The sequence below is a fragment of the Vicinamibacterales bacterium genome (assembly GCA_036496585.1).
Lineage (GTDB): Bacteria > Acidobacteriota > Vicinamibacteria > Vicinamibacterales > 2-12-FULL-66-21 > JAICSD01.
This window is the reverse complement of record DASXLB010000037.1, coordinates 1-57671: the sequence shown is the minus strand read 5'-3', so window position 1 is coordinate 57671 and position 57671 is coordinate 1. Positions and strand designations below refer to the sequence as shown.

Annotated in this window: 48 protein-coding genes (1 of these 48 running past the window's edge); 15 read left to right on the top strand and 33 right to left on the bottom strand. The window is 67.9% G+C overall.

The features are described from left to right. From VGI12_12165 to VGI12_12130, 8 genes are all read right to left on the bottom strand, one after another. Positions 1-329: the 5' portion of a tetratricopeptide repeat protein gene (locus VGI12_12165; protein ID HEY2433420.1), read on the bottom strand. Its footprint begins 985 nt before the window's first position; 329 of the gene's 1314 nt are visible here — the first part of the coding sequence; it begins with the start codon at positions 327-329; its stop codon lies beyond the left edge, outside the window. Beyond that, positions 326-1198 (bottom strand): VWA domain-containing protein, encoded by an 873-nt coding sequence (locus VGI12_12160; protein HEY2433419.1) that lies wholly within the window; start codon positions 1196-1198, stop codon positions 326-328. The genes VGI12_12165 and VGI12_12160 overlap by 4 nt, the downstream gene beginning before the upstream one ends. Before the next feature lie 3 nt (positions 1199-1201). Further along, positions 1202-2710 carry an NYN domain-containing protein gene (locus VGI12_12155; GenBank protein HEY2433418.1) on the bottom strand — a complete coding sequence of 503 codons (1509 nt, stop codon included), beginning with the start codon at positions 2708-2710 and terminating at the stop codon, positions 1202-1204. A 49-nt stretch (positions 2711-2759) separates the two neighbouring features. Then, positions 2760-3899, bottom strand: coding sequence for a peptidylprolyl isomerase (locus VGI12_12150; protein ID HEY2433417.1), 1140 nt, complete (start codon positions 3897-3899; stop codon positions 2760-2762). A 36-nt stretch (positions 3900-3935) separates the two neighbouring features. After that, entirely contained in the window at positions 3936-5210 is a 1275-nt protein-coding gene (locus VGI12_12145; GenBank protein ID HEY2433416.1) for an ABC transporter permease, read from the bottom strand. Positions 5211-5314: 104 nt separating this feature from the next. Next, positions 5315-6622: a hypothetical protein gene (locus VGI12_12140; GenBank protein ID HEY2433415.1), complete on the bottom strand. Its 1308-nt coding sequence runs from the start codon at positions 6620-6622 to the stop codon at positions 5315-5317. Beyond that, positions 6622-7899, bottom strand: a complete 1278-nt coding sequence (locus tag VGI12_12135; protein HEY2433414.1) for an efflux RND transporter periplasmic adaptor subunit — start codon at positions 7897-7899, stop codon at positions 6622-6624. Before VGI12_12135 ends, VGI12_12140 begins: the two co-directional genes overlap by 1 nt. 3 nt (positions 7900-7902) lie before the next feature. Beyond that, positions 7903-9159, bottom strand: a complete 1257-nt coding sequence (locus tag VGI12_12130) for an HlyD family efflux transporter periplasmic adaptor subunit (GenBank protein ID HEY2433413.1) — start codon at positions 9157-9159, stop codon at positions 7903-7905. A gap of 222 nt (positions 9160-9381) precedes the next feature. On the opposite strand from VGI12_12130, the gene VGI12_12125 reads away from it, so the two are divergent. Then, on the top strand, positions 9382-9807 hold the full coding sequence (locus tag VGI12_12125) for an SET domain-containing protein-lysine N-methyltransferase (protein ID HEY2433412.1): 426 nt from the start codon (positions 9382-9384) through the stop codon (positions 9805-9807). Positions 9808-9818: 11 nt separating this feature from the next. Here the strand turns inward: VGI12_12125 and VGI12_12120 are convergent, their stop codons facing one another. The 4 genes from VGI12_12120 to VGI12_12105 form a co-directional block, all read right to left on the bottom strand. Further along, complete coding sequence (locus VGI12_12120; protein HEY2433411.1) at positions 9819-10157, bottom strand: Ig-like domain-containing protein; 339 nt, start codon at positions 10155-10157, stop codon at positions 9819-9821. 113 nt (positions 10158-10270) lie between these two features. Further along, positions 10271-11056: a heme ABC transporter ATP-binding protein gene (locus VGI12_12115; protein ID HEY2433410.1), complete on the bottom strand. Its 786-nt coding sequence runs from the start codon at positions 11054-11056 to the stop codon at positions 10271-10273. Between the two features lie 16 nt (positions 11057-11072). Next, a complete protein-coding gene (locus VGI12_12110) occupies positions 11073-12107 on the bottom strand; it encodes an iron ABC transporter permease (protein HEY2433409.1) in 1035 nt (344 codons plus the stop codon). After that, positions 12104-12991, bottom strand: a complete 888-nt coding sequence (locus tag VGI12_12105) for an ABC transporter substrate-binding protein (GenBank protein ID HEY2433408.1) — start codon at positions 12989-12991, stop codon at positions 12104-12106. Before VGI12_12105 ends, VGI12_12110 begins: the two co-directional genes overlap by 4 nt. Positions 12992-13074: 83 nt before the next feature. On the opposite strand from VGI12_12105, the gene VGI12_12100 reads away from it, so the two are divergent. Both VGI12_12100 and VGI12_12095 read left to right on the top strand, forming a co-directional pair. Continuing rightward, entirely contained in the window at positions 13075-14328 is a 1254-nt protein-coding gene (locus tag VGI12_12100) for a hypothetical protein (protein HEY2433407.1), read from the top strand. Further along, a complete protein-coding gene (locus tag VGI12_12095) occupies positions 14328-15068 on the top strand; it encodes an HAD family acid phosphatase (protein HEY2433406.1) in 741 nt (246 codons plus the stop codon). The genes VGI12_12100 and VGI12_12095 overlap by 1 nt, the downstream gene beginning before the upstream one ends. A gap of 19 nt (positions 15069-15087) precedes the next feature. Here VGI12_12095 and VGI12_12090 read toward each other — a convergent pair whose 3' ends face one another. From VGI12_12090 to VGI12_12075, 4 genes are all read right to left on the bottom strand, one after another. Then, a complete protein-coding gene (locus VGI12_12090; protein HEY2433405.1) occupies positions 15088-15474 on the bottom strand; it encodes a YciI family protein in 387 nt (128 codons plus the stop codon). Between the two features lie 191 nt (positions 15475-15665). Further along, a complete protein-coding gene (metH, locus tag VGI12_12085; GenBank protein ID HEY2433404.1) occupies positions 15666-19433 on the bottom strand; it encodes a methionine synthase in 3768 nt (1255 codons plus the stop codon). 1 nt (position 19434) lies between these two features. After that, positions 19435-20514: a metalloregulator ArsR/SmtB family transcription factor gene (locus VGI12_12080; GenBank protein ID HEY2433403.1), complete on the bottom strand. Its 1080-nt coding sequence runs from the start codon at positions 20512-20514 to the stop codon at positions 19435-19437. 207 nt (positions 20515-20721) lie between these two features. Beyond that, the gene (locus VGI12_12075; GenBank protein ID HEY2433402.1) at positions 20722-22773 is read right to left on the bottom strand and encodes a M13 family metallopeptidase; all 2052 of its coding nucleotides are present in this window, start codon (positions 22771-22773) and stop codon (positions 20722-20724) included. Between the two features lie 10 nt (positions 22774-22783). Between VGI12_12075 and VGI12_12070 the strand changes: the two genes are divergently transcribed. Beyond that, on the top strand, positions 22784-23437 hold the full coding sequence (locus tag VGI12_12070) for an alpha/beta family hydrolase (protein HEY2433401.1): 654 nt from the start codon (positions 22784-22786) through the stop codon (positions 23435-23437). Here the strand turns inward: VGI12_12070 and VGI12_12065 are convergent. Beyond that, positions 23391-23873 (bottom strand): low affinity iron permease family protein, encoded by a 483-nt coding sequence (locus VGI12_12065; GenBank protein ID HEY2433400.1) that lies wholly within the window; start codon positions 23871-23873, stop codon positions 23391-23393. The two genes, VGI12_12070 and VGI12_12065, sit on opposite strands and share 47 nt — an antisense overlap. 63 nt (positions 23874-23936) lie before the next feature. On the opposite strand from VGI12_12065, the gene pepF reads away from it, so the two are divergent. After that, positions 23937-25784 (top strand): oligoendopeptidase F, encoded by a 1848-nt coding sequence (gene pepF, locus VGI12_12060; protein ID HEY2433399.1) that lies wholly within the window; start codon positions 23937-23939, stop codon positions 25782-25784. 97 nt (positions 25785-25881) lie between these two features. Here the strand turns inward: pepF and VGI12_12055 are convergent, their stop codons facing one another. Genes VGI12_12055 through VGI12_12045 form a run of 3 tightly spaced genes read right to left on the bottom strand, consistent with a single transcriptional unit; the run spans position 25882 to position 28716 of the window. Further along, complete coding sequence (locus VGI12_12055; GenBank protein HEY2433398.1) at positions 25882-26919, bottom strand: TIM barrel protein; 1038 nt, start codon at positions 26917-26919, stop codon at positions 25882-25884. Between the two features lie 34 nt (positions 26920-26953). Then, a complete protein-coding gene (locus VGI12_12050; GenBank protein ID HEY2433397.1) occupies positions 26954-28105 on the bottom strand; it encodes an MFS transporter in 1152 nt (383 codons plus the stop codon). Then, positions 28102-28716: a peptidylprolyl isomerase gene (locus VGI12_12045; GenBank protein ID HEY2433396.1), complete on the bottom strand. Its 615-nt coding sequence runs from the start codon at positions 28714-28716 to the stop codon at positions 28102-28104. Before VGI12_12045 ends, VGI12_12050 begins: the two co-directional genes overlap by 4 nt. On the opposite strand from VGI12_12045, the gene VGI12_12040 reads away from it, so the two are divergent. The 3 genes from VGI12_12040 (at position 28715) to VGI12_12030 (ending at position 32234) form a co-directional block, all read left to right on the top strand. Further along, complete coding sequence (locus VGI12_12040; GenBank protein HEY2433395.1) at positions 28715-28846, top strand: hypothetical protein; 132 nt, start codon at positions 28715-28717, stop codon at positions 28844-28846. The genes VGI12_12045 and VGI12_12040 overlap by 2 nt on opposite strands. Positions 28847-28901: 55 nt before the next feature. After that, positions 28902-29246 (top strand): hypothetical protein, encoded by a 345-nt coding sequence (locus VGI12_12035; protein ID HEY2433394.1) that lies wholly within the window; start codon positions 28902-28904, stop codon positions 29244-29246. Between the two features lie 87 nt (positions 29247-29333). Then, positions 29334-32234, top strand: a complete 2901-nt coding sequence (locus tag VGI12_12030; GenBank protein HEY2433393.1) for a DUF349 domain-containing protein — start codon at positions 29334-29336, stop codon at positions 32232-32234. Positions 32235-32680: 446 nt separating this feature from the next. Here the strand turns inward: VGI12_12030 and VGI12_12025 are convergent, their stop codons facing one another. The 8 genes from VGI12_12025 to VGI12_11990 form a co-directional block, all read right to left on the bottom strand. Beyond that, positions 32681-33100, bottom strand: coding sequence for a hypothetical protein (locus tag VGI12_12025; GenBank protein HEY2433392.1), 420 nt, complete (start codon positions 33098-33100; stop codon positions 32681-32683). A gap of 10 nt (positions 33101-33110) precedes the next feature. Beyond that, positions 33111-33350: a hypothetical protein gene (locus tag VGI12_12020; GenBank protein HEY2433391.1), complete on the bottom strand. Its 240-nt coding sequence runs from the start codon at positions 33348-33350 to the stop codon at positions 33111-33113. 91 nt (positions 33351-33441) lie between these two features. Next, positions 33442-34578 (bottom strand): SagB/ThcOx family dehydrogenase, encoded by a 1137-nt coding sequence (locus tag VGI12_12015; GenBank protein ID HEY2433390.1) that lies wholly within the window; start codon positions 34576-34578, stop codon positions 33442-33444. After that, on the bottom strand, positions 34569-34865 hold the full coding sequence (locus tag VGI12_12010) for a hypothetical protein (GenBank protein ID HEY2433389.1): 297 nt from the start codon (positions 34863-34865) through the stop codon (positions 34569-34571). The genes VGI12_12015 and VGI12_12010 overlap by 10 nt, the downstream gene beginning before the upstream one ends. A gap of 76 nt (positions 34866-34941) precedes the next feature. Then, on the bottom strand, positions 34942-37485 hold the full coding sequence (locus VGI12_12005; protein HEY2433388.1) for a protein kinase: 2544 nt from the start codon (positions 37483-37485) through the stop codon (positions 34942-34944). Further along, positions 37472-38047: a sigma-70 family RNA polymerase sigma factor gene (locus tag VGI12_12000; protein HEY2433387.1), complete on the bottom strand. Its 576-nt coding sequence runs from the start codon at positions 38045-38047 to the stop codon at positions 37472-37474. The genes VGI12_12005 and VGI12_12000 overlap by 14 nt, the downstream gene beginning before the upstream one ends. A 108-nt stretch (positions 38048-38155) precedes the next feature. Then, the gene (locus tag VGI12_11995) at positions 38156-39886 is read right to left on the bottom strand and encodes an amidohydrolase (GenBank protein HEY2433386.1); all 1731 of its coding nucleotides are present in this window, start codon (positions 39884-39886) and stop codon (positions 38156-38158) included. Between the two features lie 52 nt (positions 39887-39938). Next, a complete protein-coding gene (locus VGI12_11990; GenBank protein ID HEY2433385.1) occupies positions 39939-40817 on the bottom strand; it encodes an amidohydrolase family protein in 879 nt (292 codons plus the stop codon). Positions 40818-40881: 64 nt separating this feature from the next. Between VGI12_11990 and VGI12_11985 the strand changes: the two genes are divergently transcribed. After that, positions 40882-41337: a metallophosphoesterase family protein gene (locus tag VGI12_11985; GenBank protein HEY2433384.1), complete on the top strand. Its 456-nt coding sequence runs from the start codon at positions 40882-40884 to the stop codon at positions 41335-41337. 35 nt (positions 41338-41372) lie between these two features. Here VGI12_11985 and VGI12_11980 read toward each other — a convergent pair whose 3' ends face one another. The 3 genes from VGI12_11980 to VGI12_11970 all read right to left on the bottom strand — a co-directional run bounded on the left by VGI12_11980 (position 41373) and on the right by VGI12_11970 (position 47685). Next, positions 41373-42053 (bottom strand): response regulator transcription factor, encoded by a 681-nt coding sequence (locus tag VGI12_11980; GenBank protein HEY2433383.1) that lies wholly within the window; start codon positions 42051-42053, stop codon positions 41373-41375. A gap of 46 nt (positions 42054-42099) precedes the next feature. Further along, positions 42100-44052 (bottom strand): HAMP domain-containing sensor histidine kinase, encoded by a 1953-nt coding sequence (locus tag VGI12_11975; protein ID HEY2433382.1) that lies wholly within the window; start codon positions 44050-44052, stop codon positions 42100-42102. 150 nt (positions 44053-44202) lie between these two features. Next, complete coding sequence (locus VGI12_11970) at positions 44203-47685, bottom strand: hypothetical protein (protein ID HEY2433381.1); 3483 nt, start codon at positions 47683-47685, stop codon at positions 44203-44205. Positions 47686-47971: 286 nt separating this feature from the next. Between VGI12_11970 and VGI12_11965 the strand changes: the two genes are divergently transcribed. Together VGI12_11965 and VGI12_11960 are read left to right on the top strand one after the other, a co-directional pair. After that, entirely contained in the window at positions 47972-48925 is a 954-nt protein-coding gene (locus VGI12_11965) for a hypothetical protein (GenBank protein ID HEY2433380.1), read from the top strand. A 9-nt stretch (positions 48926-48934) separates the two neighbouring features. Further along, positions 48935-51553, top strand: a complete 2619-nt coding sequence (locus VGI12_11960) for a carboxypeptidase regulatory-like domain-containing protein (protein ID HEY2433379.1) — start codon at positions 48935-48937, stop codon at positions 51551-51553. A gap of 15 nt (positions 51554-51568) precedes the next feature. Here VGI12_11960 and VGI12_11955 read toward each other — a convergent pair whose 3' ends face one another. Then, positions 51569-52756: an MFS transporter gene (locus VGI12_11955; GenBank protein ID HEY2433378.1), complete on the bottom strand. Its 1188-nt coding sequence runs from the start codon at positions 52754-52756 to the stop codon at positions 51569-51571. An 84-nt stretch (positions 52757-52840) separates the two neighbouring features. Between VGI12_11955 and VGI12_11950 the strand changes: the two genes are divergently transcribed. After that, positions 52841-53350, top strand: a complete 510-nt coding sequence (locus VGI12_11950) for a hypothetical protein (GenBank protein HEY2433377.1) — start codon at positions 52841-52843, stop codon at positions 53348-53350. A gap of 25 nt (positions 53351-53375) precedes the next feature. Here the strand turns inward: VGI12_11950 and VGI12_11945 are convergent, their stop codons facing one another. After that, entirely contained in the window at positions 53376-54710 is a 1335-nt protein-coding gene (locus tag VGI12_11945) for an NAD(P)/FAD-dependent oxidoreductase (GenBank protein HEY2433376.1), read from the bottom strand. Positions 54711-54851: 141 nt separating this feature from the next. On the opposite strand from VGI12_11945, the gene VGI12_11940 reads away from it, so the two are divergent. The 3 genes from VGI12_11940 to VGI12_11930 all read left to right on the top strand — a co-directional run. Further along, positions 54852-55712, top strand: a complete 861-nt coding sequence (locus tag VGI12_11940) for a serine hydrolase (GenBank protein HEY2433375.1) — start codon at positions 54852-54854, stop codon at positions 55710-55712. 5 nt (positions 55713-55717) lie between these two features. Beyond that, entirely contained in the window at positions 55718-56674 is a 957-nt protein-coding gene (locus tag VGI12_11935; GenBank protein HEY2433374.1) for a hypothetical protein, read from the top strand. A gap of 3 nt (positions 56675-56677) precedes the next feature. Next, positions 56678-57671 (top strand): hypothetical protein (locus tag VGI12_11930; protein ID HEY2433373.1); only part of this gene is annotated, 994 nt, incomplete at its 3' end.

Here is a 57671-nt window from a genome sequence, read left to right as displayed (position 1 = left end):
CGACGGACGAACGGCGACAGCCCTTCGTCGAAGCGTGCCACCCGCACGAGATCCTTGATCTCCCGCTGCGTTTCCTCCTGGATCGCCATCGGCAGCCCGCGGACGCCCTCGAGAAACAGCTGCATCGACGGGTGCAGCAACAGGCGATCGCTGTATTTCAGCGCCGCGATGACGCCGGTCGCGGAATCCGGCTGTCCAGGATGATGACTCCTGACGGCAGTGATCCAGCTGCGAAGCGCGTTCACCGACGCCTGTGTCGGCGCAGTCCCGGCATGCGCGTCCGAGACCAGCAGCGACGCGGCCGCAAGCGCGAGGCCGAAACGCCTCACGGCAGCCTACCGCCTTCGGTGGTTCCAACATACCCGGGCCGCGCTTTCACCGTGACGCGCCGGTGGGGTACCGTCACCTCGATGCGATGGAACCCGCCAAGCGGCACACCATCGGGGGAATAGGCGAGCACGTAACGGCTGCGGAACTCGCTCAGGATGCGCTGGAACGTGCCGCGCAGTTCGTCGCTCGATTTCACAGGCATCATCTGGCCGCCGGTGGCCTCGGCGAGCTGCTTCAGCGCGTCGGACCGCTTCGCGTCGGCCGAAGTGACCGGGTAGACGACGGCGTTGGTCCGCTTGGCGATCTCGAGCACTTCGTGCGGCTGCAGCCAGCTCGACGTATCGCTGCCGTCCGTGCAGATGACAATCAGGAAGCGGCCAGGCTGGTTCAGCGTCGAGGCCAGCGCCACGAACGCGCCGTCCATCACTGACGTCTGGCCTTCGGGCTGAATGCCATCGAGCGCGGCGCGGACGGCTGGCAGATCCCCCGTGAGCGCAATCTTCGGCTGCACCACGTGGCTGAACGTCGTCAGAGCGGCGCGATCGGCTGGCGTCAGATCGTCGAGCAGCGCCTCAGCCGCGCGGACCAGATCCGCCTGCCGCTTTCCTTCGAGGCTGCCGCTCGTATCGAGCGCGAGGACGGCGTTGACGGGGACGCCGGCAGGGTCGGCGAGATCGATCTTCTGCAGGACGCCGTTGTCGCGCAGCTCGAAGTCGGCGGCGGTGAGGCCGGCGACCGGATTGCGGCCGTCGGTGACGAGCACGTCGACGCGGACGGCGAGCGTGCGGGAGGAGAACTTCTGTTGTGCGTGGAGGGGCGACGCCAGCAGGCCGAGCGCGATTGCCGCCGCGGCCTGCTGGCGCGTCACGGATTACGCCTCCGCGGAGGCCTTCTTGCGGGAGGAACTGCGGGGCTTCGGCGCGGTCTTCCGCGCGCGCGACTCCTTCGGTTGCTTGGGCTCCTTCGGTTCCTTCGTGTCCTTCGCCTTCCTTCGTGCCTTCGTGGTAGCGACCACTTCAACATCGACGATCGCCGGCGTTTCGGTGTCGCGGACGACGTCGCCGTCGATGACATCCGTTTCACCCGCTTCGGCGGCGGCCATCTCAGCCTCCGCCTGCGCTGCCAGCCGCTCGGCCGCTTCGATGTCGGCCTGGTTGATGCCGCGGGCCGCCGCCGACACGCCTGCTTCCTTGATGGCGGTCCCCTGGAAGAAGCGGATCACGCCCTGGCGATCGCGCTCCATGCGGAAGAGGCCGTCACGCTGACACGCGCGAAGCAGATCGTTCAGACTATTGAAGCCGAACTTGCGTTCGTCGAACGACTGGTCGACGCTGCGCAGGTACTGTTTCACCTGCCGCAGATACATCGGCCAGCGCGGGGGCTGCTGGCCCATCGCGAACAGGCGCTTCACTTCGGCAACCGCTTCCGCGGCGCGCGGCTGCCCTTGCGGCTGCGCCTGTTGCCCGTGCGGCTGACCGTGCGACGGCTGGGCGGGTGACGGCTGGCTCTGCGATGGCGGGTGGGCCGGGTGCGACTGACGATGATGTCCGTTACCGCCGTCCACCGGCGCCGATGGCGCCACCGGAGCAGGGGCGGGCGCCTCTTGGGCCGGAAGCTGATGATGACCGCTCTCGCGCAGCTCGACGAGCACGTTGCGTCCGGCTTCCTTCAGCGTGACCACGCCGGCGGCGGCGAGCTTCTCGGCGAAATCACGGAAGCTGCCGGCGCTGTAGGTCCGCTCCGAGAACGTCGAATCGAGCTGCAGCAGCGTGCTCTTGAGCAGCCCGAGCTGCGGCGTCACCTCGCGGTCCGACAGCACTTTGAGTGCGCGCCGCACGAGCGGCACCACTTGATCGATCTGTTGCGAGCCCATCGGGCCCGACGGACCGCGGCCGCGCTCGCCGCGGCGGCCGCCGATCAGGTTCTCGTAGGCGATGAACTCGTGGCAGTTGCGCTGCATCACGTGGCTGGTGAACGAACGGCCGCCGACGACGAAGATCTGTTTGTCGTACTGCTTCAGCTTCTCGACCAGCGAGATGAAATCGCTGTCGCCGCCGACGATGACGTAGGCGTTGATGTGCGCGTGGGTGAACGCCATCTCGAGGGCGTCGAGCGCCAGGTTGATGTCGGCGCCGTTCTTGTCGCCGCCAGGGGTGAGATTTCGCTGCACCAGCTTGGTCGCATGCTGGGTGAGCGACCGGCTATAGTCGCCGGCGCGCGTCCAGTCGCCGTACGCCGTCTTGCTGACGACGTCGCCGCGCTCGCGCAGCGCCTCGAGCACGACGCCAACGTCGAACGTCGCGTTGAGAGTGTTCTTGACGCCAATCTCGATGTTGTCGAAATCGATGAAGACTGCAATTTTGAGACGTGTTTCTGCCATGTGAACTTCTGTGAAACTTGTTAACGGGTCACTGCCAACTGGTTACAAATTACTGAATCCGAACCTTGGTAATCTCGATACGCGTCACGGGATCCTCGCCGTTCACCGGCGCCGCGTCGATCCTGTTGACGACGTCCATGCCGTCGACGACGCGGCCGAAAACGGTGTACTTGCCGTCGAGCGATGGCGCCGGCCCCGTGACGATGAAGAACGACGTGCTGGCGCTGGCGGGATCGTCGCCGCGCGCCATGGAGACGATGCCCTTGACGTGCTTGATGTCGTTGAACTCGGGCTGCAGCGCGTGCACGCGCGCCTGCTGCTTCTCGCTCAACGGCGCAGACCGCGAGGCGACCACGCCCGCCTGCTCCACGAAACCGCGCACGACGCGGTGGAACGCCGTGCCGTCGTAGACGCCCGCCTGCGCCAGCTGCAGGAAATTGCGCACGTGCTCCGGCGCCTTTTCCGGATTGAAGGCGACGGTGATGGTCCCCTGCGTGGTCTCGATCACGGCCCGATGCTGGGCGAGCTGATCGGGCGATTCGCCGGCGAAGGGTACCGGTTCGGGCGACGGGGCGTCACGGATCGTCAGGCTGCGAATCGTGACGCGGTCGAGCGGCTCCTTCCTGTCGTCGGCCGGGAGCTCCGAGATCCGGCGCGCCACCTCCAACCCTTCACTGACGCGGCCGAAAATCGAGAACTGCCCTGCCAGCGCCGGCTGGTCCGACACGCAGATGAAGAACTGCGAGCCGCCGCTGTCCGGCTGATCCGGCCGGAGCGCTGCTGCGACGACGCCGCGGGTGAAGGGCTCGGCGCTCACCTCCGCCTTCAGCACCCCGAGGCCACCCGTGCCGTACTGGGCCTTCTTGGCCGGGTCCCTGGTGAGCGGGTCCCCGCCCTGAATGATGCCATCGCGAACGACCCGGTGGACGATCGTACCGTCGAACACCTGCTCACCGGCCAGCTTCATCAGGTATCCGACGTGATTGGGCGCGAGATCGGGACGCAGGTCGATCACGACCGTCCCCATCGACGTGTCGATCACGGCCTGCTTGCCGGTCATCTGGGGCACGCTCAGCGTTGTCTGGAACGAGCCGGCCGCCTTTGCCTGTGGCTTTGGCGCGCCCGGGCGCAGTGCCTGTAACGGTAGAGCTGCCAGCCACGCGACCAGGAAGGTCGCGGCCAAGAGCATAACTTCTCAATTATACAGGGGGTTGGGTGGCGTCAGTCACTCATAGTGAAGGGCCTTGACCGGGTCCAGCCGGGAGGCTCGCACGGCCGGATACAGGCCAAAGACGATGCCGATGAAGACCGAGACCCCAAATGCCAGCACGATCGAGGCGGTGGTCACGATCGTCGACCAGCCGGCGAGGACGCCGATCAGCTGCGACAGCCCGACCCCGAGCAGAATGCCCGCGACCCCCCCGGTCAGCGAGATGATCGTCGTCTCGATCAGGAACTGACGCACGACGTCCTTCTGACGGGCGCCGATGGCGCGCCGCACGCCGATCTCTCGGGTCCGTTCGAGCACGCTGGCCAACATGATGTTCATGATGCCGATGCCCCCGACCAGGAGCGAAATCGAGGCGATCGCCACCATCACCATCTCGAAGATGCGCTGCGTGCGCCGCTGCTCGGCGAGCAGCTCCGCCGGGGACACGATGGTGAAATCGCCGGCGCCGCGGTGGGCGACGTCGAGGATGCCGCGCAGCATCGCCGCCGCGCCGGGCACGTCGGCGCCGGGCCGCATCTGCAGATAGATGCCGTCGATCTCGTCCTTCTGCGCGCTCTGGCCGTCCTCGAGCCGGAAGACCGACGAATAGAGCGGGACATAGATCAGATTGTTGCGATCCTGCGCCGGGATGCCGGCGACGTCCGACTGCACGGTGAGCTGCGGACCGGCAATGCCGATGACGCGAAACCACTGATCGTTCACCTTCACGTACTTGCCGATCGGGTCGTCGGTGCCGAACAGCGATGCCGCTGCCGCCTCGCCGAGCACGGCGACGGGCGCCGCCGCCGTCGTCTCCGCCGCAACGAAGAAGCGGCCCGAGGCGACCTTCAGGTTGGCGATGGCCTGGTAGTCCGGCGAGACGCCGTAGACGGCAGGAGAATCGCCGGCGAGCGGCTTGGGCGCCAGCTTCGACGGGGTGAACCGCTTCCGCGCGCTCGCCGCCGAGATGCCGTCGAGGTTCGACTGGATGATCCGCAGATCCTGGAACGACAGGCCGGCCGACAGCTTTCGAGTCTTCTGCAGGGTCTGGTTATCGGGGGCCTCGCGTGCTTCGACGATCAGATTGCGGACCCCGAGCTGCTCGATGAAGGACATCACTTCCTGCTGCGCCCCGGCGCCGATCGACAGCATCGCGACCACCGCCGCCACGCCGAAGATCATCCCCAGCATCGTCAGCATCGAGCGCAGCTTGTGGGCGCGGAGATTCTCGAGGCCAAGACGCAGCTCGGGCAGGACGTCCGACGACCAGAGGTGGGCGCGCGCGGACATTTAGCTGGTGGGGGGCTTCGCCCCGCCGCTCCCCACTGCACACGGGCCCGCGGGTATCCGCTTCGCGGCCCACTCCGTGTGCCTGGCTCGCTCGCGCCGCTCGTTCACTTCGCCGCTCCGGCTCCCGAGAGTGGACCACCGGACGACTTGTTGCGCGACGTGGCGACGTCGGGGTCGACGAGCGCGATGACGTCCCCCTCGTGCAGGCCGTTGATGACGGCGCGGCTCTCGGTCGCCGTGACGACCTTGACGTTCTGGCGCTCGAAGTGCCCGGCGGCGGTCTGCAGAAAAACGTAGTTGCTGCCAGCCTTCTCGAACACGGCCTGGCGCGGCAGGTGCAGCGCGTCGTGGATCTCGCGGCCGTCGATGGTGACGCGGAGCGACGAACCGGCGCGCATGGCGGGATCGGGGCGATCGAGATCGAGGGTGATGTCGAACTGGCGGACCGCGCTCGTTTCGAAGAACGAGCCGCGCGAGGCGCTGGCGCTGAGCGGGCCCACTTTCGCGCTGAACGTCCGCCCTGGCAGCGCATCGATCTGCACCGTGCCCGACTGGCCGGTCTGGAGGTTGTCGCGGTCGACCTCGGTCACCTTGGCGCGCCCCTCCATCCGGCCGCTCTCGATGACATCGGCGATGTTGCGGCCGGAGTAGGTGGTATCCCCTTCGCGATACTCCGGCAGGACCATGCCGCTGAACACGAAATACTGGCCGTCGCGGTTGTCTTTGACCGAGACGTCACCGTCGATCGGCGCCTTGACGACGAGATTGTCGATGATCGACTGCGCCCGCTGCATCGCCAGCTCCGCCTTGTGACGGCGCTCGTCGACGACCGCGAGCGCTGCGGTGCTGGTCGCGGCCCGGGCGGCGGCGTCGCGTTCGAGCTGGCTGAGATGCTGTTTCGCCTCGTCGAGGGTCAGCGCGTTCTTCTGCGCCTCGATGGCGCCGACGAACTCGTTGGCGAGCACACCAATCTCGGCGCGGCGCACGTCGTAGCGGGCGGTCAGCAGGTTGAGGGCGTCCTGTGACGTCTGCACGGCGTTGTCGGCCTTCATCTTCACGATCGACTGTTCGGCCTCGGCCAGGTCCGACTTCGCCTGCTCGACGTTGTACTGCTGGTCGGAGGGATCGAATTCGATGACCGAATCGCCCTTCTTCACCGCCGTGCCGGTCGACACGAGCCTGAGGATACGCAGTGCGCCCCCCGCCGGCGGCGCCACGAGGTTCATCGTCCGCCCGGCGCGAAGTTCGCCGGTTGCGTAGACGGTGAGCTTGAGCGGACCGCGTACGACCTTGGCCGTCGGCACCGCGGGGCGCGTGTCGGGCAGCACCGGCGAGCCCTTGGCCAGGAGGACGGCCGCCGCCGCAATGCCGAGCACGACCACGGCGATCGCGATGCGGCGCCAGGCTCGCATCATCTGTTCCTCCGGATCAGCTCGGGGTCGGGCCGGCGCACCGCGAGCTTGTCGCCGGCACTCACTCCGGCGCTCACGGCCGCCTGCTCGCGCCCGCGGCGGACGATCTCGATTGGCTGTTCGTCGAACTTCGAGCCATTGAGGCGATAGACGACGGACCGGCCGTCCTTCTGGAACACCGCTTCGGCCGGCACCAGCGTCGTGTCGGGCAGACGGTCGGCGGCGATCCTCGCCACCGCGGTCATGCCGGGACGGATACGCGGGTCGGGGTCGTCGAGGACCAGCCCCAGATCGAAGTTCCGGACCGGCGGCCAGCCCGACGAGAAGTCGACGCGGGCCAGCACGGAGATGAGATCGACGCGTGCGGCGAAGTCCTTGCCGGGCACCGCCTCGATCTTCACGACCGCCTGCTGCGCAACCTTGAGACGGCCACGATCGGATTCGTCGAGGCGGGCCTCGAGGTGGATGGACGACAGATCGGGCAGTTCGAGGATGCTGGCGCCGGCCCAGGCGCGGTCGCCTTCGCGGAACTCGATGCCGCCGCCGCCGAACATGCTGCTGGTCCGGGGATTCTCGAGGATGTTGACGGACCCGTCGGCGGGCGCGCGGAGCCGCAGCGCTTCGATCGCCGACTCGGTCCGCTCGACGTCGAACTGCGCCTTGTCTCGCTTGCGCCGCTTGCCGACCAGATCGGCTTCGGCCCCGGCCTCGGTCGATTTCACCTTGGCCTGGGTCTCCTTCTGCTTCTGCTCGGCGTCGTTCAGCGCCAGCTTCGCTTCTTCGTACTCGATCTGCGAAATCAGGTCGCGCTTGCCGAGATCGAGTTTCGCCCGATCGACGTCGTACTGCGCCTTGAGGAGCTGTGTCGTGCGCTCTTCCGCGTTGATCCGCTGCTGCGCCTGCAGCTGCTCGATCTCCCCTGCTGCCGATTTGAGATCCGACCGGCGCTCGGCGAGGCGCTGCTCGAGCGAGGTGGCGTCGAACTCGACGAGCACGTCGCCTTTTTTGACGGCAGCGCCGTTCTTGACCAGCCTGGTGATCTGCAGGTCGCCGCCCGACTGCAACGGCGCGTTGAGGACCATCGACTTCGCGGGCCTGATTTCGCCGCGGATCTGGATGTAGTCGACGAACTCGCCGTGCGTCACGGCAACGGTCGTCGCGTTGGGTACGCCGCGATCGAACGCGTTCATCGCGACCACGGCGCCGCCGAGCGCGGCAATCACCAGGACGATGACGACGAGCACCCGTTTCGAGCGGAGCGACACGGGCACCGGCATCGGCTACCTGCCCTTGTCTCCGGCGGCCGCCGCGTTGCGTGCGATAGTGACGCCTTCCTGCAGACCGCCGGTCACGACCACCTGGTACGCACTGATCGCGCCCAGCGCGACATCCTGCCGAACGACCCGGCCGCCGCGCTGGACCATCACGTAGGCCTGCTCGCCATCCGACACGACCGCGTCGCGCGGCACGACGAGCACCGCCGGCGTCCGCTCGAGTTCGACGTCGAGCGACGCCGTCAGATCGGGCATCAGGCTCGGACTCGCGCCCTTGACCAGCACCAGCACCACGAAGTTGCGCACCCGCGGCGACAGCGACGACTGCTGGCCGATCGGTGAGATCTGGGTGACCGTCCCGGGGAACGAGAGATCCGGGTAGGCGTCGAGGCCGACGCGCACCGTCTGCCCGATCTTCAGCTCGTTGATGTCGGCCTGGTTGACGCGCGCGCGGACCCGCATCACCGCCGGGTTGACGACTTCGACGACCGGCTGCCCCGATCGCACTTCGTCCCCCTCGGCGAATTCCAGCATGTTGCCGTTCTTCCAGGTCGTCTTGATCACGGCCACGCCCGGCAGCGGCGAAGCCACCAGCATGCGTGCGGCGTTCTCTTCCGCCTGCCGCATGTTGGTCTGGGCGCGGTCACGGCGGATCTCGAGCACCTTGATGTCGGCGGCCGCGGCGGCGCGCTTGAGAGCGTAGGTGTCCTGCAGCTGTGTGAGCTGCGCCTGCGCCTCCTCCTGCGCCAGCGTGTTCTTCTCGGCTTCGATCTTCGGGAGCAGGTCGTTCTTGACGAGCTCGAGGCGCGACTTCGCGAGCGCGCTCTGCGCCTGATTCAGCGTGCTGTCGTCGCTGGCCCGCGCGGCGACTTCGTCGGCCTGGCGGCGCTTGATCTGCTGTTCGAGATCGGTCAGGTCGGCGCGCCGGTCGAGCGCGTTCCGGAGCTGTTCCTGGCGGTCGAACTCGACGAGCATGTCGCCCGGCTTGACGGTCTCGCCGTTGTGCACGAGACGCATGACGACGAGCGAGTTGCTGTTCTGCCCGGCGAGGCGGGGCGCCTGGATGGCGGTCGATTCGACCGCTTCGACCGTGCCGTTGAGGCGGAGGCTGCGGACGAAGTCCTGGCGGACGACGGTGTAGCCCGTCGGTCCTGCGGCGCCCCTCGGCTCCGGCGCGCGCGCATACACGCGCACCGCGACGAGCGCCGCGGCGGCCGTCGTGACGAGCGCGATGGCGGTGACGAGGACCGTCCGATTGAACATGGCGCGAACTGGCGGCCGAGCGAGACCGCCAAGGTGTCCCGGATATAGACGGCCGGGAACAGCCGTTGGTTGGGCGTACTGCCAAGCGTATCAGACCCCGAACGGCCGCAAAAGTTTCGGGAGATCGGCTCCTCGGCGCAGAGCCCGGAGGGATCGACACCTGTCGCGTGGCGGGCCTGGACGCGACGCATGGGCGAGGCGGCCTGGTACAATCACGGTCCGGTGGCCCGCCGAACCCCCGCCGATTTGCCCCGTATCGAACAGCGCCGTTCGGCGCTGCACGGAAAGGGCGTCTTCGCCTCCGTACCCATCACCAAGAACACGCGCATCGTCGACTACGACGGCGAGTTGGTGCGCAACGGCCGGAAGCTCGACAAGCGGGAAGAGGAGTACCTGCGTCAGGGGTGCATCTGGGTCTTCCGGGTCAACCGCGCCTGGAGCAGGGACGCCAACGTCGGCGGCAACGTCGCCCGCTTCATCAACCACTCGTGCACGCCGAACTGCTACTTCCAGGTCGTGGACAAGACTATCTGGATCCGCGCCGGACGCAGCATCCGACGCGGCGAAGAGCTCACCTACGACTACCGCACAATCGGCGACCGGACGATTCCCTGCCGTTGCCGGCCAGGTTGCACGAACCGGCTCTGACGCGCCGACCCCTACGGAACGCTGATCGAATCCGAGCCCGCTACCCCGGAAAAGGTCGCCGAGATCACCGCGCTGCCGCTCGCCAAGGACGTAACGAGGCCGGTCGCCGAGACGGTGGCAATCGCGGTATTCGAAGACGTCCACGTCGCGCTGGTGGTGATGTCTTCGCTGACGCCACCCGCGAGCGTCGCGACGGCGGTGAACTGCGCCGAGGCGCCGACGCCCGGCACCCCACCGGACACGGTGACCGTCGAGACGGTGGTCGCCGAAGTCGGCGAAGAACCGCACGCCACGGCCGCGAGACCGGCCGTCAGGGCGACGAGAAGAACGAGGATCGGACGAAGTTTCATGACTGCACTCCTTGCGACGGCATCAGCGCTGGCAGACGCCGTTAACAAGGGGTCAGACCAGCGAGCTGTGGCGGGAGTGTTGCGAAAGTACGACCAAACGGCGTCAGCCTCGGCTATTCGAAGACCAGGTGCGTGCGATCCGTGCCCGGCACCGTCGTCACGACCGGATGGACTCCGAACGCGCTACGGATGAGCTCCGGCGTCAGCACGTCGGCCCGCGTGCCCGCGGCCATGAGTCGGCCGCCGTCGAGGAGCAGCAGGCGATCCGCAAACTGCGCCGCCAGATTCAGATCGTGGAGTACCCCGATCACCACCAGATCGGGCGACGCCGCCAGCATCGCGACGATCTTCCGCAGGAAGTCGAGCTGGTGGCCGATGTCGAGAAAGGTCAGCGGCTCGTCGAGGAACAGTACCCGCTCGCGCCCCGCCAGCGGCCGCCAGACCTGCGCGAGTACGCGGGCGAAATTCACCCGCTGCTTCTCGCCACCGCTCAGGGTCGGATAGGCGCGCTCGGCCATGTCGGCGACGTCGAAGTAGTCCATCACCTCGTCGACGATCGCCGCGTCTTCCGAGGAGGGTCGGGCGCCGAAGTGCGGATAGCGCCCCATCGCCACCACTTCGTGGACGAGCAGCGGAAACGCCACTTCGACTGCCTGCGACAGCACCGCCCGCCGCCGCGCCAGGCTCGCTTCGCTCTCGTGCGCGATCTCGGCGCCGGCGTATGCGACGCGACCGCTCGCCGGCCGCAGCAGCCGCGCCAGTACCTTGATGAGCGTCGACTTGCCGGCGCCGTTCGGGCCGATGACGAGATGCAGCCGGCCCGGCTCGAAGCCCGCGCTGATGCCCGCGATGAGATCACGCCCGCCGACGCGATAGGTGACGTCGTGGATCTCGACCATCTGGATCGTCCCTGTCTTAGAACACGTAGCGGCGGCGCCGCAACAGCGTCAGGAAGATCGGCACCCCCACGATCGACGTGACGATTCCGATCGGCAGCTCGGCCGGCCGCAGCGACACGCGCGCGACGAGGTCGGCGAGGCTGAGCAGGGTGCCGCCGAGGATCGCGCTGCCGACGATCAGGAAGCGGTTGTCGGCGCCGTGCAGCATCCGCAGGATGTGCGGCACGATGAGCCCGACGAAGGCGATGACGCCGGTGAACGCCGTCGCGACCGCCACGATGGCGACGTTGACGGCCAGGATGGTCAGCTTCAGACGCCGCACGTTCACACCCAGGTACGCCGCTTCCTCCTCACCGATCATCAGCGCGTTCAGCTGCTTGGCATACATCGCCGCCGCTGCGGTGCCTACGGTGGTCACGGCGCCGACGATGCCCACCGCCCGCCAACTCGCGCCGGACAGCGTGCCGAGATTCCAGAAGACGATCGAACGCGCCTGCGGATCGCGGGCCACGTAGGAGAGGAAGCCGATGCCGCTCAGGCACAGCGCGTTGACGGCGAGGCCGGTGAGCAGGAGCATGACGATCGACGCGCGCCCGTCGCTGCCCGTCTCGGCGAGCGCGAAGACCAGCCAGGTCGACAGCACGCCGCCGACGCAGGCGGCGAGCGGAAGCGTCCATGCCGCGGTCTCGACGTGCAGCGCCGCGCCGAGCACAAAGAAGACCGAGGCGCCGAGGGCGGCGCCGCTCGACGTGCCGACCAGTCCGGGCTCGACGATCGGATTGCGGAAAAGCGCCTGCATCAGCGTACCGCCGACGCCGAGGCCGGCGCCGACGAACAGGCACAGCAGCGCGCGCGGCAGCCGCAACTCGGCGAAGATGCGGCCGTCGAGCGTCGCGGGCGTATGGCCGGAGACGATCGCGACAGTCGCCGTCCACATCTGGCGCAGCGGAAAGTCGATCGCGCCGAAGCGGATCGACGCGATCGCCGTCACCGCCATCAGCGCCGCGAGCGCGGCCAGCAGGCCGCCGCGGCGGCCGCCTCCTTCCGTCATTCGCCCTTGTGCACGATCGTGACGAGCCGCGCCAGGCCTTCGCCGCTGCTCGGCCCGAAGTACATCAGGTCGTGTTCCTCGACCCGGTAGATGCGTCCGTTCTTCGCGGCGTTGCTGGTTGCGACGCCGGGCAGCTCGACGGCCTTGTCCTTCGAGCCGAGGCGGTCGTAGCCGAATTCGGTCAGCAGGACGACGTCGGGATTGGCCTGCGCGACGATCTCGGGCGACGCCATCCGCGTCATGCCGGCCTTCTCGATCGCCATCTCGCCGCCTGCCCAGCGCACCATCTGACCGGCGGCGCCGGCGTCGCCAGATCCGCTGGCCCCGACGAGCATGTAGACGTTCGACGCGCGCCCATAGTGGATTACCGCCACGCGCGGATGGTCGCTGAATTTTTTTGCCTCGTCGAGCGCGTGCGCCATGTCGGCGTCGAGCTTGCGACACAACTCGTCGGCGCGCGATTCCTTGTGGAAGTAGGCGCCCATCTCGCGCATCAGCGCCTTGGCCCCCTCGATCGAATCGTTCTTCGCCGTGAACGTCTTGATCGGCACGTTGAGCTGCCTGAGCTGCTCGATGACCTGCGGCGGCCCGATGTTGCCGTCGGTGATGATCACCGTCGGCTTGAGCGACAGGAGGCCCTCGGCGCTGAGCGCGCGGTGATACCCCACCGTCGGCACCTTCTTCACGTCGGGCGGCCAGGTGCTCGAGTAGTCGACGCCGACCACCGCATCCTGGGCGCCAAGCGCCCAGATGATTTCGGAATACCCCTGCGAGATCACGACGGCGCGGACCTTCTGGTCCACAGAGGTGGCGTTGCCGAAGCGGCCGCACCCGGACATCGCAAGACAGAGCGCCGAGAGAGCGAGGCATCCCTTCAGACCCATCGCTGCGATGTTATACCGCCGGGACCCGCGACCGCCCGGCATGGACCACTCGTACGTGTGCTACCGTGCGAAGAGGGAGTCCAATGCTGCCTCGCCTCGTCCGTCCGCTGGTTGCCGTGTGGGTGGCGCTTGGCGCGCTCGACGCGGCCGCACAGACCGCGCCACCCTCGACTAGTCCACCGACTTCTTCTCCGGCGATATCGGGCGCCTGGGTGCTGAATCCAGCGCTCACGCAGAAACCCGCCGAGATCGGCTTCAGCCCCGACTGGGGACGCGCCGGCGAGCCTGGGGAATCGTCTTCGAGCGGTGGCGGGGGCCGTGGCCATCGCGGCGGCGGAGGCGGAGGCGGTGGATTTGGCGGGGGATCGCGCTCGACGGGGACCATGCAGAGCCCCGATGACAGCACCCGCATGCAGCAGCTCACCGGTGAAGCCCGTACGCCCCCCGAGCACATCACCATCGTGCAGAAGGCCGATAGCGTGTCGATTGCCGACGACCAGGGGCACTCGCGCACGTTCCATCCCGACGGCCACCTGGACGAGTTGACCCTCGGCACGATCGCGCTGCCAACTACGGCAAGATGGGATGGACCCAGTCTCGTCGTGACCTATGAAGTCGATACGGCGCGGCAGCTGCGCTACACGTTCACCCCGGCCGACAACCCGAAGCGGCTGCTCGTCGATGTCCGGTTCCTCCAGCGCGGGCACGACGGCGACGAAGTGAAGCTCACCTACGAGACGCCCGAGGAGCACGACCGAGCGGTCATCTCCGGAGGCGCGTCGGCGCCAGGGCTGCCGCCTCCTGACGGGCCGCTGCCGACCGGCGCCCGCGCGGGCGCGCCACCCGCCGCTCCGTCCGCTCCAGTCGGTGGCGCACCGGACGCGACGGCGCCGCCGGCGCGTCCGCCGGCGCTGCCACCCGGGTCCGAACTGCGCGGCATCACGACGATTGGCACGCAGGTGGAGGATCTCACCACGCAGGCGGCGGCGTGCGGCCTCGATCAGAACAAGATCAAGACGTCGATCGCCAAAATCCTCGGCGACGCCGGTTTCAAGTCGCAACCGTACGGAAACGAGGAAAGTTACGTGCTCGTCAGCGTCGTCACCAGCCGGCTCTCCGACGGTGTCTGCGTGTCGCGCTACGACGCGTCGCTGATGGCGGCGGCCGACGCGACGCTTCCCTATTTGAAGGGTGTGGTGATGCTCGAGGTCCCGTTGCTGCGCGAAGGGGGAATGACGGGCGGCTCGCCCGCACAGCACGCCGCCGGCGTGATGGATGCGCTGACGAAGGCGGTCAACGGCTTCGTCGCGCAGGTACGCGGCGCGCGCAAGCCATGATGCCGGCCGCCAGGCGGTGGCGCTGGATCGGTGCGGCGGCCGTAGTCGTCTCGGCCTGCGCCAGCGGGTCGCCGGCCTCGGCCCCCCAGACGGCCCCGGTCAAGGTCCAGGCTCGCGCGCAGCCCGACAGCATGACGTGGGTGGCGAAGTCAGTGGAATATCGCGCCCTTGTCGCCCAGACCTATCGCGCCGCCACCGGGCGGGTCGACAGCGAGGCGCCCCGCTATGCGCCGGGCACCTGGGCGGTGATTCTCGACTCCGACGACACGATACTCAACGACCTGCAGTACGAGCAGGAGCGCGCCGCCGCCGGCCTCGGCTTCACGCAGGAAAGCTGGGCGGCCTGGGTACGCCGGCGCACCGCGCAGCCGCTGCCCGGCGCCGCCGCGTTTCTCGCGCACGTGCGCACACTCGGCGGACGCATCGCGATCGTCACCAACCGGCTCGGCTCGGAATGTGACGACACCATCGCGGTGTTCAAGGCGAACGATCTGCCGTTCGACGCGATGCTCTGCCGGCCCGACGGCACGCCCTCCGACAAGAACCCGCGATTTGCGGCCGTCGCTGCCGGCCAGACCGACGCGGGGCGCACCTCGCTGACGATCGTCGCCTACGTCGGCGACAACATCCTCGACTTTCCATCGCTGTCGCAGAACCTTCGAGAAACGGACCCCGCGTTTGGCGAGTTCGGGGTTCGCTACTTCGTGCTGCCCAATCCGATGTACGGCAGCTGGCAATAACGGCGCGTCAGGAGGCGAATCATTCCGGCGGCCCCGGCATCACCTGCCGGATCTCGATCGGCATGTTGAGCGGCGCGCCTCCCGGACCCGGGCACGACGAAGCGTGCGCGGCAATTTCAAACGCGCGAGTCTCCGTCGGGACATCCACGACCCAGTAGCCGGTCAGGAACTCTTTGGTCTCGACGAACGGACCATCGGTGACGATCGGCGCGCCGTTGCCGGACGCACGGACGATGCGCGGGCGCGGTGGGTACTCGAGTCCTTCGGCGCCGACCAGCTCGCCGCGGCTCTTCAGATCCGCGTTCAAGTCCTTCATGAACCGGATCATCCGGTGGACTTCCTCGGGGTTCCACGACGCCAGGCCGGCGCCGGCCGGCGCGTTGGCCGGGGCGTGCATCATCAGCATGAACTTCACGGCGTTGCTCCCTGTGAGTGGGCCATCAGCGGCCTTCACAAAACTGTCGAACGGCCGGCCGCGGAATCGACAGCTGGCGAGATTGAAAAAGCAGCCGCCGGTCGCCCGGCAGTGCGGTGACCGACGGCGCGGCGGCCACGCAGGCGGGCTGGATGTCGCCGTACGGCTGACGCCGCCGGCACTCAGCAGGTCTTCGCGAACTCTGACGATTCGTAGGCAAGGTTCGGGCTGAGCCACTTCTCCGCTGCGGCCACGCTGACGCCGCAGCGTCCGGCATACGACTCCAGCTGGTCGCGGCCGAGGCGGCCGACGTTGAAGTACTTCCCCATCGGGTGCGAAAAGTAGTAGCCGCTGACCGTCGCCGCCGGCGTCATCGCGGCATGCTCGGTCAGGTCCATGCCCTGCCGGCGGGCCTGGAGCAGCTCGAACAGCGTGAACTTGCCGCTGTGATCGGGACACGCGGGGTAGCCGGGCGCCGGACGGATGCCGCGGTGCTTCTCGTGGTGCAGATCCTCCGCCGTCGCCGACGCCGCGTCGGGGTGGCCCCAGTCGTCGCGCACGCGCGCATGCAGCCACGTGGCGAATGCTTCCGCCAGTCGATCCGCGAGCGCCTTCACCATGATGGCGCTGTAGTCGTCGAGGTCCCTCTCGTAGTGCCTCGCCAGCTCCTCGGCGCCGATGCCGCCGGTGACCGCGAACATGCCGAGATAGTCGGGCACGCCGCGGCCGCGCGGCGCGATGTAGTCGGCAAGCGACAGATTCGGCCGGTCGTCGGGCTGCTGCTCCTGCTGGCGGAGCATGGGCAGGCGCGCCAGGATGTCGCGGCGGTTCTCGTCCTTGTAGATGACGATGTCGTCGCCGTCGGCGGCGGCGGGCCAGAAAGCGTAGACGCCGCGGGCGCGGAGAAGGCGGCCTTTGACGATCTTCTGCAGCAGCGCCTGCGCATCGTCGTAGAGCTTGCGCGCGGCCTCGCCATACTGAGGGTGCTCGAGGATGGCCGGGAATCTGCCCTTCAACTCCCACGCCGAGAAGAAATACGTCCAGTCGATGTATCTGACGATCTCCTCGAGCGGCACGTCGTCGAGAAAACGGCGGCCGACGAACGCCGGCGTCGCGGTGACGTGCTCGTCCCACTCGTAGACCAGCCGGTTGGCGCGCGCCTGCTCGTACGAGAGGAGCGGCTTTTCGCTGCGCGCCTTGTAGCGCTCGCGGATTTCCTCCTGCGCCTCGACGTTGCTGCGCGCGAACGCGCCGGCGCGCGCCGGATTGAGCAGCTGCGACACGACGTCGACGACGCGCGACGCGTCGAGGACGTGGACGACGGGCTTGCTGAATTCGGGTGCGATCTTGACCGCCGTGTGCTGACGGCTGGTGGTCGCGCCGCCGATGAGCAGCGGCAGCGTCATGTGGCGGCGTTCCATTTCGCGCGCCACCATCGCCATCTCGTCGAGCGACGGCGTGATCAGGCCGCTCAGGCCGACGAGATCGGCTTTCCGTTCGATGGCCGTGTCGAGGATCTTGCTCGCCGGCACCATCACGCCGAGATCGATCACCTCGTAGTTGTTGCAGCCGAGCACGACGCCGACGATGTTCTTGCCGATGTCGTGGACATCCCCCTTGACCGTCGCCATGACGATGCGACCCTGCGCGGTGACGGCGTTGGCGTCCTTCGCGAGACGCTCCGCCTTCTCCTTCTCCATGAACGGCTCGAGGTAGGCGACCGCCTTCTTCATCGCGCGCGCGGACTTGACGACCTGCGGCAGGAACATCTTCCCGGAGCCGAACAGATCGCCGACGATCTTCATGCCGTCCATCAGCGGGCCTTCGATGATGTCGAGCGGCCGCGTGTATTTCCGCCGCGCTTCTTCGGTGTCCTGATCGATGAAGTCGACGGCGCCGTGGACGAGGGCGAACGCCAGCCGCTCTTCCACCGTGCCGCTGCGCCACGCGAGATCCGCCTGGCGCTCCCTGGTCGTCCCCTTGACCGTCTCGGCGAACTGGACGAGCCGATCGGTCGCGTCCGGCCGGCGGTTGAAGATGACGTCCTCGACGTGCTCGAGGAGATCCTTCGGGATGTCCTCGTAGACGACCAACTGCCCGGCGTTGACGATGCCCATGTCCATGCCGGCCTTGATGGCGTGGAACAGGAACGCCGAGTGCATCGCCTCGCGGACGGTGTCGTTGCCGCGGAACGAAAAGGAGAGATTGCTGACGCCGCCGCTGATCTTGGCGCCCGGGCACGTCGCCTTGATGATCTTTACGGCCTCGATGTAGTTGACGGCGTAGCCGTTGTGCTCCTCGAGCCCCGTCGCGATGGCGAGGATGTTCGGATCGAAGATGATGTCGGCCGGATCGTAGCCGGCCTGTTCCGTCAGCAGCCGGTAGGCGCGCTGACAGATCGACACCTTCCGCTCGACGGTGTCGGCCTGTCCCGATTCGTCGAACGCCATGACGATGACGGCGGCGCCGTAGTGCTGGATCGTCCGCGCCTTCGCGAGGAAGTCCGCTTCCCCCTCCTTGAGGCTGATCGAATTGACGACCCCTTTGCCCTGGATACACTTGAGGCCGGCCTCGAGCACACTCCACTTGGAGCTGTCGACCATCACCGGCACCCGGGCGATCTCCGGCTCGGTCGCGATGTAGTCGAGAAACGTCGTCATGGCCTGCTCCGAGTCGAGCATGCCCTCGTCCATGTTGACGTCGACGATGTTGGCGCCGCCGCGGACCTGATCGAGCGCGACCTGCGCGGCCTCGGCCCAGTTGCCGGCCTTGACCAGGCGCGCAAAGCGCACCGAGCCGGTGACGTTGGTCCGCTCGCCGATCATCTGGAAGTTCGAATCCGGGCGAATGGAGAGCGGCTCCAGCCCTGACAGTTCAGTGAAGTGATCCGCGGCCCGCGGCGCGCGGCCCGCCGCACCGCGCGGGGCCTGGCCGGCGACCGCTGCCGCAATCGCCGCGATATGGTCGGGCGTCGTGCCGCAACAGCCGCCGACGATGTCGACGAAACCGCTCGTCGCAAAATCCTGGACCAGCTCGCCGGTCTCGGCGGGACGTTCATCGTACTGGCCGAAGGCATTGGGCAGTCCGGCGTTGGGATACGACGACACGTAGCACTCGGCGATGCGCGCCAGGTCGGCGAGGTACGGGCGCATGTCGCGGGCGCCGAGCGCGCAGTTGATGCCGATGCTGAACGGCTTCGCGTGACGGACCGAGGCGTAGAAGGCCTCGAGCGTCTGGCCCGACAGGGTACGGCCGCTCTTGTCGGTGATGGTGAACGAGATCATCAGCGGCAGACGCCGCCCCTTCTCGGCAAACACCTGCTCGATGGCGAAGAGGCCGGCCTTGGCGTTGAGGGTGTCGAAGATGGTCTCGAGCAGGATGACGTCGGCGCCGCCGTCGATGAGCCCCCGGACCTGCTCCTCGTAGGCGGCGCGCAGCGCGTCGAAGCTGATGGCGCGGAATGCCGGGTTGTTGACCTCGGGGGAAATCGACAACGTCCGGTTGGTCGGGCCCATCGCACCGGCGACGAACCGCGGCTGGTCGGGCGTCTTCTTCGTCCATTCGTCGCACGCGACACGCGCCAGGCGGGCCCCTTCGACGTTCAGCTCGTAGGCGACCGATTCGAGCAGGTAGTCGGCCTGGGCGACGGTGGTGCTGCTGAAGGTGTTGGTTTCGATGATGTCGGCGCCGGCGGCGAGGTACTGGTCGTGGATCTGGCTGATAACGTCCGGCCTGGTGAGGGTCAACAGATCGTTGTTCCCGCGCAGGTCCTTCGCGTGGTTCCGGAAGCGCTCGCCGCGAAAGTCCGCTTCGGTCAGCGTGTGCCGCTGGATCATCGTGCCCATCGCGCCGTCGAGGATGAGGATTCGGCGCTGGAGCGCCTGATCGAGTTGTGCGCCGGCGCCTGTTCGGGGCCCGATATCCGATGACCGATGGCCGATGTGAGACATGTCAGTGAGCCTTCTTCAACTCTGGCGGTCTGGTGCCACTCGCGATCAGGACGGTAAAAGGATCGCGCTGGCGGCGGGCGCCGACGGTGAGCTTGATATCGGTCAGTCCCGCGCCTTCGAGTAATTGCTTCAACTCGGCGTCTTCGAAGCCGAGCCAGGTGTCGCCGAGCCGATCCTTGACCCAGTGCTCCTCGTGGCGGCGCAGATCGAGGACGAGCACGCGCCCCCCTGGGCGGACGATGCGCACGGCCTCGGCGATGGCCCGGGCCGGAAGCGCGGCGTGGTGCAGCGCCTGGGAGAGGAGCGCGACGTCGACGCTCGCGTCGTCCAGCGGCAGGTGATCCAGCTCGCCGCGCTTCCACTGAATAACCGAGGGGCTTCGCCCCTCGAACTCCCCTACACGCTCTCTCGCTCGCCGCTTCGGCGGCTCGGTCCGTTCGCGTGGCTCGCTCACGGCGTTCGCTCGCGATGTCGGGGTCGTGGATGCCGGCGCGGAGCCGAGGCGCTGGGCGGCGAGCTTCTTCGCGCGGGCCAGGACGGCCTCGGATCGATCGACGGCGACCACCGTGCGCGCAAACCGAGCCGCCTCGATCGCCAGATATCCCTCGCCACAGCCGAGGTCGGCGACGTCGAGCGGCGGCAGCAGGTGCGCGAGCGCACGCGCCCACGCGGCCCAACTGCGGCCCGGCACGATCTGGCGGTGCTCGGGAGCGGCGCCGTGCTGGTCGAAGTCCTCCCGGCGGACGCGCCGCACTTCCTCGAGCCGCGCCGCGTCAGCGCGTCCTTGCGGCGTCACGGCGGCGATGTCGAAGTGCGCGCGCAGCATCGGCCACACCGGGCCGAAGCCGTTGCCGCCGCCGACCAGCGCCGGCGCCAGCCGGAAGTAGGTGAATCCCGCCTCGCGCCGCTCCTCGACGAGGCCCGCATCCTTGAGCAGGCCCAGATGCCGCGACACGCCCGACTGCGCAATGCCGAGGATGCCGGTCAGTTCCGACACGTTCAACTGCTCGGCTGCCAGCAGCCGCAGCATGCGCAGCCGCGCCTCGTCGCCGAGCAGCCGGAACAGAGCAGCCGATTCCACATCTATAAATCTACATACATTGATTCAAACGCGCAAGCAGGACAGGCTGCCCGCTCTCAGGCCGGACGGAGGCGGATCTGAAGGTCCGCTCTACTCAAGAAGATGTCGGTGGGCGAGGCTGCAAGTCAGCCCTACCCAGCAAGATGCCGTAGGCCAGTCTTCAGGCCTGGCAGAGGGCGGACCTGAAGGTCCGCGCTACACGATCGCCTACCAGACCCGGCACGCCGGCTGGTTGATCATCGGCGAAGGCGCCTGGCAGCCGAACGCCTGCGCGAATTCCGGCATATTCGACACGACGCCGTTGGTCCGGTAGCGTCCCGGCGAATGGGGATCCGTCTTGGCGGACAGCCGCGCGATCGCGTCGCTGCGATTCTCGCACCACATCTGCCCCCAGCCGACGAAGAACCGCTGGTCGGCGGTGAGCCCGTCCTGCGTCCCGAGCGGCTTGGTCTTCATGAGCTCCTGCAGCGCCATCCACGCCAGGCGTAAGCCGCCGTTGTCGGCGACGTTCTCGCCGAGGGTCAACTTGCCGTTCAACTTGACGTCGTCGACGGCGCTGAAGCCGCTGTACTCCTTGTCGACACAGAGGGCGCGCTCCTCGAACGTCTTGCCGTCGGCCGGCGTCCACCACTCGCGCAGGTTGCCCACCGGATCGAAGCGGCGGCCCTGGTCGTCGAACCCGTGCGTCAGCTCGTGACCGACGACCGCGCCGACGGCGCCGAAGTTGACCGCGTCGTCGGCGGCCTTGATGAAGAACGGCGGCTGCAGGATGCCGGCCGGGAAGTTGATGTTGTTCTCGGGCGGGTTGTAGTAGGCATTGACGGTTGGAGGCGTCATCCGCCACTCGGTCTTGTCGACGGGCTTGCCGATCTTGGCCAGCTGGCGGCGGTACGCAAAGGTCTTCGCGCGCTGCGAGTTGCCGTAAGCGTCGCCGCGGACGATACGCAGCGTCGAGTAATCACGCCACTTCTCCGGATAGCCGATCTTGTTGGCGACGGCGGCGAGCTTGGCGTAGGCGGCCTTCTTGGTCTCAGGCGACATCCAGTCGATCGCGTCGATGTCGCGTCCCATCGACGCTTCGATCGCCTTGACCATTTCGAGGGTGCGCGTCTTGCCCTCCTCGCCGAAGGTGCGATCGACGTAGACCTTGCCGAGCGCTTCGCCGAGGTCGATGTCGGTCGCCTGGACGCAGCGCTTCCAGCGCGGCGTCTGCTGCTCGGCGCCGGTCAGCGCCTTGCCGTAAAAGGCGAAGTTCTCGTCGACGAACGCCTTGGGTAGCAGCGCCGCGCGCGCGTGGACCACCTGCCAGCGCATGTAGGCTTTCAGGTCCGCGAGCGGACTCGACGCGATGATCTGATCGACGGCCTTGAGGAAGTCTGGCTCCGTGACGTTGGCGCTGTCGCCGGCGGGCGCCTCGGCGCGCTCGAAAAACTGCGACATGTTGAAATTGGGCATCAGCTTCTTCACGTCGTCGCGCGGCATCTTGTGGTAGATGTTCGTCGGGTTGCGGCGCGACACGCGGTCGAGCGAGGCCCTGGCCAGCGTCGTTTCGATCGCCAGCACCGACTTCGCCGTGGCTTCAGCGGCGGCCGGCGTCTGCCCGTCGAGCTGCATCATCTTCGCGACGTGCTTCTGATACGCCGCGCGCAGCTTCGCCGGGTCGGCGTCGTCTTTCAGGTAGTAGTCGCGGTCCGGCAGCCCGAGGCCGCCCTGCGCGAGGATCAGCAGGTACTGCGTCGAGTCCTTGAAATCGGGCCCGGAGCTGAAACCGAAGAACGTCGTCGTCCCGACGGTCTGCAGGTGGCCGACGACGGCGGGAATGCCGGCCTTGTCCTTGATGCCGTCGACGAGCAGGAGGTCGGGGCCGAGCGGCGTGCGCCCCTTGGCGTTGATGCCGGTCTCGTCCATGCAGCTCGCGTAGTAATCGCCGATCTTCTTCTGACTCGCGGGAGCGCCCGGCCTGGCGGCCTCGTCGAGGATGTCGCGCAGGATGGCGTCGTTCCTGTCCCGCAGCTCGCTGAAGCGGCCGTAGCGCGGCTGATCCGGCGGGGTCGGGTGGTTCTTGTTCCAGCCGCCGCAGGCGTACTGGTAGAAGTCCGTGCAAGGGCTCGCCGTCGGGTCCATCGACCCGAGCTCGATGCCGGATCGACTGAGCATCGGCTGCGCCGTCACGTCCTGCGCGCCAATGGCCGCGTCGTCGGCCGCCATCGCGATGGCCAAGGGAAAAACGATGACCGTGAGCGCCTGCGTGCGTGTCATGATCCCTCCGGTGCTGACAGTCTATCGCAGCGATCGCGCCGGGGCCGGGCTCGTGCTGGCGCACGGCGCCGGCGGCGGACAGCGGAGCGCGTTCATCGTGCGCGCGGCGAACGAACTGGCGGCGCGCGGCGTGCACGTGGCGACCTTCGACTTTCCGTACATCGCGGCGGGACGAAGCGTTCCGGACAAGGCGCCCGTTCTCGAGGCGGCGTGGCGCGCGGCGATCGCGGAGGTGCGCGCGCGGACCGAGTTCGCGACGCTCCCGCTCTTCATCGGCGGCAAGTCGATGGGAGGGCGCATCGCGTCACAGGTGGCGGCGGCCGGCGTCGAGAGGATCGCGGGACTCGCCTTTCTCGGATACCCGCTGCATCCGCCGGGGCGGCCGCAACAGCGGCGCGACGCCCACCTGCCGTCGATCGGGGAGCCGATGCTGTTCGTCCAGGGGACGCGCGACCAGTTCGGTGCGGCGTCCGAAATCGCGGCGCTCCTGCCTCAGCTCCGCGATGCGGCGCTGGTCGAAATCGCCGACGGCGACCACTCGTTCAAGACGCGCCTGAAGGTGACGGGGGGCAAGCCCGATGCCGCGCTGGTCGACGTCTTCGACGCCGTGGCCGCCTTCATCGCCCGTCGGTCTGGTCCGTCGGGCGGCGCGCCGAGTGCTTGAGGCCGTGCCGCTGCTCAGCCTCGTCGACCGAGTGGGACCTGCCGAGATCCTCTTCCTGCTTCGCCCTCGACGACAGGCGCTGATAGAACTTGTGCAGGACCTCGAGCTCGTCCTCCGAAAAGTCCTCCACGTCGATCAGCCGGTTGCTGGCGCCCTGCACGGCCGCGACCAGCTCGTTCAGCTTCAACTGCACGGCCAGCGATTCCTTGTTCTGTGATCGCTGGATCAGGAAGACCATCAGGAAGGTGACGATGGTCGTGCCGGTGTTGATGACCAGCTGCCACGTATCGGAGTAGTGGAAGATCGGACCCGAAATCAGCCACAGCAGGATGATCGCCGCGGCGGCGACCAGCGCGAACGTGCTGCCAGTCCATTTGGCGGCCGCTGTGGAGATCCGTTCGCACATCGGCCCGAACCCCGCCCGTCTTGCAGTCATGAACCCTCCCCACCGGCAGGATAGCTGATGCGGTGCCGCGGAACGGGACGGTATAGTTGAGACATGGCTTCCGACACGCAGGCCGGACCGGCACCCACGGCGCGCAGCCGCCACCGCGGCGACATCCCCGATCGCTTCAAGTGGAACGTCGACGACATTTTTCCGAACTGGGAACAATGGGATGCGGCCTACAAGCAGCTCGAGGCCGGCATCCACCGCTACGCCGAGTTGAAAGGGACCCTGGCGCAGGGGCCGGCACAGCTGCTCGAAGCCTTCGCCCAGTCGGAATCGCTCGGCCAGCTCGCCTACAAGGTGTGGTACTACCCGTCGCTGCAGCACGATCAGGATCAGCGCGACAACGCGATCAGTGCCCGCCGGCAGCAGGTGCAGATCCTCTTCGCGCGCTGGAAGCAAGTCGAATCGTGGTTCAGCCCGGAGCTGCTGCAGGTTCCGCTCGAGACCGTCCGCGCCTGGATGGCGCGCGAACCGGCGCTGGCGTTGTACCGATTCGCGATCGAAAACCTCTACCGCCAGCAGGAGCACGTGCTCGACGAAGCCGGCGAGAAGCTGATGTCGCTGGCGAGCCGCCTGGGGCAGGCGCCGTACGACGCCTACGCGGCGCTGTCGACGGCCGACGCCCGTTTCCCGAAGGTGACGCTGTCCGACGGCGAGGAGGTGACCGTCTCCTACGGCCAGTACCGCGCGATCCTCGCCACCCGGCGCAACCAGGCCGATCGCGAAAAGGCCTTCACCGCGCTGCACGAGACCTACAAGGCGTCGCTCAACACCTACGCCGCGCTCTACAACGCCGTCTGCCAGCGTGACTGGTTCCACGCCAGGGCACGCGGCTACGGCAGCACGCTCGAAGCCGCGCTGCACGGCGACAACATTCCCACCTCGGTCGTCGAGAACCTGATCGAGACGACCCGCGCCGGCGTCGGCCCGCTGCGGCGCTACCACCAGCTGCGACGCCGCGCGCTGCAGGTCGCGAGCTACCACGTCTACGACTTCTCCATCCCGCTGGTGTCGTTCGACAAGAAATACGCCTACGACGAGGTGCTCGACTGGATCGTCGAGGCCACCGCGCCGCTCGGATCCGAGTACCAGGCACGGATGCGCGAAGGGTTCTCGAAACACTGGATCGACGTCTACGAGAACGAGGGCAAGCGATCGGGCGCGTATTCGGCGCCGGTGTACGGCGTGCACCCGTTCATGCTGCTCAACTACACCGACACGCTCGACGATGTGTTCACGACGGCGCACGAGATGGGGCACTCGATGCACACCATCCTGTCGCACGAGACGCAGCCGTTCATCTATTCCGACTACACCATCTTCGTCGCCGAAGTGCCGTCGACGCTGAGCGAGGCGCTGCTCCTCGAGTACATGCTGGCGCGGTCGACCGATCCGACCGAGCGCATCGTGCTGCTGCAGCACGCCATCGACAACATCACCGGCACGTTCTACACCCAGGTGATGTTCGCCGACTACGAGCTGCGCGCCCATCGTCTCGCAGAGCAGGACCAGCCGATCACCGCGGAAATCCTCACCGAGATCTACACGCAGCTGCTGAAGGACTACTACGGCGACGCCGTCGATCTGAACGCCTACACCGGGATCACCTGGTCGCGGATCCCGCACTTTTTCAACTCGCCGTACTACGTCTACCAGTACGCGACCTGCTTCGCATCGGCGGCGAAGCTGGCAAAGCAGATCATGGGGGGCGGCGCGGAAACCGGCGACGCCCGCGATCGCTTCCTCAATCTGCTCCGTGCCGGCGGCAGCGACTATCCGATGGAGCTGCTGCGCACGGGTGGCGTCGATCTGAGCCAGCCCGACACGGTCCGCGCGGTCGTCGATCAGCTCGACCGACTGGTGTCCCGGCTCGAGCAGGAGCTCGCGGCGCGGTGATCCGGCTGGGCGGCGCGCGCCCGGCCGCGATCATCCGCAAGAGACTCGCCTCGGTTGCGTGGTCCACCCGGCGCGCAGGCCCGGACCACCGCCCGTTCTACAGACGCGTCAGCAGGGCGCGCGTATAGCGGACGCACCCTTCCAGATCCTGTCGATGCTGCTGCCCTGGGCTCGTGCCCGGCACCGGCGGCGCTGCCGGTTTCGGCGTGCCGCGCTCGGCAATGGTCAGGAAACGGCTGAAGTCGGCCGCCGTCATCGTGCGCCAGTTCTGCCAGAACACCGGATCGTAGATGCGATGCACCCGCGGAGCGCCCGAGACCAGGTTCTCGAAGATGATCGGCATCCCGGGCTTCGCCACGATGAACTTCCGGATCCAGCCGTCGATGTCGACGTTCCCCTCGCCCATGTTCACCCATCGGACGGCGATGCCGTCCGGCGTTTTCCAGACGGCGCTGTCGCGGACGTGGCAGGTGAGCGCGTAGGGGATCAGCGTTTCGAGCGTCAGGTGCGGATCCTCGAGCATCCAGACCGGATTGCCGGAATCGAGGCACACGCCCATGACGTCGGGGCCGACCGCCTCGATCATCGCTTTCATCTCCCGCGCCTGGAGATCGCCGCCATGATTCTCGACGGCGAGCTTGACCCCGGCATCGAGGATGCGCGGACGCATCGCGCGCACCGCGTTGATCATGTTTTCGACGTGCATCGAGATCTGCGGGCGTTCCGGATCGCCGCCGAGCACGCAGCGCATGCAGGTCGCGCCGAAAATCTGCGACGCCTTGAGGCCGCGCGCGACCTGTTCCTCGAGCGTCCCATTCTGAGGGTTGAACGACTTCGAACTCGGACACACCGAGCCGAAAGCGAGCTGCAGGTGGATCCCGAGTTGATCGGCGTGGGCGCGGATCGCGCGCAGCGCCGCCTCGTCGCCGAGCGTGGCCGCCGGCACCGACAGCATGCCCCACGTCAGCCCGATCGAGCTGAGGTAGTCGAGAAACGTGATCGGCGTGAACTGGTTGCCGCCGACGCTGCCGTCGATCGACCCGAGCTCGACGTTCGCCGCGCCCTCCCAGGCGGACAGCCGGGAACCGGAAATCGCCGCAGCGGCCGATGCGATGAGAAAGCTCCGTCGATCCATCATTCGGGGTGCTCCTTGGTCGAATACTCCCGCATCACACTCGCTCCGGCTTCGAGTACTTGGTGGCGAGCGCGGCGGTGGCGAGCAGGACCAGGGCCGCGGAGCCGTAGGCGGTCCCCTCGCCGAACGCCTGCAGCGCGCCGTTTCCCCAGATCGGTCCGATGGCGCGACCGAGGCTCTCGAGGGCGCCCGCGGCCCCCTGCACGCGCCCCTGTTCGTGCCGGCCGGCGGCGCCGCTCACCAACGACACGAGTGACGGCGTGCAGAAGCCCAGCCCGAGCGCCGCCGGCACCAGCGTCGCCAGGAACGTCGGCACCGAATGCGCGAGCGCGGCGGCGGCCCAGCTCGCGGCCGTAATCACCAGACCCGTGATGAGCGTCCGCTTTTCGCCCAGCCGCCTCACGATCGGCCCGACCATGCCGCCCTGGACGACGACCCCGAGCAGGCCGAAGATGGCGAGAATATACCCGGTGTGGGCCGCGTCGAAGCCGAACCGGCGGGCCCCGAACAGCGCGAACGTGGACTGATAAACGGCGAACGACGCCCAGTAGAGCAGATCGACGGCGAACAGCACCCGCAGGTTGGCGCGCGTGCCCAGTTCGCGCAGCGCGCGCCACGGCGAGCCCACCACGGCGTGGACGCGGTGGACGGTCTCGGGCAGCCACAGCCAGGCCAGAAGAGTGGCGAAGACGGTGATGGCGGCCGCCGCCCAGATCGGCGCCGTGTAGCTCAGATGCGCAAAGAGGCCGCTCAGGCCCGGACCGATGACGAATCCGAGTCCGAAGGCGGCGCCCAGGAAGCCGAAGTATCGGGCCCGGTTCTCGTCGGTCGCGATGTCGCCGATATAGGCACGCGCAGTCGTGATGTTGCCGCCCGACAGCCCGTCGACGATCCGGGCCGCGAAGAGCATGGCCAGACTGTGCGCGACCGCCAGCATGACGAAGCTGACCACCGTGCCGAGCAGGCTCAGGATGAGGACCGGCCGGCGGCCCCACGCATCGGACCAGTGGCCCAGCACCGGCGCGGCGACGAGCTGCGACACCGAGAACGAGGCGAACAACAGCCCGATCGTGAGCGGCGAGGCCCCGAATGTCTGCGCATAGAACGGCAGGAGCGGGATGATGATCCCGAAGCCGACGAGGTTGACGAGGACCGTCAGGTAGATGATGACGAGCGGCCGGCTCATTCCTGGCGCTCCGCCGGCCGCTCCTTTCCGGCCGCCACCTTCTCCGTCACGTTCTTGATGGTCACGGGTTCTACAGGCACGTCCTCCATGCCGTCGCGGACACCCGTCTTGACCTGTCCGATGCGATCGACGACGTCCATGCCGGCGATGACCCGCCCGAAGACCGCATACCCGAACACGTCCGGGGAGAAGCCCTGGTGGTCGAGCGACGGGTTGTCGGCCAGGTTTATGTAGAACTGCGACGTGGCGCTGCGCAGGGTCCGGGTCCGCGCCATGGCGAGCGTGCCGCGGCGATTGGCCAGACCGTTGGTGGCCTCGTTCTGGATGGGGGGGCGGGTGCCCTTCTCGGCCAGCGCGCTCGTGAAGCCGCCCCCCTGGATTACGTAGCCCGGCACGACCCGGTGGAAGACCGTGCCCGGGTAGAAGCCCTCGTGGAGGTACTGGAGGAAATTGGCGACGGAGACGGGGGCCTGATCTTTGAATAGCTCGACGGTGATCGTCCCCATCGACGTCTCGATGTCGACGATCGGGTTACCAGGGGCGGGCGGTACCGGCGCTCCAGGAGCGGGGGCCTGTAGAAGTAAGCCGAGCAAGAGGAAGCAGATGCACATGGCGTTCGGAATCGGCCGCGTGATCGCCGGGGTCGAACACCACGTTCGCCACCGGCAGCCCGAAGCCCAAAAGATCGTGCGCGACGATTCAAGCGAATGGATCCGCGGTCGTCGCGGGATCGCCGAATGATCATTGATCAACTGAACGCTGCGCTACAATTGGAGTCCTTCTTTGGAGGCCAGAGATGGTAACCCCGCTCCAGAGCGAACAACGTGAGCTGGCCGAGTACATTCGCGCCGGCTCGACGCGTGGGCCACAGTGTTTCGGCAGCTATTTCGACGAGAAGGGCGGCTCCTGCGCGCTCGGCGCCGTGTACGACGCCGTCTATCATCTGCCGCGACCGCACGGGAAGCTCATTCCAGACCACCTCGAACGGTTGTTCCGCTGTCTCGACGAGGTGACGAAGCGCTGCCCGCATGAAGGATGTAAGAAGCGACTGCCGCTCGCCCCGATGCTCGTGCACCTGAACGACGATCACCTGTGGACGCGCGAACAGATCGCCGATTGGCTGACGGCTGAATCACAATAATTCGCGATTTGGGAATTTGAAAATGTGGAAATGTGGAAAGTTCCACATTCACATTTCTCCATTTCCAAATTGAGTAAGGCTCCCCAGATGTCTTTCCTCGACCGCTTCAAGATTCAACCCAAGTACAAGTCGGCTGACCCGGAAGTGCGGCTCGCCGCCGTGCACGACTTCAGCGACAGCGCCGCGACCGAGGAAGAGCGCGCGGCAATCGCCGCGATGGCGCGCGAGGACGCCGATCCGCGCGTCAGGCGCGCGGCGGCCGCCCGGATCCAGGACGTCGAGGTGCTGGCCGCCATCGCCGACGCCGAGGCCGACGAGGCGATCCGCACCGAGACGCTGGAGCGCCTGGCCGGCGTCGCCGCGTCTTCGGGCGACGCGCCGATTGCCGGGCGCGCGCTGGCCGCGCTGCGCGAGCCGAAGCAGATCGGCAACGTCGCCAAGGCATCGCCGATCGACAGCGTGCGGGTCGACGCGGTGAACCGCCTGACCGACGTGCGGACGCTCAGCTCCGTGGCGCGCCAGGCGGCCGACGGCCGCGTCGCGCTGCTCGCGGTCGAGCGGGTGCAGGAGCCGGCGGAACTGCTCAACATCGCGGCCAAGACCGAGCACAAGGACGCCGGCATCGCCGCGCTCGAGCGGTCCGGCTTGCAGGACCGCGCCGCGCTGGACCAGCTCGCCGACCGCGCCGCCAGCAAGTCGGTCGGCAAGCGCGCCCGCGCGATGGTGCAGGCCATCGACGAAGCGGAAGCCGCCAGAAAGATCGCCTCCGAACAGCACGTGCAGCGCGTCGCCTTCGCGATCGCCAGCGCAGAAGGGGTGCGCGGCGCGGCCGCCGCTCCCGATGCGGCCGAGCGGCTGGCCGCCGTCGAGAACAGCTGGCGCGAGCTCCTCGCCGGGTCGACGCACGACACCGCAGCCGCCGATCAGAGCCGCTTCGAGACGGCGGCCAATTCGGCGCGCGAGGACATCGCGCGGGAAGCCGGCGCCCGCGCCGAGCGCGACGCCCGCGAAGCCGAGCTCGCCGCCGCGCGCGGCGGCAAGTCCGCGATCTGCGAGCGGATCGAATCGTTCTACGGCGACGACGCCCTCGATCGGGTCGAGCAGGCCCGATCGGAATGGGAAGGACTCGCCGCCGATCCCGACGAGGCGGTGCACGCGAGCTTCGGCCGGCGCTTCCAGGAGGCCTGCGATCGGGCCCGCGTCCGCCACGAGAACCGCCAGGACATGGCGCGGACCAACACCCGCCTCGGCGAACTCGCCGCCGAGGCCGAACAGCTCGCCGCGGAGCCCGACAGCCCGCCCTACGCCTGGGACTCGGTCGGGCGCGAGTGGAAATCGCTCCGCGACAAGTCCGAAGAGCTCGACCCGGCGGTCGATCAGCGTTTCGCCGCGGCGGACGCGATCATCCGCGAACGTGCGGAAGCCAAGAAGGCGGCGGTCGAAAAAGCGCTGCGGCAGCAGGTCGCGCGCGTCGATCAGCTGATCGAGCGCGTCCACAAGCGCGCCGAAGCCGAAGACCTCACGCTGAAGGAAGCCGAGAAGGCGGCCAAGGATCTGCGCGCCGCGATCGAGACGCCCCTCAACGTGCCGCACCACGAGCGCGACTACCTGGTCGAGCGCCTGAAGGCGGCGCTCGGCGTGCTGGCGCCCAAGCTGCACGAGCTGCGCGAGATGGACGAATGGAAGCGGTTCGCCAATGCCGCCGTCCAGGAAGAGCTGATCGCGCAGACCGAAGGGCTGTCGAAGAAGTTCGACTTCGCCAAGCCGGACGAGATGGAAAAGGCGGCCCGCGAGCTGCACGAGATCCAGGAACGCTGGAAGACGGCGGCCGAAGCGCCGCGCACCCAGGCACAGACGCTCTGGCACCGCTACCGGCTGGCCGCCGATCCGATCCAGGCCCACGCACGCGAGTTTTTCGCGGCCCGCGCCCAGGAGCGCGACGAGAGCCTGCAGAAGAAGCTCGCGCTCATCGAGCGCGCCGAGGCGATTGCCGATTCGACCGACTGGATCAAGACCGCCGACGAAATGAAGAAGCTGCAGGCCGAGTGGCAGGCCCTCGGTCCGGTGCCGCGCGCCGACACGCGGCTGGTGTGGAAGCGCTTCCGCGACGCCTGCGATCGTTTCTTCTCCCGGCGCAACGAGGACCTGGCGCAGCGCAAGGAAGTGTGGTCGGCGAACCAGGCGAAGAAGGAAGCGCTCTGCGCCCGCGCCGAAGAGCTCGCGCAGTCGCGGGAATGGGACAAGGCGGCCGCCGAACTGCGACGGCTCCAGGCAGACTGGAAAACCGCCGGCCCCGTCCGGCGCAGCAAGTCCGAGGCGCTGTGGCAGCGCTTCCGCACCGCCGCCGATACGTTCTTCGAGCGCTACAAGCGGCGCGACGAGATCGAGTTGGAATCACGACAGTCCGATCGCGAGGCGCTGATCGGCGAACTCGAGGGCCTCTTCCCCTCCGAAGACAGCCCGGCGCCGGCCGACCTCCTCGAGAAAGTCCGGTCGCTCCGCACCCGCTGGAATCAGTCGATGACGGCGGTGCGCTCTGGCGCCGATCCGCTCAGCGCGCGCTTCGTCTCGGCCATCGAGCGGCTGCTGACGGCCTTCCCGGAGCCCTTCAAGGGCACCGAACTCGACATCGAGGCCAGCCGCCAGCGTATGGAGAAGCTGGTTGGACGGGTCGAGAACCTCGTGTCCGGCGCCGAGTCGCCCCAGGATTCGCCGCAGGATCTCGCGGCGCGACTGCGCGAAGCCCTCGCGTCGAACACGATCGGCGGCCGCGCCGGCGAAGAGTCGAAGTGGCGGGGCCTGGCCGACGAGGTCCGGCAGGCACAGGCGTCGTTCGCGCGTCTGGTGCCGGTCCCGGGCGACACCGGCCGCCAGCTCGCCGACCGGTTCCACAAGGCGTGCAACCGTTTCTTCGATCAGTACCGGCGCAAGGTGCCGCAGAGCTCCACCGCGCCGCAGCGTGGACCGCGTCCGGTCGGCGCCCGCTAGGGGGCGCTTGCTCAGGCCTGCCTCGCGGAGCAAGCCGGCGGGATGAAGCAGACCTGAAGGTCTGCGCTACGTCGCAAATTGACCGACACAGCTGGCGCACACCGTAGCGCAGGCCAGCCCGCCGTAGCGCACCAACCCGCCGTAGCGCAGGCCTTCAGGCCTGCCTCGCGGCGCAAACCGGCGGGATGAAGCAGACCTGAAGGTCTGCGCTACGTCGCAAATTGACCGACACAGCTGGCACACACCGTAGCGCAGGCCAGCCCGCCGTAGCGCACCAGCCCGCCGTAGCGCAGGCCTTCAGGCCTGCCTCGCGGCGCAAACCGGCGGGATGAAGCAGACCTGAAGGTCTGCGCTACGTCGCAAATTGACCGACACAGCTGGCGCACCCCGTAGCGCAGGCGGGCTCGCGTAGCGCAGGCCTTCAGGCCTGCAGGCCCGCCGGACGCTCACTCGAGGTCGAGCCTCAGGCGCCAGGTGGCGCCGGCGGATTCCAGATCCCAGTTCGCGAACTCGATCGCGATGCGCGCGACGTCGCGCGACTCATGCGCGATCGCCAGCAGGCGGCAGTTGCGGCCGAATCTGAATTGCGTGGCCGCGTGCACGCCTCCCCATGTGTCGCCATGCAGGCAATACACGCGATACTCGGCCGAGCCGTCCCACAGCGATCCAAGGCGAAGGCGGCAGGCGGCGGGCAGGTCGTCGCAGGCGTGCAGGACCGCCTCGGCGTCGCTCTCGTCGAGCGGCGCCCATCCGGGCGGCAGCACCGGGACCGCGTACGGCTCCGGGTACGCGGTCACCCCGGACGGATGCTCGACGACGCGCGCGTCGGGCTTCCGACGCAGCCGCACGTTCGATGATTCGCTCATCCCCGTGCCGTCAGCTGTTCAGCGAGCGCGGCGCCGTCGCAGCCGCGGTTCCGTCGCCGCGACGCAGTTGCGCCAGCGACGTCTCGTACAGGTGGATCCACATCTCGGCGGACTTCGTCAGGTCGTCGTACCGAGCGCGCATCCTGGTGAGCTCGTCGCTCAACCGGGCGTTTTCACCATTCAGCCGCAGGATCTCGCGGCAGCAGGAATGGTGCAGTCCGACCGCCGGCAGGGCGGCTCGAGGGGCCATGTTTGCGGGCATTCCGTTCACAACGTCTCCAAGCTGGTAACTGGCGTTCATGTCTCTCTTAACGCTCGCTACCGCCTGAGCGAACACGTCGTCAGCGGGGGACGAAGGCCGGGTTCGGGACGGCCCGAATCGTCCCTCGGGGTTTGGGGGCCCACAACGTGCCGCGGGGCCTGGTACCGGCTCCGGCGACATACAAAACTGTTTCTCGTACGCCGTCGATGCCGAGGTCCTTCTCGATCTCGGCATCGTCAAGACCCATCAGGCAGAACGGCGCGAGTCCAAGCCAGGTAGCGGTCAGGCAGAATGTCTGGCAGACGTGGCCGGCCTCGGCCAGCGCGGCGCGGTAGGCCCGCGCGTACGGGTATCGCCAGACCTGGCGATCGAGCACGGCCGTCAAAGCCACGACGAAGGCCGCCTTGGCGAAGTAGCCGCTGTGTGGCATCCAGACGCGGAGCCGGTCGGTCATGTCCTCGCCGTGGATGCGTTCGAGCGCGTGCACGTCGGCCGCGTAGTGATACAGGCCCCGCGGCAGACCCTTGACGTCTCGCGCGCAGACATACAGCTCGATTGGGTGGCGCGCGCCGCCGGATGGCGACGTCTTCATGGGCACGCGGCCGAACGGCGTCGCCAGCCAGTGGCGGACTCCCGCCGTCAGGCCGAGCGCGGTTGACAGATCCCCGAGCGTCACCGGCGCCGCGCCAAAGCGGCGCCACGTCCGCCGGCTGGTCAACACCGCCGCGAACTCACCGTGCTCGGCGGGGCCCGGCAGGCGGACGATCGGCGCCCGGCGCAGCCGCTTGACCGGGGCCGGCATGGGCCTGGCGCGCGCTCGCTGGCGAATCAGCCGCGCCGCCGCCGCAGGTCCGAGAAATCGAACGTGGCGTGTCGCGGCGTGGAAGAACCCTGCGGCCGGATTCCACTCCGCAATCGCGGACATGGATCGGTCGGAGGGATGCTCAGGCGCATCGGAGCGCTGGAGCAGTCCGTACGACGCCAGCGCGCGGACGAAATCGGCGGCGCGAACGCTGCTGATGTCGAGCGCCGCCTTGACCTGATCTGCCGTGCGCCAGTCTTCACACACATGCAGGACGTGCCAGAGAGACGGCGCGAGTGCCGTATTCGCGCCGGTGGCATAGTTGAACGCGAGCAGCTTCGAGCCGCGCCAGTAGCCCACCACGAACGGCGATCGCCGATAGCGGAGCGCGGCGCGCCGGCGTGCTACGGCCAAAAGGTCATTGTGGTCCCACAGCTGTCGGGATTCTGTGGGTCGCAAATGGAGTCGAATTCGGCGAGGCACCGTTCGAGGCGTTCGATCGTCACCTTGATCGCTTCTTTCGACGGCATCGCCTTCAGCGACTCGACGGCACGCGTGATGTCATCCCGAATGGGCTTCAGCTCCACGCCTCCATCGGTCTTCACCGGCTTGCGTGACTTCTTGAGGGTAAGTTTCGGGCGGCTGGCGGGCTTGCGCTTGGAAGCCACCGCTTTGCGCACGGGTCGGCGCGATTTGGACACTGCACTCTCCTCCCGATTGTGAGATGTCAGGTGAGTCTAGCGAGGCGACTGACGGCGGTCAAGCAATCGCGGGTGATCAGGGACGTCCGAGCCGCGCGATCAGGTTGCGGAAGCGGGGATCGTCGCGGAGAGAATCGAGGCGCGGATCGACGGCCATCCACAAGACGTTCGGATTTCGCGCATCCACGGCTGACGAGAGCAGCTCAAGGGCGGCGTCGCGGTCGCCGAGCGCAAGCCGGACGTACGCCTCATACTCGGGCTCCAGTACCTGGTGGCTGCCCGCCAGCTCCTGCTTGAGGCGCGCGAGCCCCTCGCGGGCCCCCGGCTGATCGCCTGCGAGCGCACGTACGCGCAGGACGTCGGCGCGCCACGGTGGAATATCGGTCAGCCGCGTGCCGCGTTCGATCAGGCTCAGGGCGTCGGCGTACCGTTTCTGCGCCTCCTGGATGCGTCCCATCACCACGTACGCGCCAGGGGAACGCGGATCCATGCGCAACACCTGCCGCAGGATCTCTTCCGCCTCCGGATAGCGGCGCTGATAGAACGCCATCAGCCCGGCGGTCAGTTTCACGTCGGCGGTCAGCGGATCAATTGCCACGGCGGTCTCGGCTTCCCGCCGGGCCTCGTCCACGCGCCCGAGCGCCGCCAGCAGCCGCGCGTATTGCGTGCGGGCGTACGGGTCGCTGGCGTCGAGCGCGATCGCCTGTTTGTAGCCGGCTTCGGCGCCGCTCCAGTCCCATTCATAGCGGAAGCTCAGGTCGGCGAGCGTCGTATAGGCGTCCGACCGGCTCGGATCGAGCGCCAGAGCCCGACGCGCCTCGGGAACGGCCGCGGCATACGCGTCGGCCTGAGCGATGGTCGCGCTGTCGCCAAGGCTCACATAAGTCCGCGCGAGCGCCGCGTGCGGCGGCGCGAAGGTGGGATCGAGAGCGATCGCGCGCTCGAACGCCTCCTTCGCCGGCAACAGTTCTGTGCCATGCCGGTTCTGCCGCAGATACGAGATCCCCTCCAGATAGGCACGCTGCGCTGGCGCGCTGACCTGCGCCGGTTTCGCAAGATGCGCCTCTTCCGCCTGCGACAGCCGCGCCTGCACACTGCGGGCAACGGCCCGGGCGATGTCGGCCTGCAGCGCGAGGATGTCCGAGAGCGGCCGCTCGAAGCTGTCGGACCACAGTTCCACGTCGGTTCCCGCGCGGATCAACCGAAGGTTGACGCGCACTCTAGGATCCGCGGCCCCGGAGCCGGAGCCTTGCACCGCGACCGAGCCTTCGAGCACGGAACCGACGCCAAGCTCGGAGGCAACGGCGGCGATCGGGCGGTTGGTCTGCCGGAACCGGAGTACTGACGTCAACGCAGTTACGCGGAGCGCGCTGATCTGTCCGAGTGTCGTGACCAACTGGTCGGTCAGGCCGTCGGCGAAGGAGGGCGCATCGGCGGCGCCCGAGACGTAGGTGAGCGGCAACACCGCGATCGACGTCGCGGCGGCGGGAGGGACGGGGCGCGCCCACGGCCGCCAGACCGTGGCGGTCAACGCGATGACGGCGACGGCCGTGACGGCCGCCATCGTCCGGCTCCGCCACGCGCCGCCCGCCAGCGGCTGCGCGGGTTGTCGGAGACACCCCCGCAGCGCCTGCTCGAGCTCGGCCGCCGTCGCGTAGCGCTGCTGCGGATCGGGCGACAGCGCGCGATCGACGATGCGCGCGAACGTGCGCGGGGAGGCAGGCACGGCGGCCGCCAGCAGCGTCCGGCGCCCGGCACGATGCGCGGCGGTCAGCGCCTCCACCGTGTCCGCATGCACGGGATAACGGCCGCTCACGAGATAGAACAGCAGCACGCCGAGGCTGTAGACGTCGCTTGCGGGGCTGGCCTCGGCTCCGCCGAGAATCTCGGGCGCCAGGTAGAGCGGCGTGCCGGCGAGCGCCGGGCGGGCCGACGCGATTTCTTCGCCAGTACCGAAGTCCATGAGGACGACGCGGCCGCTGTCTTCGCGAATGACGTTCTGCGCCTTGACGTCACGGTGCAGAAGTCCCGCGGCGTGCACGGCCGCGACCGCCCCGGCGAGATCCGCGCCGATCGCCAGCGCCTCGGTCATCGCCATGGGTCCTTCGCCGCGGACGACATCGTCGAGCGTCCGTCCGCGCACGAGTTCCATCCAGAGCCCGATGCGCTCCTCGTGGCGTTCGGCGCCGTAGACGTGCACGACGTTGGGATGGCGGACCCGAGCCAGCCGCCGCGCTTCGCCGAGCAACCGCGCGTTGGCGGCGGCGTCCGACACGCCGTCGACGTGCAGCAGTTTGAGCGCGACCTCCCGCTGCAGCTCGACGTCCCAGGCACGGAAGACGTCGCCGGACGTGCCTTGACCGATGCGGTCGAGCAGGATGAGGCGGCCCCAATGAGGACCGGCAGGCTCGGGACTGGCGTACGGGTCTCCCGCCGGCTCGTCGTCTTGGGCAGGCAACGAGCGGTACAGCTCAGCGAGCGAATCGATCACCCGCAGGTGATCGAACACGCGACGCTCGCGGGCGGACAGCGGCCCGGCCGGCTCCGACCAGTCGACGGACGCGCCGTCGGCAATCGATGCCGCGAGATCGAGCAGCCGGCTGGCGTCAGACGTCGACATCCATTTCCTCGGCGAGCCTGAGCAGCGCGCGTGACACGGCCATTCGCGCGGCGTCCGCGCTCGCTTTGCCGTGCCCGGCGGCGATCTGCTGGTACGAATGGCCCATCTCGACCCGCGCAATCACAACTTCGCGTTCCGCCGGACGCAGACGTGCGAGGGCGGCCTCGTAGCGCGCCAGCGCCTCGCTTCCGATCGCTTCCTCGAGCGGCGATGCTCCCGCGTCCTGATGCACATCTTCGGCAATCTCTTCCGTCACTCCATGACGTGACACGCGGCGGACCTCGTCGCGCACACGATTCATCAGCGCCTGACGAAGGTACGCCTGCAGCGCTCCCTCGTGACGCGGCTCGAACGCGTCGAGGTTCTTCAGCGTCTGCAGCAAGGTTTCCTGCACGACGTCCTCGGTGTCGCGGAGATCGCGAGTCCACCGTGGGAGGCGGCCGCGAGCCCAGCGCCTGAGCGACGGCAAGTACCTCGCGAACAGCTCGTTACGGGCCCCGTCGTCGCCCAGTCTGGCGCGCTGGAGCAGATCGGCGGTGGTCGCGACGGCGCGAGAAGGCACGCCCGGCGGTCTCGTCGAGGGAGGCTCCATGCGGCAGCGGCATGATCATAATCGACCCGTCAGCTGTACAACGCCGACCCCGAGCCGACCGAACATCCGCGGACGAGCTTACGGTCGGTCCGCCGCAGAGTAGAGCACGCGGCCACCGACGATGGTGTAGACCACCCTGGCGGTCGGAATCTCGTCCTCGGGGACTTCGAGAATGTTCTTCGACAGGACCGTGATGTCGGCGTACTTGCCGAGCTTGAGTGAGCCCCGGTTGGCCTCCTCGAACCCGGCGTAGGCGCCGTTGATCGTGTAGGAGCGCAGCGCCTCCAGGCGCGACATGCGCTGATCGGGATAGAAGACCGTCCCGTCCTTCAGCTTGCGGCTGACACTGGCGTAGAAGTTGGGAATCGGGTCGTCGTCTTCAACCGGTGCATCGGTACCGTTGGCGACCACGGCCCCGCTCTTCATCAGCTTCTGCCAGACGTAGGCGCCTTCCTGGGCGCGCGCCGGGCCGAGGCGCTGCAGCACGTAGGGTGCGTCGGACGTGCAGTGAATCCCCTGCATCGACGCAATCACGCCGAGGCGGCCGAAGCGCGGAATGTCCGCGGCGCTCAGGTGCTGCGCATGCTCGACGCGCCAGCGCAAATCCTGCTTCGCGGGGTTCGCCTTGAACGCGCGCTCGAAGATGTCGAGCGTCTCCCGGTTGGCCCGGTCGCCGATGGCGTGGACGCACAACTGGAAGCCGTTGGCCATCGCCAAACCCGCCGTCTGCTCGATGTCGGCCACTTTCTCCGTCTCGAGGCCGCTCGAATCGGGCTTGTCGGTATACGGCGCCAGCAGCCACGCACCGCGCGACCCGAGCGCGCCGTCGATCTGCTTCTTGATCGCACGCACGGTGAGATGCCCGTCGGCGTGGTCTATCAACCTGTACTGCGCCAGCTTCGGCGCGATGATCGCGTTCGGCTGCCGGACCATCACCCAGAGACGCACTCCGAGGCTCCCCTCGTCGACCATCTGCTTCATCAGATCGATCGTGGCGAGCGGCGAGCCGGCATCCTCGAACGTGGTGATGCCCTTCGAGAGCGCGTCCCGGTCGGCGAGCTCGAGCACCTTGCGATCGTGCGCCAGCCGCTCCGCCGCGGAGGGCGGCGGCTCGCCGGCGCCTTCCTTGATCAGACGCTGCGCCGTCTCGCGCATCAGGCCGGTGGCGTCGCCCTTTCTGTCGCGCAGGACGTCTCCGCCGGCAGGGCTCTCGGTCGCACGCTTGATGCCCGACAGCTCCATCGCCTTCGCATTCACGAACGACGCATGACCGCTCGCGTGCTCGAGCACGACCGGATTGTCGGGCGAGACCGCGTCGAGCGACGCGTGTGTCGGGAAACCTTCGACGTTCGGCTCTGGCCGGCTGCTCCACTTCTCCTGGTGCCAGCCGCGGCCGTAAATCCATTGTCCCGGCTTCGCGTGCGACACCGCTTCGGCGACCATCGCGACAATCCGGTCCCACGAGTCGACGTTCATCAGGTTGAGCTCGAGCTGCGTCCCGCCGACGCCGGTGAAGTGTCCGTGGCTCTCGATGAACCCCGGGATCGCCAGCTGCCCGTGCAGATCGATGACCTTCGTCGACGGCCCGATCAGCCGCCCCACGGCCGCCGCGGTGCCCAGCGCCACGATCCGGCCGCCGCTGACCGCGAGCGCCTCGACCTCCGGCGCCGCTGGTTCGACCGTGACGATGTGTCCGTTGGTCAGCACCAGATCGGCCGCCGGCGCGGGCGCCGCACCGCGCTGCGCCTGGAGCGAGAGCCCGGCGACGATCACCGAAAAGCTGACGAGCGCGATCGTATTCGTTCGCATGGCCGCGATTATAGCGACCCCCGCCTGGGCCCGCTGCTGCCGGCCTCGCGGGCTACACAGGGAAAAGCCGATCGAACGTGCCGCCGAAGATGGCGGCGCGCTCCTCCTCGCCAAGCGCGAGCGCCGCGGCGATCTGCTGCTGTTCGTCGTAAATCGCCTTCTGCCATCCGCGCGGAAAAAACGACGAATCGGTCCCGAACAGCAGGCGCGAGGCGCCGACGACGCCGAGCGCCGTGCGGAAGACACGCTCGAGCGTCAGGTCGTCGTGAAAGCGGATCCAGCCGTTCGAACTCGACGTGTCGAGATGGATCGTGGCGCACTGATCGGCCGCCATCAGCGCTTCACGAAAGTAGCCGGCGCCGAAGTGCGGAATGATCACCGGCACGTGCGGAAAGTCGAGGGCCATGCGCGCCACGGCGAGCGGATCGCCGAGCCGGAGGTCGAATCGGCTCGTGAGACCAAGCTTCCGCCGCACGCCGACGGTCAGGACGCCACAGTGCACGAAGACCACGGCGCGATGCGCCGCCGCCGCCCGGAACACCGCCTCAACGCAGGCATCGTCGGGCCGGTAGCCGTGCATCGCCGGAAACAGACAGACGCCGCGCATGTGCAGGTCGGCGAAAGCGTGCTCGATCGTGGCGTCGGCGTCAGGCGCGAGCGGATGGTGCATGAAGAAGCCGACCAGGCGGTGCGGATGGTGGGCCACCGCCTCGGCGACCGATACGGCGTCTCCCGGCACCGAGGCGATCAGCGCCGCGCGGCCGATCCCGTGCCGATCCAGCTCGGAGACCCAGCGGTCGCCAAGCTCGGTCGGCGTCCCGGGCGGATCCCACTGCAGGCGGGCCGCGACAACGTCGGCGGCGCCGGCCCCGGGCGCGAGCAGCTCGAGGAACCGCGAGGAAAAGAAATGGCAGTGCGCGTCGTTGAGCATCGGGTCGAGATCCGCCGGCCGATCGCCGGTAGCCGAGAACCGATGCGATTATAGGCGGGTGGTGGTGGGGTTGATCTCAGACACGCACGGACTGGTGAGGCCGGAGGTCTTCGGCGCTCTCGCGGGCGTTCAGCTGATTCTCCACGCCGGCGACGTTGGCGGGCAAAACGTACTGGACGAGCTGGCGGCCATCGCGCCGGTGCGAGCCGTGTATGGCAACACCGATTCGCCCGATGAGCCAGGGCTGGCGGCGGAAATCGGCTTGCGGATCGACGGACTCAGCATCCACGTGAGCCACGGCCATGAACTCGGCCAGCCGACGTCCGAGCGGCTCCTCGCGCGGTACGCCGCCGACGTCCTCGTCTACGGCCACACTCATCGTCCTCTGATCGAACGCTCAGGACCGCGGCTCGTCGTCAACCCCGGCGCCGCCGGCCCCCGACGCTTCGACCTCAAGCCAAGTGTCGCGTTACTCACCCTGACCAACGGGAGCGCCGAAGCCCGCCTGATCTGGCTGTAGCGGTTCATTGCGGCTCGCCCGTCGCGGCGCGCGCCTTACCCCGCGAACCGGTAGCCCATGCCGTGCACCGTCAATATGAACTGCGGGTGGCGAGGATTCGGTTCGATTTTCTGCCGGAGCCAGGCGACGTGCACGTCGACGGTGCGGGTCGATGGCATGGCGTTGTAGCCCCATACTTCGTTCAGCAGCTCGTCGCGCGTCAACGTCGCGCCGCGATGCTCGACGAAGTAGCGCAGCAGCTGGAATTCACGCGCCGAGAGATCGAGCTGCACGCCGTCGCGCTCCGCTTCCGCCTTGCGGAAGTCGACGCGCAGATCGCCGAACGCGTAGCCGTCGACCGGATGCAGCGTCGCCGGCGCCCGCCGCAGGCGCGCTTCGAGACGGGCGAGGAGCTCGGCCATCTCGAACGGTTTCGTCATGTAGTCGTCGGCGCCGAGCTTCAACCCGACCACTTTGTCGACCACCTGACCGCGCGCGGTGAGCATGAGGACGGGTGTGTCGATGCCGCGCCGCCGCAGCTCACGGCACACGTCGAAGCCGCCCATCCGAGGCAACATGACGTCGAGGATCAGCAGATCGAACGGTTCGCGGATCGCACGCTCGAGGCCGCGCTCGCCGTCGGTGGCGCTCTCGACCGCGTATCCCTCGCAGGTCAGCCGATCGGTCAGGGTCAGGACCAGGCCGGCTTCGTCCTCGATCAGGAGAATTCGCTGCATCAATTTACGGCGGTCCTCGCGCCGGCGCACGCCTTGCTAGGCAGCATCACGAGTGTTGTGGCGCGGCTGCGCCGACACTGGTTTCGCTCGCCGACAGGTCACCGCGGTCAGCCGGCAGCTTCACCGTGAAGGTGGTGCCGTGGCCGGGCGCGCTCTCCACCGAAATGACGCCGCCATGCGCCTCGACGATTCGCTTCACCAGGCTGAGCCCGAGGCCGGCTCCCTGCACCTGCGCCGCGACCACTGCGGGCGCGCGATAGAACGGCTCGAAGATCCGATCCTGCTCGTCGGCCCCGATACCGATGCCTCGGTCGGTCACGGCGACTTCGACGCCGTCACCCGTAGGCCGCGCTCGGACGCCGACCCACCGCGCCGACGCGCCGTACTTGATGGCATTGCTGATCAGATTCACGAAGACGCGCCGCAGCGCCGCCTCGTCTCCACACACGGCGGGCAGGTCGTCGGCGATCGACAGCTCGACCCGCGTCACCGCGGCGGACGCGGCCGGCTTCAGTTCCTCGATCGCCTGCTGCAGCAGCGCGTCCACGGCAAGCGGCTGGCGCGTGATCGCGCGCTGGCCCGACTGCAGGCCGGCGAACTCCAGGATCTGCTCGACGAGCGTGGTCAGCCGTATGCCTTCCCGGCGCACGAGTTGTCCGTACTGCCGGACGCGCGCTTCGTCGCCGACCACACCGTCAGCGAGGTTGTCTGCGGCGGAGCGAATCACCGCCAGCGGCGTGCGCAGCTCGTGCGACACCGTCGCGACGAACTCGAGCTGCTGCCTCGCGAGATCGTGCGCACGCCGCGTCGAGACGACGAGGAAGCCCACGCTCACCGCCAGCAGGCCGAGGATGCCGGTACTGATCAGGAGGTTGCGCCGCCGCGCGCGGTCGACCGCCAGTTCGAGCGATCCCGACGGATGCCGCACCAGCAGCCGCCAATGCGCCGCCGTCGAGATCGCGAACCTCGCGTTCGGTTCCCCCGACTCGTCGGTCACGGTGGTGGTCATCTCGTCGCCGCCATTCTTCCGGACGACGATCGACATGCCGCCGCCACGCTGCGGATCGAGCGGCTGGCCGACCGTGTGCCTGAACACCGTCTCCGTGCGCGCCGTCAGATCGCCGTGCAGCGCCGGCGCCGCCTGCGTCGAGAACACCGCGAACCGGCTGATCTCCGATACCAGCGGCTCGAAATCCTGCACGCGTAGATGGAACAGGTCCGCCGACGCATCCGCTCTGGCGGCCGGCTCGGGATTGAACGTGTCGACGGAATGGTAGACGACGCCGCGGCCGGTGGCCGGCACGACCGCAAGCTCGTAGTCGAAGCCGCCGCTCGGACCCCGGAAGTGCTGCCGGGCCAGCGCCGGCAGCATCTCGCCGCGGATGTAGCCGCTGTCGAGCAGCAGCAGGCAATACGCGGGCTGCATCGGGATCGCGAGGTCGTTGCCGCCTGGCGTGCGCCGGTCGACCAGGACCATCGGTGCCGTGACGACCAGCGCCGGAATGTCGGGCCAGAGCGCCGGCGCCGCGCGAACGATCGCGGGCGGGCCGCCGGCCGGGTGCGGCGCGGCCGCGCCGAGGCGCGCATGCACGGGCGCAAGCGACGCCGGCCACTCGGCGGGCTCGAGAAAGCGCGTCGCCGGATTGAACCGCTGCAGCGTGCCGCCCGAAGAAGACGGCACGTAGAGATAGACGTCACGCACCACCCGCGGATACAGCGAGGTCGCCATCCAGCGGTCGTAGCGCGAGCCGACCTGCGTGGCCAGGTTGTCGCCGGCCGCGGCGGGCACGATCTGGAACAGCAGGTAGGCGCGATTGAGCTCGCGATCGAAGTCGGCGGCGAACGCCGACGCGCTGTCGCGCAGCATCGCGCTCACGCGGGTGCGCTCGGCCGCGCTGATCTGTCCGAGCCATCGATACTGCAGCGTCGCCAGCAGGACGATCAGTCCGAACAGACCGACAGCCAGCGCGAACATCGGCAGCCACCGGCGTCGAGGCATGCGCGAAATCGTAGCATGCGGATTTCGCCGGTTCGGCCTCGGACGCAAGGTTTTACGTCCTTAACAAACTCTCTCCCTGCGGTCTTGCGGTCCGGGGAGAGCCCGTGAAGTCGTGGCAGGTCAAATGTGCGGGTTCACGTCGTGGGCCTGCTACAGAGTCGTAACCGTGCCGCCCGGGTCCATCGGCGTCACCACGATGCTCGTCACGTCGCTGGTGCCCGACTGATTGGAAATGTAGTACCGCGACGGCCCGCCGTTCTTTGGCGAGATGAGCGGGAACGTCTTGGCGGTCGGACCGACGATCTCGCCGCCAAGGAGAGTCTTGCGCGCGTACTGAATCGTCAGTCGGACCGTCGCATGGGACTCCTTTGGCGTCGGAACCTCGCTGCCAATCGGCCACGCTTCAGACATCAGTTCGAACGTGACCGCGGCGCTGTCGAGCGCGTCTGTCGGTGACAGCACGAAGCCGGAGTATTCCAAGGTCCCGATCTGCCGCTTGAATTCCATGTTGCCAACAATCCTCACGAAGGACATGTAGTCGTCCCGACTTGTGGGGACCATAGTCGAGGGCAGTTTTTGAATGTTGGGGACGCAGTTCACCCAACTGACCCTGACGGTTCCATTGAGTCCGCCCGGCGGAGTGTTTCCCAGACTCCACCGTGACGCGCCCAGATCGATGAAGGTGAACTCGATGGTGGAGGTGTCGTCGTCTACGTACATCCCGGGATCCGAGGCGCCGGCCAGCAGCGACTGTCCGCTCTCGAAGCCGCTGACCGTGATGGCGCCAGACGGCACCAGGAGCTTGCCAACGGCCTCGCCGGTCTTGATTGTCAGGTCGAGGGCTGCCGCAACGCCAACACTGGCTCCGGCGCCGCCGGTCTGGACGATGTCGGGGTTCCCATCGCCCATGACAACCGCCTTCGTCACCTCGGCGGTCGTTTGCGGATCCCAACCCAGGGTTCCGGCATTCTTGGCGATTTCCTTGGCCGCCGTGAGGTTGTCGTACGTTTGAGCGGCCGTCGGTCGGGTGCCGGTCGATGTGCCGGCGCCGCCGGCTGACCCAGATTGGATAGCCTGCACCTTCTGCTGCGCCTGCTGCGCGATCTTCTGGGCGCCCGAGAGCGAGGTGACCGCCCCGTTTGCCAGCGTGCCCAGCAGACTGCTGACCTCGCTCAGACCTGACATGTCACGGAAGACGTTCGGCGTGCCGAGCACGCGAAGCGCGGCCGCCAGACCGGTCGGGTCAGGAGCCGCCGGCGGCTGCGAAATCTGGACGACGTTCTGGGGCAACGAACCTGGAGCGACGGTGTCCGGCGTACCGCGCGGGCCCGGTGTCACATCACTGATGGCGGGCGGTTCCTCGGTGGTCATGATCGACCAGTCCCACATGCGAGTGATGTCGCGCGGCTCGCAGGCGTTGCAGTGTCCCAGCATGGCCTCCGCGAACACGCCGCGGGTGGGGAGCGTGACGATGGTCTCGATGGGCGCCGTCGGATCCGTGGGGCGCGTGTCAGACCACAACGGCGTCTGTCCGTCAAAGCCAAAGGCCACGCTGTTGCCCGACACCGCGAGGGGATACGAGTCGACCTGGGCCGACATTCCCGGCACGCCGGCGAGGGCCGCGTCAAGATAGAGGCGGCGATCAGAATCATCCAGCGCCAGCCACACCACCCGGTTGTAGTACCCGCGATTGCCGTTCAGGTGCCGAAGCAAGAGGCTCTCGGCGTAGGCGTCTCCGTCCTTGGTAAAGGCCGCGGGAGGAGCCGTCGGGTCCGGCACGGCGGGCACCGAGTCGCCGGGTGAGGATTGCGGTGCGATGACATTCACGTCGACCGCCCAGCTGCCGCTGTTGTCGCTCAAGTTCCCGACGTGGTCGTTGGCCTGTAGCGTCAGATAGCCATCGTCCGACGCGACGAACTCTGTAGACGTGCCACCCTGGTACCACGTGCTTCCCACGCGACAGATGAGCGAGTACTCGAACTTCCCTGGCGCATACCAGCCGTTGTCGGCGGACTGGCCGTTGCCGTCGGCATCGTAGCCGCCGCTGGTGTCGACCAGTTCCCCGATGCCCACCTTGCCGCTGGCGGTCATCCGCACGCGCGAGCCTTTCTGCAGGTACAGACTCGGATCGTTGGCACTCGCAGCCGCCACGGCCACGCTCTTCTGTCCCGTGAAGTACTGCGTGGTCGCGGTCGACCCCGGCGTCGCGGCGTGGACAGTGCTGGCGGTGGCGGCGGCATACAACGCGCTCCCAAGGTGATAGCGCGAGATGGCATCGAAGGCGCTCGCCAGCGACGCGTCGAGCAGGGCTGGCACGAGGGCGGACTGGAACCTCAGTGCGAGGCTCCAGTCGAACTGAAACGGCACGAACGGGAGCAGGATCGCCGCGCGGCGGCCCGTGAAGGTCGTGCGAAGGCGGAAGTGCTTCAAGACTTCGTAGTACTCGATCGTCAGCGCATGGCAATGATTGTGATTCGCCACCCGACGCGTCTGCACGACGTTCTGCTCGGCTTGCGTCGACTGCATCACCACGGTGGAGTTCAGCGTGCGAACGACGGCCGTGGCCTGACCGGTCTGGTCGTGGAGCGATTGCAGGGAGTCGGCTTCGATGTTGCGCGTGCCCGACGTGTGCGCGATGGATCCGCCGACGGAGTGGTCGGCCGCGATGGAGAACGTGCCGTAGCTGTAGCTGGCCGCACCAGCGGTGCCCCCCATCAGCGACCATCCATCCTGGCTCTCGTTGAGCATGGAATCGACGGTTTCGCCGATCGATCGGTCCCGCACCAGCTGATTGGCGAGGTATTCGCGGGAGGTGATGTCGTCGGTGCGCGAGACCTGGTCCTGCCGCGACCAATCGACAACGGCGATCTCCACCGCCTCGCCCGGCGCGAGTGCCAGGCTGTAGCGGATGTCTCCCAGGGAGTGACCCAGCGAGTACCACTCCTGTCGATAGTCCAGGATTTCGCCGTACGCGAAGCCAGATACCGGAGGAGCGATCGGCAGGGCCGTCACGTCTATCGGTGAGATGTGCGGGGGCGGAGGCGCCACCGTGGTGGTGTGACCGCTGCCGGCCGGTGCGGTACCTGTCGAGAGGGTCGAGACATCGATCCCCCGAGTGATCACGCGACGGAATGTGAGGCTCTGGCTGGGGAGCGTGCTCGGCAGGAGCGTCTCGCAGCAGTCGTCCCCCAGCATCTTCCGCGGTCTGGTGACGAACGATCCCGGCGACTGCTGGTAGTCACACGAATCTGGATTCTGGATCGACGGCCAGGTGGCGACGTCACAGGCGTCGGCGCCCGTCCGTCCATCCACGCTCAGCACCACGGGGACGCACGGAGAATCTCCGCCATCGGACAACCCCGGAGGGACGTTGTCGTTGTCTCGCGGCGGAACACTGCCGGGCGACACCCCGCCGGCGCGGGGTGAGGCCGACAGACGATTGGCGGTATCGAGGAGCGGCCAGAGCCAGAGCCGGCTGTCAGCCAGCAGCGCGGCAAAACGGGTCACGTCGAAGGACAGGTATCCCACGCGGTCCGAAGACAGGATGCTGAGCAGGACGAGGTCGCCGGCGTCGGTCATCGTGCCAAGCCCGACCGCGATGCCCGGGACCGGTGTGCCCTTTGTGCGGTCCACTACGAAGCATCGGACTTTGGCGAGTGTCGTCATGGGTGTGCTCCTGCCGGCGCGGCCTTCCGCTCAGGTTCAGCGAATACCTGTACATGCGGAATCGGCGGACGATTTCCCTCGCTTGAATCCAGCGCGCCGATCGTTACGCATCTGTGTTGTTGACGGAACACCCATTCGACGAAATCCCGTCGCCGCAAGGTTTTACGTCCTTAACAATCTCTTAGCGTCACCTTAACCACCTGCGCCGGCAGGACCGCGATGATGACTCGTCTCGTCACGAGAGGTCACACACATGCAGTATCGCGTTCTCGCCAGTGTCGGCTGCGCCGCGGCCATTGCCTTCGCGCAGCCCGTCGTCTATCTCGCACAGGAGGCCAGCAAGGCCGCCGAGGTTCTCACCCGTACGCGCAAGGCGATCGGCGGCGGCCGCATCGACGCGCTGAAGACGTTCGCGCTGCAATCTTCCGTGCAGCGCAACGTCGGCAGCATCCAGCTCGATTCCGACGTCGAGATCTACCTCGAGCTTCCGGACAAGTACGCGCGCGTCGAAAGCACGCGCGGCGGCGCGGTCCTGCTATCGGGCGGCGGCGCCACCGGATTCAACGGCGATCGCCCGCTGCAGAACGTCGCCGCCGGCGGCGCGGCCGGCGGCCTGGTCATCCGCATGGGCGGCGGCGGACCGATGCCGGGCGGCCCGACCGAGAAACCGACGCCGGAGCAGCGGCAGCAGATGACCCAGGTGGCGCTCCGTAGCGCACGCCTCGAGGCGTCGCGGTTGATGCTCGGCTGGTTTGCGATGGCGCACCCCGCGGCACACGCCGACTACGGCTATCTCGGCGAAGCGGAATCGGTCGAGGGCAAGGCCTGGGTCGTCGAAGTGCACAACGGCGACGGACTGGCGGCGCGGCTCTTCGTGGACGAGGAGACGAACCTGCCGCTGATGATCAGCTATAAGGCGCCGCAGCCCCGCGTCGTGACCTCGAACGCGATGGCGCCGGCCGGCGGCCACGCGATGGTCGCGAGCGGCGATGCCGGCAGACAGCCGCTGGACGCGCAGCGCGAGGAGCCGGTGATGGCGGACTATACGCTCTACTTCGAAGAGTGGCGGGACGCCGACGGCGTGCGGTTCCCGTTCAGGATGCGCCGCGCGATGGGCGGCACCACGATCGAGGAATGGACGGTCTCCAAGATCAAGTTCAACCCGAAGATCGACGCGAAGACGTTCGCCGTCGACAGCGGCAGCTAGGAGGAGCGCGTGCGCCTCCTCCTCGCCGTGCTTGCCGGCGTCGCGCTCTGGCCCGCCGCGGCCACCGCTCAGGTGACCGGGACGCTCCACATTGTCGTCAAGGATCCGAGCGGCGCCGTCATCCCGAACGCCGCGGTGCGAGCCGTCGCCGCCGACGGCATGGCGATCGCCGCCACGTCGGACGCCCAGGGAGTGGCGACGCTGACGGTCCCCTCCGGACGCTGCACCGTCGTCGTCGAGTTCCCCGGATTCGAAGCGCGAACCCTGGCCGACGTGCGAGTCCGCGCCGGCGACAACCGCCGCGAGGCGGTGCTGGCGATCGAGAAGATCGCGCAGACTGTCTCGGTCGGCCGCGACGCCGCCACAGCCGCGTCCGACCCGCGCAGCGACCGCTTCAGTAACGTGTTGTCGAAAGCGCAGATCGACGCGCTGCCAGACGATCCCGACGAGATGGAGACGGCGCTGAAGCAGATGGCCGGACCAGGCGCGCTGCTCCGCGTCGACGGATTCCGCGGCGGCAAGCTGCCGCCGAAGTCACAGATTCGCTCGATCCGCTTCTCGCAGGCGATGTTCGCGGCCGAGAATCACAGCGCCGGCCACACGTTCATCGATATCGTCACTCAGCCAGGACTCGGACCGCTGCGCGGCGGCCTCGACATGACGTTCCGCGACGATGCCTTGAACGCGCGCAACGCGTTTCAACCGCAAAAAACGCCCGAGCAGAGCCAGCAGTACAACGCCAACCTGAGCGGCACCCTGTTGAAGGGGCGGACGTCGTTCTCGTTCGCGGGCGGCGGCGCCTCGGCTTTCGACGCGGCCAACGTCTTCGCGGCCGTTCCCGGCGACGACACGCTGACCTCCTCGGTGCGGCGCCCTTCGTCGCGCGCCAACGCCAGTCTCCGAATCGATCACGCGCTCAGCCCGTCCCACTCGCTGCGCGGCTCGTTCCAGCACACGGACGGGACGCAGGAGAACCTCGGCGTCGGCGGCTACGACTTGAAGGAGCGCGCCTATACGCGCACCGACTCGGAGAGCATGCTGCGAGTCTCCGAGAACGGACCGATCTCGAAGTACTGGTTCGCAACCACGCGCGCCCAGGTCCGCCGCGCGACGGGTAACGCGATTCCAGCCGTTCAAGCGCCGACCGTGCAGGTGCTCGACGCCTTCACGGCCGGCGGCGCGCAGCAGGACGGCGGCCGCAGGAGCACGGAGGTCGAACTCGCGAGCGACATCGACTACGCGCGCAAGGCACACGCGATTCGCCTCGGCGCGCTCGTCAACGGCGGGTCCTACACCAGCAACGCCCGCTCTGGCTACATCGGCACCTTCACGTTCAGCAGCCTCGCCGACTATGACGCCGGCCAGCCGTCGAACTACACGCGGCGATTCGGCGATCCGCTGGTGGTCTACTCGATGTGGCAGGCGGGACTCTACGCGCAGGACGACTGGCGGGCCCGCAAGAACCTGACCCTCAGCGCCGGCCTGCGCCAGGAACTGCAGACCCACCTCGGCGATCGCCTGAATCTCGGTCCGCGCGGCGGCGCCACCTGGTCGCCGTTCAAGAGCGGCCGGACGACCGTACGGGCCGGCGGCGGCGTCTTCTACGACTGGCTCGACGCCGACACCTACGAGCAGACGCTGCGCGTCGACGGCGTCCACCAGCAGGATCTCGTCATCGTCAATCCGGGGTATCCGGATCCGTTGGGGGGTGGCGCCGAGCAGCAGGTGCTGCCGTCCAGCCGATATGGACTGGCGAGCGGCCTGGTGATGCCCGCGCAGACGGTCGGGCTGCTCGCCGTGACGCAGCAGCTGACATCGGCGCTGAACGTCAACGCCAGCTACAGCCATCGCCGTGCCCGCGATCGCTTCCGGGGCCGCAACGTCAACGCTCCCCTCGACGGGATCAGGCCGGATCCGTCGCTCGGCACCGTGACGGAGGTCGAGTCGACCGGGAAGCTCGAGGCGGATGCCGTCAACGTCGGACTCAACTGGAACCTGCCGGCGCGGCGGCTGTTCCTCTTCGCCAACTACGCGTGGACTGATCAGCGCAATGACGCCGATGGGCCGTTCTCGCTGCCGGCCGACAACTACGATCTGGCGGCCGAGTGGGCTCGAGCCACCGGCGTGCCGCGTCACACGGCGAGCGCCGCGCTCAGCACGAACCTGACCGCCCATCTCCGGCTCGGTCTGTCAACGCTGGCGCGATCGGGACTGCCCTACACGATCACCAGCGGCCGCGACGACAACGGCGATACGGCGTTCACCGATCGACCGGCAGGAATCGGCCGCAACACGGCGACGACGGCCGGCGCATGGGACGTGGCGGGACGGCTGACCTACGCATTCGGCTTCGGCAGCCGCACGCAGGCGGCAGGCGGCGGGCAGCAGGTCGTCGTGGTCCGTCAAGCCGGCGGCGGCGGCAGCGCCGGCGACCTGCTCGGCGGTCTCGCCGGCGGGGGAGCCGACGACAAGCACGTGCGCTTCGAGCTGTACATCTCGGCCGCGAATCTGCTCAATCGCGCGAACCTGACCGGCTATTCGGGCGTGATGACCTCGCCGTTCTTCCTGCAGCCGACGTCCGCCGGGCCCGCACGGAAGATCGACGTCGGTATGCGCATTGGGTTTTAAGGGACGAAGGAGGCGTCACGAAGGAACGAGATTCTTTGGCGCTCCTGTTTGCTTCGTGTCTTGGCGTCGCAGTAACGAATCGGCCAGCAAAAAGTAGGGCACGGCGAGCGCCGAGAGCAGCGCCGCGGTGCCGAACGCGCGCGAGAAGCCGTGGTGTTCGATGATCCACCCCATGCTCGTCGAACCGGTGCCGATGCCGATGTCGAAGCAGGCGAGGATCGAGCCGAACGCGGCGCCGCGGCGCACCGCCGGAACGTTGCGCAGGGCGTAGCCGACGAAGGCGGGGTAGGCGGTACCGAAGCCGGCGCCAAAAACAATCGCGCTCGCCAGCAGCCAGCCCCGCGTCCCGCCCATCACCAGGAGCGACAGCCCGGCGCCAATCAGCAATAAGCATGGCAGGAACACGCGGCGGTAGCCGAACCTGTCGCCCAGCCGCCCAGACATCGGACGGGTCAAGAGAATCACGACGGCCAGCGCGGTGAGATAGATCCCCTTTGGCGCGACGTGATTCGCGTCGGCGTAGAGCGCGGTGAAACTGGTGATGCCGCCGTAGCCAAAGGTGTAGAGAAACAGCGTCACCGACAGAATCAGCACGCGCCACTCGATCAGCCGGCGCCGGTGGTGAGGATGGGGCTCGGCGTGGATCGTGAACTCGGGGGGCAGCTTCCAGGCGATGACGCCCATCGCCACGTTGAGCGCCGCCGCCTCGAGACAGAGGGCGCGCCACCCGAAATGAAAGACCCAGAAGCCGATCGACGGCGCCACGGCGATCGCCGCGATCGTCGAGAGACCCCAGTAGCCGATGCCCTCGGCGCGGCGGCTCTCCGGCAGCATGTTGGTCATGTAGGCCGCCGATCCGGTGAGCAGCCCCGACCAGAACACGCCGTGCACGAGCACTAGTGCGAGCAGCAGCTGATAGCTCGGAATCCAGGCGTAGGCGATCGAGAACGCGGTGATCGCGGCGCTGGCGACGATCAACATCCGCCGCGGTCCCGCGCGATCGGCCAGCGATCCGGTCAGCGGCGCCGACAACGCCGACGCGTAGGTGAGGAACCCGAGGAAGAGACCGGCCGCCGCGGTGCCGCCGCCAAGCGCCAGGATGTGAAACGGGGCGGTCGGGAGGAGCTGGAATGCCGAGAGGAACACCGTGAACGAGAAGCCGCACATCACGAAGAAACGCGGCGTGAACAGACGATCCGGCAAGCGGCTCATTCTAGCGTGACGGCGGCGATTGCCCTGGACGCCGGATCCGACGGCCGCCGGCGCAATCACGCTAGAATGAAGCGCATGGACCGGGACCTGGCGAGCTTCCGTCCGTCGCGCCTGTGGCGACGGATGCCGATCGAGAATCGTACCGACGCGGCGGATCTCTTCTGGAACGACGAGCAATCAGCCGACCAGCAGCTCGAAGCCGTCGCCGCCATCGCCACGCACATGAAGTTCCGGGCGAAGAGCGTGCTCGGCCTGCCGCCCGAGCGGCGCGCCAAATACCTGGCGACCCTGCCCAACCTGTCGGACGCGATCGCAGCACGCGCCCTCGTCAATTACCATCTCGAGCGCCAGCGTCCGATGATGGGCGCCTTCCTCGACCTGCTCGGCATCGCGCACGAGAACGGCCTGATCAACGACGACAACCCCGCGAAGCCGGACGCCGCGAAGGTCAGGACCGCCGCGAAGGAACTCACCACGAAGTTTCGGCCCGAAGACGTGATGCTCTATTTCTCCACGCTGGTGTCGCAGGATCCCGAGACGTGGGATGCGCTGGTCGACATCGTGGGGGATACGACAGGCGCCTGACGCCGCGCGGATCCGAATCAGAGATTCAATCGTGGAGCGCGGCTATCTCCGCTGCTGCGCGCAGGCCTGTCTCGATCGCGCCGTTCATGTAACCCTGGTACTTGATGCTGGTGTGCTCGCCGGCGAACACGAGTCGGCCGGTGGCGCGCGCGAGCCACGCGCGCCACAACGGATTGAACTGCGGATCGAAGTACGCGTAGCCGCCGTGCGCCCACGGATCGTGATCCCACGCGACCGTCTGCGACGCCAGCAGGCGTGACGGGCGGCCGAGCCAGCCAAGCCGCTGGATGACGCCGCGCTCCCCTTCGCTGTGCAGGATGTCCTGCAGCGCCCGCGAGGCGCCGCCGCCCGCCAGAAAGCTGAGGATGCCGCGCGGCCCCCTCTGTTGCTCGTTGCCGTCCCACACGGCGCCCGTCTCGAGATCGGTTCCGAAAGCGTTCGGCCGGCCTCGGCGCCGCCAGAATCTTCGGTCGAACTGCAGGAGCAGACGCGTCGCGCACCCATACCGCAGATGCAGAATCGCATCCTGCTGCGGCTCTGGCAGCGACGGCTCGAAGACGATCGCCCGCGCCGTCGACGCCGGGACCGCGCACACCAGATAGTCGGCGGTGATCTCGGTCTGGGGCTTGCCGAGCGACTCGATCGTCGCCGTCACGCGGTCCTGGTGCTGCGCGATGCGGCGGACGATGCTGTTGAGGAGCACGGCGCCGCGCAGCCGCCGGACGATGCCGGTCGCCAGACGGTCGTTGCCGCCGGCGATCCGGAAGATCATTGACTGACCTGGCGGCCCCGACTCGGCGAATTGCTCGACGAGCGGCAGCATCGACAGATCCTCGGGCTCAGCGAGGAAGAAGCCGCGCAGGCCGCGCACGCCTGCCTTCAGGCTCGCGGGCGCGCCGATCTCATCGAGCCACTGCTTCACCGAGCGGCGTCCGATCGCCGCCGCGACCGGACTGTCCCAGCGCCTCTCCGACAGCGTGAAGTCACGCAGCAGCCGGCCGAGATGCGTCCCGATCCGCGCCATGGCGGACGGTCCGCCGGAGACCCGCCGCGCGCCGCGCGCGTCCGGGCCGTAGAACCCGAAGCCGCCGCGGAGGATTCGAGCCGGCTGCAGCCCGAGTGCCTTGGCCAGCGCCAGCACATGCTCCTGATCCCCCTCGATCAGGTCCGCTCCGCCTTCGGCATGCTGCCGGCCGGCGAAGCTGTCGCGGAGCGTCCACACGCGCCCACCGACACGGCCGCGCGCCTCAATCACCGTCACCGCCGCGCCGCGCGTCTCGAGCGCGCGCGCGGCCGAAAGGCCCGCCAGACCGGCGCCGGCCACGATCACGCTCACGCCAGTCAGATCGCGGCCGCGCATCCCTCATCCAAGAGGCGTCGCCCCCCGGACTCCTGTGCGCCGCCGCTCGCGGCGCTGGCTCGCGTCCCGGCTCGCTTCACGGCGCTTCGCTCGCCCGCCTCTCCGCATGGCAACACCCTGTGTAGGATACCTTTAGACCGTATGTCGTGGCTGGTGGTCGCCGTCGCGCTGCTTCGTCTCCAGGCCCCTGCCGGCGATCTCGACGCGCGCGTCCGACAGCGCATCGCCGCCAGCGGCGCCGAGGTCGCGGTGGCGATGCGGACGCTCGACGGCACGCGTGAGCTCCTGATCGATCCCGACAAGCCATTCCACGCCGCCAGCACGATGAAAGTACCGATCATGATCGAGCTGTTCCGGCAGGCCGACGCCGGAATGCTGACGCTCGACGACCAGCTTCCGATCAGGAACGAGTTCCACAGCATCGTCGACGGCAGCGTCTACCAGCTCAGCGTCGGCGATGACTCCGACGCCGACGTCTATCGGCAGATTGGCCGGACCATGTCGCTGCGCGAGCTGTGCGAGGCGATGATCACGGTCAGCTCCAATTTCGCGGCGAATCTGCTGATCGAGCGCGTCGGCGCCGAGAACGTCCGGCAGACCGTGCACCGGCTTGGCGCCGACGGCATGGTGGTACTGCGCGGCGTCGAAGATCAGAAGGCGTTCGACAAGGGGATGAACAACGAGACGACTGCCCGAGCGCTGCAGTCGCTGTTGACCAGGCTCGGGCACGGCGAGGCGGTCAACCCGCGCGCCGACGCCGAGATGGTGGCGATCCTGAAGCGTCAGAAGTTTCGCGACGCCATCCCCGCCGGCCTGCCCGAGGGGACCGTGGTCGCCCACAAGACCGGCAACATCACGAAAATTCATCATGACGCGGCGATCGTCTACGGGCCGCGCCCATACGTGCTGGTCGTGCTGGTGCGCGGGATCGAAGATCAAAAGGTGAGCGGATCGCTCATCGCCTCGATCTCGCGCGAGATCTGGAACGAGCTCGAGAAGTAGCCGGAATGGCCGAGCCCTCGGTTCCCCAGGCGTTCGCGGCGGCGCTCGACCGGCTCGTTTCCCAGACGCGGCACGACACGTCGATTCTCGCCGTGATCCTCTGCGGCAGTCTCGCGCACGACACGGTGTGGGCCCGCTCGGACATCGATCTCGTGTTGGTGACGATCGACGATCGCAAGATCACCGCCGCCGAGATTCCGCTCTATGCCGACGGCGTCAACGTCCACGCGGTGTTGATGCCGCGCGCCGATTTCCGGCAGGCGGTCGAAGGCTCGCTGCACGGGTCGTTCATCCACTCCTTCCTGGCGAAAGGGCGGCTGCTCTACACGACTGATCCGACGATCGAGACGCTGTTCGGCCGGCTCGCGGCGCGCGGCCGGCGCGACACCGCGATTCTGCTCCTCCGGGTCGCGACCGGCGCGCTGCCTGCGCTCTACAAAGCGCGCAAGTGGCTGCTGACCCGCGGCGACATCGCCTACACCGCCTACTGGATCCTCGCGGCGGCCAACGCGGTGGCGCGCATGGAGGTGATCGCGGCCGGCCTGCTGCCCGACCGCGAGGTGATCCCGCAGGCGGAGACGCTGAATCCGCCGCTGATGCAGGCGATCTACCGGGATCTGCTCCGCCAGGGAACGGATCGCGCCACCGTAGAGAAGGCGCTGGTGACGGCGGAGGCGTACGTCAGCGAGCGCGCCGAGGCGGTGTTCGCCCCGGTGCTCGATTACCTGCGCCAGCACGGCGACGTCCGCTCCAGCCGCGACATCGAGGATCATTTCAAGAAGACCTACGGGATCGAGGGGATCACGACCGCCTGCGAGTATCTGGCCGACGCCGGACTGATTGACAAGGCGTCCACCCCCGTGCTGCTGACCAAGCGCAGCCACGTGTCGCTGCAGGAGCTGGCGTTCTTCATGTCGGAGCCGCACCGGCCGCCTGATGACGACGGCCGCGATGACGACTGACCCATGACGAAGCGAAAGAACGCCACGAGCAAGCGCGCGGAGCGGAGCTCTCCCCGTACTTCCATCGCCGTCCAGGGCGCGCGCGTCCACAACCTGCGCAACGTCTCGGTCGAGATTCCGCGCGACCGCATGGTGGTCGTCACCGGGCTCTCGGGCTCGGGCAAGTCGAGCCTGGCCTTCGACACGATCTACGCCGAGGGACAGCGCCGCTATCTCGAATCGTTGTCGAGCTATGCGAAGCGCTTCGTGTCGCAGGTCTCCAAGCCCGACGTCGATTTCATCTTCGGACTCTCGCCGGTGATCTCGATCGAGCAGAAGACGATCTCCAGCAACCCGCGCTCGACAGTCGGGACGATGACCGACGTCGGCAGCTATCTCAACCTGCTCTTCGCCACGGTCGGCGAGCCGCACTGCCCGCGGAGCGACGAGCCCGTGCCAGGCCGGTCGTCGACCCAGATCCTCGAAGCGATTCTCGCGCTGCCCGAAGGAGCCGAGATCGAGCTGCGCGCGCCGGTGTTCGAGGTCTACGGCGAGGATCTCGAGTTCGTGTTCACCGAGGTCCGCAAGAAGGGCTGCCGCACGCTCGTCGTCGACGGGAAGCCGCTCGACATTTCCGAAGAGATCGATCTCGACGCCGCCGACGTCCACCAGATGGACGCCGTCGTCGATCGCTTCGTCGTCTCGCGCCGCCACGAGAAGGCGATCAAGGCGGGCATCGCGGCGACGCTGCTGGTCGGCGACGGCCTCCTGCAGGTGCACGTCGGCAAAGGCGCCGGCAAGGCGGAGGCCGAGCGTTTCTACAAGGGCCTCAGCAGTGCCACGCACCATCTCGTCTACGGCGACATCGGACCGGAGTTCTTCGTCTTCAACAATCCCGAGAGCGCCTGCCGCACGTGCGGCGGCCTCGGCGTCGACAAGGTCACGCATCCGGAGCTGCTCATCCCGGATCCGAAGCGCAGCATCCTCGGCGGCTGCTTCGTGAAAGAGGCCTACAAGT

What these genes read in the sequence shown, in the direction of transcription:
- VGI12_12155 (HEY2433418.1), bottom strand. Translation starts at nt 2,710, where the DNA reads ATGGCAGAAACACGTCTCAAAATTGCAGTCTTCATCGATTTCGACAAC.
- VGI12_12150 (HEY2433417.1), bottom strand. Translation starts at nt 3,899, where the DNA reads ATGCTCTTGGCCGCGACCTTCCTGGTCGCGTGGCTGGCAGCTCTACCG.
- VGI12_12145 (HEY2433416.1), bottom strand. Translation starts at nt 5,210, where the DNA reads ATGTCCGCGCGCGCCCACCTCTGGTCGTCGGACGTCCTGCCCGAGCTG.
- VGI12_12140 (HEY2433415.1), bottom strand. Translation starts at nt 6,622, where the DNA reads ATGCGAGCCTGGCGCCGCATCGCGATCGCCGTGGTCGTGCTCGGCATT.
- VGI12_12135 (HEY2433414.1), bottom strand. Translation starts at nt 7,899, where the DNA reads ATGCCGGTGCCCGTGTCGCTCCGCTCGAAACGGGTGCTCGTCGTCATC.
- VGI12_12130 (HEY2433413.1), bottom strand. Translation starts at nt 9,159, where the DNA reads ATGTTCAATCGGACGGTCCTCGTCACCGCCATCGCGCTCGTCACGACG.
- VGI12_12120 (HEY2433411.1), bottom strand. Translation starts at nt 10,157, where the DNA reads ATGAAACTTCGTCCGATCCTCGTTCTTCTCGTCGCCCTGACGGCCGGT.
- VGI12_12115 (HEY2433410.1), bottom strand. Translation starts at nt 11,056, where the DNA reads ATGGTCGAGATCCACGACGTCACCTATCGCGTCGGCGGGCGTGATCTC.
- VGI12_12110 (HEY2433409.1), bottom strand. Translation starts at nt 12,107, where the DNA reads ATGACGGAAGGAGGCGGCCGCCGCGGCGGCCTGCTGGCCGCGCTCGCG.
- VGI12_12105 (HEY2433408.1), bottom strand. Translation starts at nt 12,991, where the DNA reads ATGGGTCTGAAGGGATGCCTCGCTCTCTCGGCGCTCTGTCTTGCGATG.
- VGI12_12100 (HEY2433407.1), top strand. Translation starts at nt 13,075, where the DNA reads ATGCTGCCTCGCCTCGTCCGTCCGCTGGTTGCCGTGTGGGTGGCGCTT.
- VGI12_12095 (HEY2433406.1), top strand. Translation starts at nt 14,328, where the DNA reads ATGCCGGCCGCCAGGCGGTGGCGCTGGATCGGTGCGGCGGCCGTAGTC.
- VGI12_12090 (HEY2433405.1), bottom strand. Translation starts at nt 15,474, where the DNA reads ATGCTGATGATGCACGCCCCGGCCAACGCGCCGGCCGGCGCCGGCCTG.
- metH (HEY2433404.1), bottom strand. Translation starts at nt 19,433, where the DNA reads ATGTCTCACATCGGCCATCGGTCATCGGATATCGGGCCCCGAACAGGC.
- VGI12_12075 (HEY2433402.1), bottom strand. Translation starts at nt 22,773, where the DNA reads ATGACACGCACGCAGGCGCTCACGGTCATCGTTTTTCCCTTGGCCATC.
- VGI12_12065 (HEY2433400.1), bottom strand. Translation starts at nt 23,873, where the DNA reads ATGACTGCAAGACGGGCGGGGTTCGGGCCGATGTGCGAACGGATCTCC.
- pepF (HEY2433399.1), top strand. Translation starts at nt 23,937, where the DNA reads ATGGCTTCCGACACGCAGGCCGGACCGGCACCCACGGCGCGCAGCCGC.
- VGI12_12055 (HEY2433398.1), bottom strand. Translation starts at nt 26,919, where the DNA reads ATGGATCGACGGAGCTTTCTCATCGCATCGGCCGCTGCGGCGATTTCC.
- VGI12_12050 (HEY2433397.1), bottom strand. Translation starts at nt 28,105, where the DNA reads ATGAGCCGGCCGCTCGTCATCATCTACCTGACGGTCCTCGTCAACCTC.
- VGI12_12040 (HEY2433395.1), top strand. Translation starts at nt 28,715, where the DNA reads ATGGCGTTCGGAATCGGCCGCGTGATCGCCGGGGTCGAACACCACGTT.
- VGI12_12045 (HEY2433396.1), bottom strand. Translation starts at nt 28,716, where the DNA reads ATGTGCATCTGCTTCCTCTTGCTCGGCTTACTTCTACAGGCCCCCGCT.
- VGI12_12035 (HEY2433394.1), top strand. Translation starts at nt 28,902, where the DNA reads ATGGTAACCCCGCTCCAGAGCGAACAACGTGAGCTGGCCGAGTACATT.
- VGI12_12030 (HEY2433393.1), top strand. Translation starts at nt 29,334, where the DNA reads ATGTCTTTCCTCGACCGCTTCAAGATTCAACCCAAGTACAAGTCGGCT.
- VGI12_12025 (HEY2433392.1), bottom strand. Translation starts at nt 33,100, where the DNA reads ATGAGCGAATCATCGAACGTGCGGCTGCGTCGGAAGCCCGACGCGCGC.
- VGI12_12020 (HEY2433391.1), bottom strand. Translation starts at nt 33,350, where the DNA reads ATGGCCCCTCGAGCCGCCCTGCCGGCGGTCGGACTGCACCATTCCTGC.
- VGI12_12005 (HEY2433388.1), bottom strand. Translation starts at nt 37,485, where the DNA reads ATGTCGACGTCTGACGCCAGCCGGCTGCTCGATCTCGCGGCATCGATT.
- VGI12_11995 (HEY2433386.1), bottom strand. Translation starts at nt 39,886, where the DNA reads ATGCGAACGAATACGATCGCGCTCGTCAGCTTTTCGGTGATCGTCGCC.
- VGI12_11990 (HEY2433385.1), bottom strand. Translation starts at nt 40,817, where the DNA reads ATGCTCAACGACGCGCACTGCCATTTCTTTTCCTCGCGGTTCCTCGAG.
- VGI12_11980 (HEY2433383.1), bottom strand. Translation starts at nt 42,053, where the DNA reads ATGCAGCGAATTCTCCTGATCGAGGACGAAGCCGGCCTGGTCCTGACC.
- VGI12_11975 (HEY2433382.1), bottom strand. Translation starts at nt 44,052, where the DNA reads ATGCCTCGACGCCGGTGGCTGCCGATGTTCGCGCTGGCTGTCGGTCTG.
- VGI12_11965 (HEY2433380.1), top strand. Translation starts at nt 47,972, where the DNA reads ATGCAGTATCGCGTTCTCGCCAGTGTCGGCTGCGCCGCGGCCATTGCC.
- VGI12_11950 (HEY2433377.1), top strand. Translation starts at nt 52,841, where the DNA reads ATGGACCGGGACCTGGCGAGCTTCCGTCCGTCGCGCCTGTGGCGACGG.
- VGI12_11945 (HEY2433376.1), bottom strand. Translation starts at nt 54,710, where the DNA reads ATGCGCGGCCGCGATCTGACTGGCGTGAGCGTGATCGTGGCCGGCGCC.
- VGI12_11940 (HEY2433375.1), top strand. Translation starts at nt 54,852, where the DNA reads ATGTCGTGGCTGGTGGTCGCCGTCGCGCTGCTTCGTCTCCAGGCCCCT.
- VGI12_11935 (HEY2433374.1), top strand. Translation starts at nt 55,718, where the DNA reads ATGGCCGAGCCCTCGGTTCCCCAGGCGTTCGCGGCGGCGCTCGACCGG.